This window comes from Candidatus Villigracilis proximus (assembly GCF_016717045.1).
Lineage (GTDB): Bacteria > Chloroflexota > Anaerolineae > Anaerolineales > Villigracilaceae > Villigracilis > Villigracilis proximus.
This window is the reverse complement of sequence record NZ_JADJUO010000023.1, coordinates 1-56,801: the sequence shown is the minus strand read 5'-3', so window position 1 is coordinate 56,801 and position 56,801 is coordinate 1. Positions and strand designations below refer to the sequence as shown.

45 protein-coding genes, 4 pseudogenes and 1 riboswitch are annotated in these 56,801 nt (G+C 49.6%); of the genes and pseudogenes, 43 read left to right on the top strand and 6 right to left on the bottom strand.

Annotation, left to right across the window (positions count from 1 at the left end):
* The 3 genes from IPL71_RS21045 to IPL71_RS21035 form a co-directional block, all read right to left on the bottom strand.
* Nucleotides 1-402, bottom strand: a 402-nt coding sequence (locus IPL71_RS21045; RefSeq protein WP_345325043.1) for a hypothetical protein, incomplete at its 3' end; no start/stop codon positions are given.
* A 20-nt stretch (nt 403-422) separates the two neighbouring features.
* Entirely contained in the window at nt 423-3,767 is a 3,345-nt protein-coding gene (gene dnaE / locus IPL71_RS21040; protein ID WP_345325041.1) for a DNA polymerase III subunit alpha, read from the bottom strand.
* Complete coding sequence (locus tag IPL71_RS21035) at nt 3,694-3,972, bottom strand: PHP domain-containing protein (protein ID WP_345325039.1); 279 nt, start codon at nt 3,970-3,972, stop codon at nt 3,694-3,696. The genes dnaE and IPL71_RS21035 overlap by 74 nt, the downstream gene beginning before the upstream one ends.
* A gap of 153 nt (nt 3,973-4,125) precedes the next feature.
* Here IPL71_RS21035 and IPL71_RS21030 point away from each other — a divergent pair.
* The 6 genes and pseudogenes from IPL71_RS21030 to IPL71_RS21005 all read left to right on the top strand — a co-directional run.
* Nucleotides 4,126-4,986, top strand: a pseudogene (locus tag IPL71_RS21030) (winged helix-turn-helix domain-containing protein); the annotation flags it as partial.
* Between the two features lie 140 nt (nt 4,987-5,126).
* The gene (locus tag IPL71_RS21025) at nt 5,127-7,319 is read left to right on the top strand and encodes a tetratricopeptide repeat protein (protein ID WP_514130833.1); all 2,193 of its coding nucleotides are present in this window, start codon (nt 5,127-5,129) and stop codon (nt 7,317-7,319) included.
* Nucleotides 7,320-7,506: 187 nt separating this feature from the next.
* On the top strand, nt 7,507-7,656 hold the full coding sequence (locus tag IPL71_RS21020; RefSeq protein WP_345325035.1) for a hypothetical protein: 150 nt from the start codon (nt 7,507-7,509) through the stop codon (nt 7,654-7,656).
* Nucleotides 7,653-8,258, top strand: coding sequence for a DUF5317 domain-containing protein (locus IPL71_RS21015; protein ID WP_345325033.1), 606 nt, complete (start codon nt 7,653-7,655; stop codon nt 8,256-8,258). Before IPL71_RS21020 ends, IPL71_RS21015 begins: the two co-directional genes overlap by 4 nt.
* Nucleotides 8,255-8,536, top strand: coding sequence for a hypothetical protein (locus IPL71_RS21010; RefSeq protein WP_345325031.1), 282 nt, complete (start codon nt 8,255-8,257; stop codon nt 8,534-8,536). The genes IPL71_RS21015 and IPL71_RS21010 overlap by 4 nt, the downstream gene beginning before the upstream one ends.
* Nucleotides 8,537-8,603: 67 nt before the next feature.
* Nucleotides 8,604-10,079, top strand: coding sequence for an HD domain-containing phosphohydrolase (locus tag IPL71_RS21005; protein WP_345325029.1), 1,476 nt, complete (start codon nt 8,604-8,606; stop codon nt 10,077-10,079).
* Nucleotides 10,080-10,194: 115 nt separating this feature from the next.
* Here IPL71_RS21005 and recQ read toward each other — a convergent pair whose 3' ends face one another.
* Nucleotides 10,195-12,378, bottom strand: coding sequence for a DNA helicase RecQ (gene recQ / locus IPL71_RS21000; protein ID WP_345325027.1), 2,184 nt, complete (start codon nt 12,376-12,378; stop codon nt 10,195-10,197).
* Between the two features lie 231 nt (nt 12,379-12,609).
* Between recQ and IPL71_RS20995 the strand changes: the two genes are divergently transcribed.
* From IPL71_RS20995 to acnA, 20 genes and pseudogenes are all read left to right on the top strand, one after another.
* On the top strand, nt 12,610-13,419 hold the full coding sequence (locus IPL71_RS20995; RefSeq protein ID WP_345325025.1) for a hypothetical protein: 810 nt from the start codon (nt 12,610-12,612) through the stop codon (nt 13,417-13,419).
* Nucleotides 13,420-13,435: 16 nt separating this feature from the next.
* Nucleotides 13,436-14,956: pseudogene (locus IPL71_RS20990) on the top strand (class I SAM-dependent DNA methyltransferase).
* Between the two features lie 409 nt (nt 14,957-15,365).
* Nucleotides 15,366-15,782 (top strand): restriction endonuclease subunit S, encoded by a 417-nt coding sequence (locus IPL71_RS20985; protein WP_345325023.1) that lies wholly within the window; start codon nt 15,366-15,368, stop codon nt 15,780-15,782.
* Complete coding sequence (locus tag IPL71_RS20980; RefSeq protein WP_345325021.1) at nt 15,775-16,068, top strand: restriction endonuclease subunit S; 294 nt, start codon at nt 15,775-15,777, stop codon at nt 16,066-16,068. Before IPL71_RS20985 ends, IPL71_RS20980 begins: the two co-directional genes overlap by 8 nt.
* A gap of 69 nt (nt 16,069-16,137) precedes the next feature.
* On the top strand, nt 16,138-16,668 hold the full coding sequence (locus tag IPL71_RS20975) for a Fic family protein (protein WP_345325019.1): 531 nt from the start codon (nt 16,138-16,140) through the stop codon (nt 16,666-16,668).
* Nucleotides 16,559-17,200, top strand: a complete 642-nt coding sequence (locus tag IPL71_RS20970; protein WP_345325017.1) for a Fic family protein — start codon at nt 16,559-16,561, stop codon at nt 17,198-17,200. Before IPL71_RS20975 ends, IPL71_RS20970 begins: the two co-directional genes overlap by 110 nt.
* Nucleotides 17,201-17,300: 100 nt before the next feature.
* Nucleotides 17,301-18,107 (top strand): annotated as a pseudogene (locus IPL71_RS20965) (DEAD/DEAH box helicase family protein); the annotation flags it as partial.
* Nucleotides 18,108-18,234: 127 nt separating this feature from the next.
* Nucleotides 18,235-18,348 (top strand): GIY-YIG nuclease family protein, encoded by a 114-nt coding sequence (locus tag IPL71_RS20960; RefSeq protein ID WP_345325045.1) that lies wholly within the window; start codon nt 18,235-18,237, stop codon nt 18,346-18,348.
* 192 nt (nt 18,349-18,540) lie between these two features.
* Nucleotides 18,541-20,021 (top strand): annotated as a pseudogene (locus tag IPL71_RS20955) (type I restriction-modification enzyme R subunit C-terminal domain-containing protein); the annotation flags it as partial.
* Between the two features lie 93 nt (nt 20,022-20,114).
* Entirely contained in the window at nt 20,115-20,483 is a 369-nt protein-coding gene (locus IPL71_RS20950) for a hypothetical protein (RefSeq protein WP_345325015.1), read from the top strand.
* A gap of 166 nt (nt 20,484-20,649) precedes the next feature.
* The gene (locus IPL71_RS20945) at nt 20,650-21,597 is read left to right on the top strand and encodes an NAD-dependent epimerase/dehydratase family protein (protein ID WP_345325014.1); all 948 of its coding nucleotides are present in this window, start codon (nt 20,650-20,652) and stop codon (nt 21,595-21,597) included.
* A 172-nt stretch (nt 21,598-21,769) separates the two neighbouring features.
* A riboswitch (cyclic di-AMP (ydaO/yuaA leader) is annotated at nt 21,770-21,897 on the top strand.
* A gap of 102 nt (nt 21,898-21,999) precedes the next feature.
* Complete coding sequence (locus IPL71_RS20940) at nt 22,000-22,215, top strand: hypothetical protein (RefSeq protein WP_345325012.1); 216 nt, start codon at nt 22,000-22,002, stop codon at nt 22,213-22,215.
* A gap of 460 nt (nt 22,216-22,675) precedes the next feature.
* On the top strand, nt 22,676-22,891 hold the full coding sequence (locus IPL71_RS20935) for a hypothetical protein (protein WP_345325010.1): 216 nt from the start codon (nt 22,676-22,678) through the stop codon (nt 22,889-22,891).
* A gap of 11 nt (nt 22,892-22,902) precedes the next feature.
* Entirely contained in the window at nt 22,903-23,151 is a 249-nt protein-coding gene (locus IPL71_RS20930; protein ID WP_345325008.1) for a hypothetical protein, read from the top strand.
* Nucleotides 23,152-23,276: 125 nt separating this feature from the next.
* Nucleotides 23,277-23,561 (top strand): hypothetical protein, encoded by a 285-nt coding sequence (locus IPL71_RS20925; protein WP_345325006.1) that lies wholly within the window; start codon nt 23,277-23,279, stop codon nt 23,559-23,561.
* Between the two features lie 353 nt (nt 23,562-23,914).
* On the top strand, nt 23,915-25,789 hold the full coding sequence (locus tag IPL71_RS20920; RefSeq protein ID WP_345325004.1) for a preprotein translocase subunit SecA: 1,875 nt from the start codon (nt 23,915-23,917) through the stop codon (nt 25,787-25,789).
* Complete coding sequence (locus IPL71_RS20915; RefSeq protein WP_345325002.1) at nt 25,786-26,832, top strand: preprotein translocase subunit SecA; 1,047 nt, start codon at nt 25,786-25,788, stop codon at nt 26,830-26,832. Before IPL71_RS20920 ends, IPL71_RS20915 begins: the two co-directional genes overlap by 4 nt.
* 4 nt (nt 26,833-26,836) lie before the next feature.
* Nucleotides 26,837-27,964 carry a hypothetical protein gene (locus IPL71_RS20910; protein ID WP_345325000.1) on the top strand — a complete coding sequence of 376 codons (1,128 nt, stop codon included), beginning with the start codon at nt 26,837-26,839 and terminating at the stop codon, nt 27,962-27,964.
* A gap of 174 nt (nt 27,965-28,138) precedes the next feature.
* The gene (gene add / locus IPL71_RS20905; protein ID WP_345324998.1) at nt 28,139-29,098 is read left to right on the top strand and encodes an adenosine deaminase; all 960 of its coding nucleotides are present in this window, start codon (nt 28,139-28,141) and stop codon (nt 29,096-29,098) included.
* 263 nt (nt 29,099-29,361) lie between these two features.
* Nucleotides 29,362-32,058 carry an aconitate hydratase AcnA gene (acnA, locus tag IPL71_RS20900; RefSeq protein ID WP_345324996.1) on the top strand — a complete coding sequence of 899 codons (2,697 nt, stop codon included), beginning with the start codon at nt 29,362-29,364 and terminating at the stop codon, nt 32,056-32,058.
* 39 nt (nt 32,059-32,097) lie between these two features.
* Here the strand turns inward: acnA and IPL71_RS20895 are convergent, their stop codons facing one another.
* Nucleotides 32,098-32,799 (bottom strand): hypothetical protein, encoded by a 702-nt coding sequence (locus IPL71_RS20895; RefSeq protein WP_345324994.1) that lies wholly within the window; start codon nt 32,797-32,799, stop codon nt 32,098-32,100.
* A 105-nt stretch (nt 32,800-32,904) separates the two neighbouring features.
* Complete coding sequence (locus tag IPL71_RS20890; RefSeq protein ID WP_345324992.1) at nt 32,905-34,872, bottom strand: SPFH domain-containing protein; 1,968 nt, start codon at nt 34,870-34,872, stop codon at nt 32,905-32,907.
* Nucleotides 34,873-35,132: 260 nt separating this feature from the next.
* Here IPL71_RS20890 and IPL71_RS20885 point away from each other — a divergent pair, with 260 nt between their 5' ends.
* From IPL71_RS20885 to cmk, 17 genes are all read left to right on the top strand, one after another.
* Nucleotides 35,133-36,701 carry a toll/interleukin-1 receptor domain-containing protein gene (locus IPL71_RS20885; RefSeq protein ID WP_345324990.1) on the top strand — a complete coding sequence of 523 codons (1,569 nt, stop codon included), beginning with the start codon at nt 35,133-35,135 and terminating at the stop codon, nt 36,699-36,701.
* A gap of 155 nt (nt 36,702-36,856) precedes the next feature.
* On the top strand, nt 36,857-38,656 hold the full coding sequence (gene lepA / locus IPL71_RS20880; RefSeq protein WP_345324988.1) for a translation elongation factor 4: 1,800 nt from the start codon (nt 36,857-36,859) through the stop codon (nt 38,654-38,656).
* Nucleotides 38,657-38,777: 121 nt separating this feature from the next.
* Nucleotides 38,778-39,791, top strand: coding sequence for a lysylphosphatidylglycerol synthase transmembrane domain-containing protein (locus IPL71_RS20875; RefSeq protein WP_345324986.1), 1,014 nt, complete (start codon nt 38,778-38,780; stop codon nt 39,789-39,791).
* Nucleotides 39,792-39,793: 2 nt separating this feature from the next.
* A complete protein-coding gene (locus tag IPL71_RS20870) occupies nt 39,794-40,819 on the top strand; it encodes a GDP-mannose 4,6-dehydratase (RefSeq protein WP_345324984.1) in 1,026 nt (341 codons plus the stop codon).
* A gap of 91 nt (nt 40,820-40,910) precedes the next feature.
* Nucleotides 40,911-41,378: a mechanosensitive ion channel family protein gene (locus IPL71_RS20865; protein ID WP_345324982.1), complete on the top strand. Its 468-nt coding sequence runs from the start codon at nt 40,911-40,913 to the stop codon at nt 41,376-41,378.
* A complete protein-coding gene (locus IPL71_RS20860) occupies nt 41,347-41,724 on the top strand; it encodes a mechanosensitive ion channel family protein (RefSeq protein WP_345324981.1) in 378 nt (125 codons plus the stop codon). Before IPL71_RS20865 ends, IPL71_RS20860 begins: the two co-directional genes overlap by 32 nt.
* Before the next feature lie 57 nt (nt 41,725-41,781).
* Complete coding sequence (locus tag IPL71_RS20855; RefSeq protein ID WP_345324979.1) at nt 41,782-42,939, top strand: glycosyltransferase family 4 protein; 1,158 nt, start codon at nt 41,782-41,784, stop codon at nt 42,937-42,939.
* Complete coding sequence (locus IPL71_RS20850; protein WP_345324977.1) at nt 42,936-43,730, top strand: class I SAM-dependent methyltransferase; 795 nt, start codon at nt 42,936-42,938, stop codon at nt 43,728-43,730. The genes IPL71_RS20855 and IPL71_RS20850 overlap by 4 nt, the downstream gene beginning before the upstream one ends.
* Nucleotides 43,731-43,763: 33 nt before the next feature.
* A complete protein-coding gene (locus tag IPL71_RS20845) occupies nt 43,764-45,926 on the top strand; it encodes a glycosyltransferase family 39 protein (RefSeq protein ID WP_345324975.1) in 2,163 nt (720 codons plus the stop codon).
* Between the two features lie 42 nt (nt 45,927-45,968).
* Nucleotides 45,969-46,841 (top strand): glycosyltransferase family 39 protein, encoded by an 873-nt coding sequence (locus tag IPL71_RS20840; RefSeq protein WP_345324973.1) that lies wholly within the window; start codon nt 45,969-45,971, stop codon nt 46,839-46,841.
* Nucleotides 46,727-50,908, top strand: coding sequence for a DUF2298 domain-containing protein (locus tag IPL71_RS20835; RefSeq protein ID WP_345324972.1), 4,182 nt, complete (start codon nt 46,727-46,729; stop codon nt 50,906-50,908). The genes IPL71_RS20840 and IPL71_RS20835 overlap by 115 nt, the downstream gene beginning before the upstream one ends.
* The gene (locus IPL71_RS20830; RefSeq protein WP_345324970.1) at nt 50,905-51,258 is read left to right on the top strand and encodes a DUF952 domain-containing protein; all 354 of its coding nucleotides are present in this window, start codon (nt 50,905-50,907) and stop codon (nt 51,256-51,258) included. The genes IPL71_RS20835 and IPL71_RS20830 overlap by 4 nt, the downstream gene beginning before the upstream one ends.
* Entirely contained in the window at nt 51,255-51,695 is a 441-nt protein-coding gene (locus IPL71_RS20825; protein WP_345324968.1) for a GNAT family N-acetyltransferase, read from the top strand. Before IPL71_RS20830 ends, IPL71_RS20825 begins: the two co-directional genes overlap by 4 nt.
* Nucleotides 51,696-51,917: 222 nt before the next feature.
* Nucleotides 51,918-54,455: a DUF2298 domain-containing protein gene (locus tag IPL71_RS20820; RefSeq protein ID WP_345324966.1), complete on the top strand. Its 2,538-nt coding sequence runs from the start codon at nt 51,918-51,920 to the stop codon at nt 54,453-54,455.
* A 34-nt stretch (nt 54,456-54,489) separates the two neighbouring features.
* Nucleotides 54,490-55,161 carry a hypothetical protein gene (locus tag IPL71_RS20815; protein ID WP_345324964.1) on the top strand — a complete coding sequence of 224 codons (672 nt, stop codon included), beginning with the start codon at nt 54,490-54,492 and terminating at the stop codon, nt 55,159-55,161.
* Complete coding sequence (locus tag IPL71_RS20810) at nt 55,094-56,032, top strand: hypothetical protein (RefSeq protein ID WP_345324962.1); 939 nt, start codon at nt 55,094-55,096, stop codon at nt 56,030-56,032. The genes IPL71_RS20815 and IPL71_RS20810 overlap by 68 nt, the downstream gene beginning before the upstream one ends.
* Nucleotides 56,033-56,061: 29 nt before the next feature.
* Nucleotides 56,062-56,745, top strand: coding sequence for a (d)CMP kinase (gene cmk, locus IPL71_RS20805; RefSeq protein ID WP_345324960.1), 684 nt, complete (start codon nt 56,062-56,064; stop codon nt 56,743-56,745).
* Nucleotides 56,746-56,801: the final 56 nt, after the last annotated feature.

The window sequence follows — 56,801 nt, the reverse complement described above, 5'->3', positions numbered from 1 at the left end:
AAAAGAGACAGCCGCATCTAATTGTGACTGTCTCTTCGTTATTACTGAACGCGATCTCTTCCACACGCCTAGCTTTCTTCGCAGATCAATTTTTTTGAGCTGCGCCAAAAGTTCGGGGTGGATGCGCGTGGTGTCGTTGGGGAAGTCGATCAGGTAGCCTTTGTTATTTTCAAAAATATGAAAGCTAAATTTATCACGCCCGTGATTTGAGGTGAGAATGCCGTGCAGGGTCTTGATGCGGCGTTTGTCGCGTTCGTGGTCGCCGGTGGAGCGCAGGGTAATGGTCAACTGTTTGGGCGGATGATCCTTGTCTTTGTTCTCTTTCACCAACGGCACATACATGGATTGAATAACCGCTTCGCGCCGGTCTTCAAGTTGATTCGGCTCTTCAATATTTGCCAACGCTGCCACAGCGCGCGTGATCAACGGCGGTGTGATCGGTTCGTCTTTTTTGAACTTTGGCGCAGGCTTGGCAGCGATTGCGGCGTCGTCAAAAGATGGCTGCCATTCATTGTCCCAGTTATCGGGGAAGTTATCAGGCGGAGGCGGCATCCCGTCGAAGTCGGTGTCTGCGGCGTAGACAGGCTCGGGTTCGAAATCTGCGGCTTGTTGACTGATCCACTTGCGGCGGGTTTGTAGGTGGAGTCTGCTTGGGTTGCTGAGTCGCTTTTGGGCAGGAGCAGACGTCGATTTGTAATGAAGCGGGGTGGCTGGCGGGGGGGTGTGTTATCAGCGATGACTTCATCCGCTGCGGCAGTGGTCACTGAAATTTCCGTCTTAATTTCATCCACCAGAATCTTGGCTGGCGGATTGGCGTTATCCACTTTGCCTTCGACGATGATGATCTGACCGACCATCATTTTGTCCATGAACTTGGTCCAGGTCTTGGGGAACATGACGAGTTCGATGGTGCCTTGAATATCTTCGATGGTGACGAAGCCCATGGCTTTGCCGGTCTTGGTGGTGTACGGGCGGACAACAGTGATCAGCCCGGCCACGCGGACTTTTTCTTCGTGCATGGCTTCGGAAAGCTGACCCGAGAAATAGCTGACGATCTGCGCGAGGATGGCTTGATATTCGTTGAGCGGATGATCGGTGATGTAGAGGCCGACGAGTTCGCGCTCCCAATTGAGCATTTCGCGTTTGTCCACGTTCTTGACTTCGGGTAAATGGATTTCTTCGATGATGCCGGTTGATGCGCCGAAGAGACTCATTTGCCCGGCGTCAGCGGCGCGGAAGTGATTGCTGCTGATGGCGACGATGCGGTCAAGCGAGGCGAGCATGGATGCGCGATTGCCGAATTGATCGAGCGCGCCAACTTTGATGAGACATTCAAGCGAGCGTTTGCCAACAGCGCGCAAGTCGGCGCGGCGGGCGAAATCGTTAAGGTCGGTGAACTGACCTTCGGCGCGCGCTTCCATAATGGTTTCCACCGCGCCCTGACTGACGTTTTTGATCGCGCCCAATCCAAAGCGGATGGATGGTTTAGCCTGCCCTGAGCCTGTCGAAGGGACTACATCTTCAATGCTGAAATCCCAGGTGGATGCGTTGACATCCGGTGGGAGAACGGGCACGTCCATGTTGCGTGAATCCGCGACATAGAAGGCGATCTTTTCAGTGATGCCCGCATTCGCAGAAAGCAGCGCCGCCATATACTCAGCGGGATAAGTTGATTTTAGATATGCAGTTTGTACGGCGATGACACCATAATCTGCGGCGTGAGACTTATTAAATCCATACCTCGCGAACTCTTCCCAATCCATGTAGATCGCGTCGGCGGTGGATTGCTCCATGCCTTTTTCAACGGCACCTTTGACGAACTTGGCGCGGTGTTTATCGATGTCTTCTTTTTTCTTTTTGGAGATCGCCTTGCGCAATTCATCTGACTCGGAAGGTGTGTAGCCTGCGAGTTCCACGGCGGCGCGCATGAGTTGTTCCTGATAGACAGGAATGCCGAAGGTGTCCTTGAAGATCGGTTCCATCGCGGGGTGACGATATTCCACTTCTGATTCGCCGTGCATACGCGAGATGTAATCAGGGATAAAGGCCATCGGTCCCGGGCGATACAGCGCGACCATCGCGATGATGTTGTCGAGATTCTTGGGCTTCATCTGCACGAGCCAGCGCGTCATTCCGCCGCCTTCCACCTGGAAGACGCCAGCCGTGTTTCCATCGCCCATTAACTTAAATGACTTGGGATCATCAATGGGAATATTATTCAGGTCAAATTTAATGCCGTGACGTTTGAAGATCATGTCACAGGCGCGGGCCATGACGGTTAATGTGATCAGCCCGAGGAAGTCCACTTTTAACATGCCGAGCGAATCGAGAATACCCATTTCAAACTGGGTCACTGATTTGATCGGCGTTTCTTCTGAGTTGGATGTGGGACGATGCAGCGGCAGATAATCCATGATCGGTTTATCTGAGATGACCACGCCCGCTGCGTGTGTGCCTGCGTTGCGGACTGTGCCTTCCATGCGCGCGGCGATATCGATCACTTCACGCAAGTGCGGCTGGGTATCGTAGATCTTTTTGAAATCCACAATTTCCATTGCGTCTTTCATGGTGGTTGCGCGGCCTGAAACGAAAGGTACAAGTTTCGCGACCTTATCAATTTCGGGCAATGGAATTTCCATCACACGCGCCACATCACGCAGGGCGGCTTTCGATCCCATCGTGCCGAAGGTGATGATCTGCGCTACTTTGTCATCGCCGTATTTACGCGCCGTGTATTCCAGCATTTCAGAGCGGCGGTCATCGCGGAAATCGAGATCAATATCGGGCATGGAAACGCGGCCCGGATTTAGGAAGCGTTCAAAGATCAGGTCATGCGCCAGCGGATCAACCCGCGTAATATCGAGTGTGTAAGCGATGATTGAACCTGCCGCCGAGCCGCGCGCGTTGTACCAGATCTCATGCTCACGGGCGAAGGTACACAAATCCCACACGATCAGGAAGTAGGCATCGAATCCCATGGTGTGGACGACGCTCAATTCGTAATCGAGTCTTTCCTGGACCTTTTGGCTGGTCGCATCTTCCTTGAATTTTATCTTTGCCCCGGCCTGACACAGCGCACGCAGATAAGTCTCTGGTGTGTATCCTTCAGGGACTGTGAACTCAGGCAGGTGATAGCCTTTGAATCCGAGGTCCACGTTGCAGCGTTCGGCGATCAACAGGGTATTGCTTAATGCATCGGGAACTTCCGAGAAGAGTTTATTCATCTCCAAAGGCGAGCGCAGATAATACGAGTCATCGCTCATCTTCATGCGGTCGGGATCATTAAGCTGTGAGTTGGTCTGGATCGCGAGCAGAATATCCTGCAAACGCGCATCCGCTTGATTTACATAATGCACATCGTTGGTGGCGATAAATCTTGCGTCATAGCGCGCACCCAAACTGAGCAGTTGTTTATTTAGATCGGTGATCTCTTTAATATTGTGCTGTTGTAATTCCACAAAGAAATTATCACGGCCAAAGACTTCGGAATACCAGTCCCATTTTTTGACGGCTTCTTCGGGTTTTTCATTTAACAGCGAGCGCGGAATCTCCGCCGACATACAGCCCGAGGTGGCAATTAATCCTTCGGCGTGGGCGGCGAGGAATTCATGGTCAATGCGCGGATAATAATAGAAGCCTTCCATTTGCGCAGCGGAGGCGATCTTCAGCAGATTCTTATAGCCAGTTTCATTCTCAGCAAGTAGGAGCAGGTGCGAGGACGAGCGATCGAGTTTTGAATCCTTGTCCTTCATGGTGCGCGCGGCCATAGTAGGCTTCGAGTCCAATGATCGGCTTGACCCCTTCCGCTTTGGCGGCTTTGTAAAAATCGATCACCCCGAACATCGTGCCGTGGTCGGTGATGGCCACGTGTTCCATGTTCAGCTCTTTAACGCGTTTGATCAACTTCTTGATGTTCGAGAAGCCGTCGAGTAAAGAGTATTCAGTGTGGACGTGTAAGTGGGCGAATGACATGGGTTGGTTGGAGAACGTGAAAACGTCTGAATGCGATTATAGCACGCATGTTCGTGGATGAAGTTAATGGGATGCTTAAAATTTGTTTAACCGGATAAAATAAAAATGTAACTCCCTTTGAATTTTTTTTATTAATTAAGATAAGATAATTTTATGTCATTCATTCCCATTAGCAAAACCAAGATCATTCCTCCACGCCGCCGGGCGGAAGTGCTCACGCGCAAGCGGCTGCTGGATGTTCTTTATGAGTCGCTTGATAAAAAGTTGACTCTGGTTTCTGCGCCTGCCGGATATGGAAAGACATCCCTCCTGATCGATTTTGTAACTCAAAGTGAACTGCCCTGCTGCTGGCTGGCTCTTGATGAATTGGATCGTGAGCCGCAGCGCTTTATCGCATATTTGATCGCGGCTCTGGCAGAACGTTTTCCTGAATTCGGCGGACAGTCCATTTCGATGCTTGGCAGTTTGACCTCGCTTGGGCAGGATGATATGGAGCGAATGCTGGTCACGCTGGTTAATGAAATATACGAACAGGTTCATGAACATTTTTTTCTGGTGCTGGATGACTTTCATCTCGTGGATGATGTTCTGTCGATTCAAACCTTCCTGAATCGATTTGTTCAACTTGTGGATGTGAACTGTCATGTGATCATCTCTTCGCGCATTCTCACGAGTCTCTCAGACCTGCCATTAATGGTGGCGCGTGAACAGGTCAGCGGATTGAGTTTTTCAGACCTCGCTTTTCATGTGGATGAGATACAAGCCTTGCTCGCGCAGAATAACAATGTGCGTATTTCGCATGATGAAGCGCAAAAAATGCTTGAAAAGACCGAGGGCTGGATCACCGGTTTGCAGTTCTCCACCATTGGTGGAAATCTGATGAAATCTGCGGCGACGACCGGCGTTGGTTTGTTCGAATTTCTAGGTCAGCAGGTGCTTGATCGTCAGCCTCCTGCCATTCAGGATTTTCTTTTGCGCACTTCCATTCTGGAAGAGTTTGATGCATCTCTTTGTCAGGCTGTTCTTGCTCCTTTATACCCAGAGCCGCAGAATTGGCAAAATTGGATCAGTGTGGTTGTGCAGGGCAATCTTTTGTCCTGCCGGTCGGCGTGGATGGAAGGTGGCTGCGTTATCATCATCTCTTTCGTGATTTTTTGCGGACGCGTTTTGAGCAGTTGCATCCTGAAGAAGTTCAACTCATTTTCTCCCGTTTGGGACATGCCTACGAAGACCTTGGCGAATGGGAAAAAGCGCATCATGTTTATAAAAAGCTAAATGATAACGAGGTCATCGCGCAGATGATCGAACGGGCTTCCACCTCCATGCTGCAAGGCGCGCTTCTTACTGTTGAATCCTGGTTAAATGCCCTGCCTCCCTCACTGTTGAGAAATCGCCCCGGCTTGCTTTCGATCCGCGGTGTGATCGCCTATATGAAAGGCAATTTGCGCGAGGGATTAAATCTACTCACCCAGGCTGAACAATCCTTTCGGCAGATCAATGAGCAGACCGGCCTGATCTTAACGTTGTTGCGGCGCGCAACTGCGCATCGTTTTTTAGGGGACTATGATGCGTCACTTCGTGATGCAGATGAAGTGATCCAATTGGTTGAAGCGGATGATGACCATCAACTATATTATGCCGAGGCGCTGCGGGTTAAAGGTCTCGCTTTATATCGTCTGGGGCAGGCGCGTCAGTCGCTTAATTTTTTTGAATCCTCTTTAAATCTTTATGTCCGCTTGAATAGGACGGCCAATATACCGGTTCTATTAATGGAGACCGGCATGGTCTATCAGGCAATTGGCAGTTACGCAGAGTCGGGGGCTGCCAATGAAAAGGCGCTTCAAATTTGGCGGAAGGAAGGGAATCTTTCCTGGCAGGCCAATTTGTTAAATAATTTGGGGGTTTTGCGCCACATTCAAGGAGAATATGAGAAAGCCGCGCTGGCTTTTGAAGAAGGGCTGGTCTGCGCCCGGCGCAGTGGATATGCCCGCATGGAAGCGTTGATCGCGATTGGGCTGGGAGACTTATCCACTGAGCTGGAGGATTTTAACGTTGCTCAACTTAACTATCGTCACGCTGAAGAGATCGTACGCGAGATGGGTGATCGTTTCCTCCTTTTTTATCTGGCGATGGCACAGTCTGTTTTGATGCTGCTGCAAAAAAGAATCACAGAAGCCCGTGAGTTGATCGCGCAGGTTCGATCAGGCGATTCGTTATATGAGAAGGGATTATTAAACTTTGTTCTCGGGCGCCTGTCACTGGCAGATGGAGATGCATCTCAGTCGATCCATGAATTGGAAGAAGCCGAACGTTGTTTCCTGGAAGATGGACGCAGAATGGAATGTGATTCCAGCCGTATCTGGTTAATGGCTGCCCGCCATCAAACAAAGGATGACATGGCAGTTAGAAAGATCATGGCTAATGTTTTTGGCGGCCGGGGACAAATTGCACACGGTATTCTGGTGACAGCGCATCAAGCACGCTCCTGGCTGAACGGCCTGCAAAAAGATGCCGAAGCCGGACGCATGGCAGGTGACCTGCTGATGCGTGCCAGCCGCGTAGCTGCAAAAATGCCGGCCATCAGACGGAATTTGCATCGCATGTCGCATGTTGTTCAAATCCCCAATCCCCATTTGATCATCCGCGCTTTTGGAAAATCATCCATCAGCGTTGGCGGAAAGTTGTTGACTCTGAAGGATTGGCAAACCCAATCAGTCCGCGACCTGTTTTTTTATTTCCTGACCAGTCAAAAACCGCTGACCCGGGAACAGGTTGGGGATACCCTCTGGCCTGAAATTGATGACCCTCAAAAGATAAAATTGAGATTTAAGAACGATATCTATCGTTTGCGGCGGGCAGTGGGGCAGGAGGTTGTTACCTATGAAGATGTTTTCTATGGTTTTAATCGCGCCCTGGATTTTGAATATGATGTGGAAGCCTTTGAATCATTTCTGGCGCGCGCTAAATTAACCAATGAGATTGAAGAGCAGATCGCGCTTTACAAACAGGCCGTTGCCCTTGTCATCGGCCCATTTTTAGACGACATCTATGCCGGTTGGGCCATGCTTGAACGTGACCGGTTAAGTCAGGTCTATCTGACTGCGCTTCTGACTCTTTCGGAATTATTATTAAAACAAGCTCAGCCCGAAGAGGCGCTTGCCGCCTGTCAGCGCGCGCTGGAGTATGACATTGCATTTGAAGCGGCGTATGCCCTATCCATGCTGATCTATGATCGTATGGGAGACCGTGCGTCCATCATCCGCACCTACCAGGCTTGCGTAGACGCCCTTAACCGTCAGCTGGGATTTCCCCCTCGAATGACACCCAACAGCTATACCGTCGCTTGATCGCGTAAAGTTAAAGGAAAAGCGGGGAAATCCGCCTTTTTCCAGTTTTGAGTCCACCAAAATCCAAATTGCCCAAAAATCAGCCCTCAAAAGGCTGATTTTTGCAATGTTTGAAGCCTGTTTTGAAGCCTGGCCAATCGTATCCTCTTGACAATAAATGATCTCAACTCAAAAAAGGATGCCTGCCATGAAAAACAAACTCAACCTTCTCGCTGTTTCCGCTCAGAAAATCGACCGTCAGCATGTGCAATTGGTTCTTGTGATCGTCTCTCTGGCGATGCTTGTGCTCGGTATTGGCGCTCCGGCTGATGGTGGCGGCGTTGGTTTGGGTAGGTGATTTTATTACTGGCGATCGCCGCCGGTTTATTGGCGGGCGTAGGCTGGGCGCATTGGCACAAACAACCCTATCAGGCGCCTGATCTCCACCACCTTTGGCTGGTTTCTGCTGCCTTCCTGCCGCAGTTCGTGGTGATCTATCTGCCGATCGCCCGCAAGCTTTTCCCCGATTGGCTGGCCGCCGGCTTTCTGCTCGCCTCGCACATCATGCTGCTGGTATTTGTCTGGCTAAACCGGCACAGGTTGGGCATGTCTATTCTGCTTTGCGGCCTTGCGCTTAATCTGACAGTGATGACAGTCAATAACGGTTTCATGCCGATCAGCCCGCAGACTGCGAGCCGGCTGGTTTCAGAAGATATTTTGCGGGATGTCTCAACTGGAAGCCGCTTCGGTGTAAAAGACATTCTCCTTCACCCGCAAGATACCCGCTTCGAGTGGCTCGCGGATCGTTTCCTCCCCCCGGCCGGGTTCCCGTATCAAGTGGCCTTTAGTTTGGGTGACGTTTTTATCGCTCTCGGTGTATTTTGGCTGCTTGCCAGACCGGCACCATCTGCGCAAATTACAAAGCGATTGGCAAATATAAATAGAGGTGTTTCTGTATGATTGCCCCATTAACAAACTATCAAAATTCATTATCGGCAAAATTTACTTCAAAGCCAAAAGTTTCCTCTGGATTAAGCCAGGTTTTTGCAGCCGCGATTGTCAACCAGCAATTTTGTGCCATGCTGCTGCAAGACCCGTCCACTGCCCTGCAAAAAGGTTATATGGGACAAACCTTCGCGCTCAGCAAAAACGAACAGGATCTGATCATCACCATTCGCGCCAAGTCTCTTTCTGATCTGGCGAAACAGATCAACCGTTCGCTGTTGATCACGTATTAGGATATTAAAAATTGAGAAGAGAATGAATATTTCCATTCACCACCGGGAATATTCCAGTTGATGTGTAATGATCACCGAGTTGCCTTTGCAAAACCTGCCCAATGCCAACCAGGGACTGGAAGCCGTATTCCAGGCTTATGGTGATTTCATGTTCGTAGTTGATGAAGAGGGAACCATCCTTGAACAGAAATCGGGTGATGTGCTGCAATTGAATATCTCTGCACAAAAAAATATACATCGAAAAATTCAAGATCTGCTTCCGTTTGAAGCGGGCCGCCAGATCGTTGACGGACTGAGCGATCTTCGCGCAAAAAAAATAGCGGCTCAAGTGGAGTTCTCCGTTTCCAACATCAGCGGAAAAAGCTGGTACGAATCCCGCCTGATTCCAAGCGTAAACCGGCAGGTGATCGTTTTCATACGGGATATTACAAAATATAAACAGTCTGAAGAAAAAATAAAAATTCAGCTCGATCAAATGGCCGCCCTGCGCTCAATTGACCTTGCCATCACCTCAGGCATAGACCTAACGCAGACTTTATCCATGATCCTGGATTACACCCGAAACCATTTGGCCGTTGACGCGGCATCGGTGCTTCTGCTCAATCTGCAGAATCAACGCCTTGAGTTTGCCGCAGGCGCCGGGTTTTGGACGGCGGCTTTGCAACATACCCAGCTACAGATCGGCGAAGGGCTTGCCGGACAGGCTGTGCAAAAACGCAGAGTTGTTCATGTTCCCAACTTGAAGACCCGCAAGACAGATCTGCTGCGTTCGCCATTCTTTGGCAGGGAAAATTTTATGGAATATTACGCCATTCCCCTGATCGCGAAGGGAGAGGTATTAGGCGTACTCGAAATATTTCACCGCTCCACCCTCTCTGCCGATCAGCATTGGACGAATTTTCTTCATACGCTGGCGGGGCAGGCTGCCATCGCCATAGACAGCGCCATGATGTTTAAGAATTTGCAGTACACCAATGACGAGTTGACTCTGGCTTACGACAAAACCATTGAAGGCTGGTCGCGCGCGCTTGATCTGCGCGACAAGGAAACAGAACATCACACCCGGCGTGTCACCGATCTAACCCTGCGCCTGGCACAGCGCATGAATATCCCGGATTCAGAATTGACTCACATCCGGCGCGGAGCCATTTTGCACGACATTGGTAAGGTCGCCATGCCCGATGGAATTTTATTCAAACCCGGTCCGTTGACTGATGAAGAATGGGTGATTATGCGGCGTCATCCCCTGATCGCGGTTGAGATCTTAAAACCGATTTCCTATCTTATCCCCGCTTTGCCGATTCCCCGCTCGCATCACGAAAAATGGGACGGCAGTGGGTATCCCAATGGGTTGGCCGGTGAGGATATTCCGCTTGCCGCGCGTCTCTTCGCCTTCGCCGATGTCTACGACGCGCTGACTTCTGATCGTCCATATCGCCGCGCCTGGTCGCAGGCTGCCGCGCTTGAGTACATCCGCGAAAATTCAGGGACACATCTTGACCCGAATATTGTTTCCTTGTTTATTCGTATGATGACTGAATAATTTATTTTTCTAATTCGCCGTGTCGGTGGTTCTGAGGGGAATACTGATACAGAAGGGGTTACGGGTACACGTCAGATGATTCTGGCGTGTACTTATTTTAAATCCAATTTTCAGGTTATCTTTCCTCGCATAAATAACACAGGCGCAAAATTCTCAATTCATCATAACTGATCGTGTTGTTGAATTTTTCGTAAACGGGTTTCAACGCATCCGAGCCCATCGTATCGAAGGCTTTGAAGACCGCCATTTGTTGATCGGGTGAAAGATTCGAAAGCGCGATCAGATCTTCAGCCGAGCGCAGCGGATTCCCCGCCAGAATAAAACGCGCCAGATGATTTAGGATCGTATCAGCGGTCACCGCGTAACGCTTCATTAAACTCTGAATGCTCTCGCCCGCGTTGTAGGCTTCGCCCACAGTGATGTAGCGCCGCCCTGCATCCTTATCCGCTTCGCGCGCGGGCGCTTTATATTTTTCATCGATCTTGTTTGAGCGGCAATATTCCTTGATGATCGCCAGAAAGGCCGCGCCGTATCTTTCAAATTTCACCTTGCCCACGCCGCTGATATTTAATAAACTTTCCTGCGACTGCGGAAAATATCCCGCCATCTCGACCAGTGTTTTATCAGAGAAGATCACATACGGCGGCAGGCCGGCTTCGTCTGCCAATTCTTTTCTTTTATTTCGAAGCTGACTGAACAGCGACCGGTCATATTCAAATTCGGATGATTTGACTCGCGCTCCACGTTCCTTCTTCTGCGCTTCATTAATTTGATCCTTCGACCCGCTCAGGACGACGCCTTTGACCTGCTCCCGTGATTTGAGCATTTCCAGCCCTTTGGCAGTGACCGACAAAACGCGATAGGCAGGTTCCTGTTCCAATAATCCGCGCTCCACGAGTTGACGTGAAATATGCATCCATTGTGATTTGGTTAATTCCTTGCCGATGCCATAAGTGGATAATTCGTGATGATTATATTTCTCGATCTTCTCATTCTTTGAGCCCAATAAAATATCAACCACGTGCGCCGCGCCGAATCTTTCTCCGCTGCGTTTGACGCATGATAAAAATTTCTGGGCAGGAATGGTGATGTCTACTTGCGCGGTTTGTTCGGTTCCGCAGTTGTCACAAGCGCCGCAATTCTCGTTGACAAAGGTCTCGCCGAAATATGCCAGCAGTGGTTTGCGCCGACAGATGCTGCCTTCGGCGTAGCGAGTCATCGCATCCAAATGCTGCATGGACGTGCTGCGTTCGGGGTCATCTTTTTGATCGATAAAATATCTGATCTTATTAACATCGGCATAGGTATACAACAACAGACAATGCGAAGGCAGACCGTCACGCCCGGCTCGTCCGATCTCCTGATAATAACTTTCGATATTCTTCGGCAGATCAAAGTGGATCACGAAGCGCACGTTCGGTTTGTTGATGCCCATGCCAAAGGCGATCGTCGCGACGATGATTTGCACATCGTCGCGGATGAAGGCTTCCTGATTCCTTCTGCGTTCTGAATCTTCCAGCCCCGCATGATACGGGCGGACAGAGAATCCATGGCGGGCGATGGCATCGGAAAGTTCGTCCACCTGACGGCGTGAGAAACAGTAGATGATGCCCGATTGGTCTTTGAAATTTTCGAGGAAGCGCAGAGTTTGCGCCACGCCTTCACGCTTGGGCCTGACTTCAATAAAGAGGTTCTCTCTATTAAAAGAAGATTGAAACTCGTTGGCCTGCGAAAACCCGAGCGTGGACATAATATCCGCGCGGACTCTTGGGGTGGCGGTAGCTGTCAATGCCATGCAAACGGCGGAGGGGAATTTCTTGCGCACTTCGGCCAGCTGACGATACTCGGGGCGGAAGTCGTGGCCCCACTCTGAGATGCAGTGGGCTTCGTCGATCGCAAGCAGATCCAGTTTCAGGGAGGAAAGAAGCGAAAAAATCCTGGGAGTCAGTAATGTCTCAGGCGCCACATACAGCAGCTTGATCTCGCCGCGTCTGACAGCGTCCATATTCCCCTGATATTCTTCGGGTGAAAGCGAACTGTTAATGAAGAGGGCCGGCACGCCCAATGCGCGGAGCTGCTCGACCTGATCTTTCATGAGCGCGATTAAAGGCGAGACGACGACGGTTAATCCGCTGAACATGAGGGCGGGCACCTGATAGGTGAGTGACTTGCTACCGCCGGTGGCCATGATGACCAGCGTATCGCGCCGCGCCTGCACATTCGTGATGATCTCGCGCTGCAACGGCTTGAAGGTGTCGTATCCAAATGTGGATTTGAGGATGGTTTCAGGGGTGGGCATGATGTGATGATTATACTTTGTGCGTTTTGGTGGGGATGTTTTTTAACCACGAAGTACACCAAGGTACACGAATGAAGTAAACGGGCTGTCTTTGGGGTGGATTGTTTGTCTTATATAAAAATGCGTCGGGTATACTTGGGGAAAATATTAAGAATCGTACAATACGAAGGTGAGGTTATATGCCGGCAATCAATTTGAATCTTACAACTCCACTTGGCTTTTTGGGGGACATTGGGTATTCTGGCGGGATTTTTTCTTGTTCTGACAGGCTTTGATGTTCTAAAAATTGACAAGGTTACCGTTACGCCCGGTACAAAGACCTGGATGACAGGACTTATTCTCGGTGTCATTGGTTTCTTCTTCCTCACTTTTGATAGCGGCGTTTTTTCGGGAGGGAACCCTTCAACGCAGTCTGCCATCCCAACGACCGGGCCGCTGGCGATTTATGATGACTTTGAAAATTTATCTTATGAAGGTGTGATCAATACCGATAAGTGGTTTTCAAAATTCTCTTCAACCTGCATTGTGGCTCAAAGGAGCGGGGGACTTTTTATTAGTAACAAGGAAGACTCGCAGGGGGCGGATTGTATCGCCGTGGTAAATCAGCCGAGACTCGTTTCGTTCGATCAAATTGGAGTGATGCAAGCGGATATCCAATTTAAAAAGGGAGTTCAGAACGGCGCAGTTAACCAGGGGTTGACCATCTTAAAATCCAGCAATCCAAATTTTTATGCATATTGCGGGTTAGGCGCTGCTCCTGATTCAATCAGCCTGGAATTTGTCGGTGACTACAACCGGCAAAACTTGTTCTCACAAGGTATTCCAGCGGAATTTGACCGCACCTACACATTGCGTCTGGCATTTGATCCAAAAACCTCAACCTTTACTTGTACGGCAAATGGGCAGTTACTCGGTTCATTTTCCGTTGCAGATATCGATGAATTAAAATCTGCAACATATGAACGACAATTAAGCGGATGGCGTTCAGAGAATTCATTTGCCGAGGCTGTGATCGATAACTTTAGTTTTGGCACGCCTTAGTGTAGAGGAAATTATTTTGTTCGAGCAAACCTTCAAAAAACATCGACGACAAATTATGGAAAGACGCGGGTTGTTCCAGTGAGTTGGATTATGTGGAGCAGACTTCGTGGATTCTGTTCTTAAAGTATTTGGATGATTTGGAAAAGGATAAGCAGGATGCTGCCGAGTTGGCGGGCAAGACGTACACGCCGATCATTGATAAGAAGTTTAAGTGGGATGTGTGGGCTGCGCCGAAGGTAAGTAATGGAGACCCTTCGACTGCGGCTGATGCTGGCGCTCAGTCTCCGCTCAGGGCGAAGCTCGATCATCACAAGGCGATGACGGGGGATGATTTGATCGATTTTGTGAATGTGAAGTTGTTTCCGTATCTCAAGAAGTTCAAGACGGATGCTGAACATGCGGATACGATCGAGTACAAGATCGGGGAGATCTTTTCGGAGTTGAAGAACCGCATTCAGAGCGGATACAACCTGCGCTAGGTGATCAATCTCGTGGATGAACTGCGCTTCCGATCGTCGAAAGAAAAGCATGAGATGAGCGCGTTGTATGAGGATAAGATCAAGAACATGGGCAACGCGGGTAGAAATGGCGGGGAGTATTACACGCCGCGTCCGCTGATCAAGACGATCGTGAAGGTGGTGAGCCCGAAGATCGGGGAGACGATCTACGATGGGGCGGTTGGTTCGGCGGGATTCCTCGTCGAGGCGTTTGAGTTTCTTCGGGCAGGATCAGGTATCGGCACGAAAGAGGCGAAGCTGCTTCAGGAGAAAACGTTCTACGGCAAGGAAAAGAAGTCGCTGGCGTATATCATCGGGATTATGAATATGATCCTGCATGGCATTGAAGCGCCGAACATTTTGCATACCAACACGCTGGCGGAGAATCTTTCTGATATTCAGGAGAGGGATCGTTACAACGTGGTGCTGGCGAACCCGCCTTTCGGCGGCAAGGAACGCGCCGAGGTGCAGCAGAACTTCCCGATCAAAACGGGCGAGACGGCGTTTTTGTTTTTACAGCACTTCATCAAGATCTTGAAGGCGGGCGGACGCGCGGGTGTGGTGATCAAGAATACCTTCCTTTCGAATACCGATAACGCGTCGGTGAGTTTGCGCAAGCAGCTGCTCGAAACCTGCAACCTGCACACGGTGCTGGATTTGCCTGGCGGGACGTTCACGGGCGCGGGCGTGAAGACGGTGGTGCTGTTCTTTGAAAAAGGGCCTTCCGACAAGCTCAGGATACGGGACAAAAATCTGGTTCTATCAATTGAATTTGGAGCGCAATCTCGGCAAGACCAATCCGTTGAATGAAAATGATCTGGCGGATTTTGTGAAACTGCAAAAAGTCGAAAGCGGATTCGGGGAATTCGTGGACGGTGAATATGGCGGATGTAGACCCCGCCTCCTTCGACCTTTCGGTTAAGAATCCACACAAGCAAGCGGACTCTGCGCTGAGAGATCCGCTAACTATTCTCGACGAGATGAAGTCGCTGGACGAGGAGAGCGCGGAGATTTTGAAGGCGATCAAGGGGATGTTATGAGGAAGGGTGGGGAAATAAAAAAGATAGGTGATGTGTGCGGATTGATATTGGCGGTACTCCAAGCAGAAGCAAGTCGGAGTATTTTTAAATAAAAGTTAGATGGCTTGTTTCTGGTGATATTCATAAAAAATGTTGATTGTGAAGGACGAATCACCGAAGCGGGAATGCAAAGTTCAAGCGCAAAATACCTGCCCGTCAATTCTGTTTTGATGGCATTGAATGGTCAAGGAAAGACGCGCGGCACGGTGGCTTTATTGAGAACAAAAGCTACTTGCAATCAGTCTTTGGTTAGTATTTATCCAAATACGATCGAATTGATCTTTAGAATTTCTTAATCATTTTTGAATGGTAGATATGAAGAGATAAGAAAATCACAGGCGATGATAACAAAGACAGACGGGGATTGAATATGCCTTTGATAAGAAATATTGAAATCCCTATTCCACCCCTCCCCGAACAACAGCGGATTGTGTCTGTGCTGGACGAAGCCTTTGCGTCCATTGCACAAGCCAAGTCCAACGCCGAGCAGAATCTGGTCAATGCGCGGGAGTTGTTTGATTCAGTATTGCAAAGCATAAAAGCAGAAAAAGAACCTTTGGGGAATTTGGTCGAAATTAAAACAGGAAGGTTGAATGCAAATGCCGCTGTAGAAGATGGCGAGTATCCATTTTTTACTTGTTCAAGAGAAGTGTACGCAATAGATAAATACGCTTTCGATTGTGAAGCAATCTTGTTAGCAGGAAATAACGCTTCCGGTGATTTCAATGAAGCACTACAAAGGGAAATTCAATGCTTACCAGAGAACTTATGTAATCACTGTGAATGAGAAAAATCAGGTGCTTTACAATTGGCTTTACTACCAACTATTGAACAGTCTGAAAGAATTCAAAAAGCAATCGGTTGGCGCAAATACAAAATTCTTAAAATTGGGCATGATACAAAATATGCAAATTCATCTTCCGCCACTCGCCGAACAACGCGCCATCGTCGGGCGGCTGGAGGCGCTGTCCGCTGAAACGGGGAGGTTGGAGGAGATTTATCAGCAGAAGGTGGAGTCGCTGGAGGAGTTGAAGAAGTCCGTGCTGGGGAAGGCGTTTGGCGGAAGTTTGTGAACATCTATTGACCAGATGTATACAAACTTGTATACTTTGTGAACATCTGGTCCTCAAATGGATACAAATATGAAACCCATTGAACTCGGCGTATTACGAAAGCAAGCTGGCGGTTACTCCGCCTTTATCCCAAACCCATTCCCGCCGCAGGATGGCTTTGAATTTTCACCTGCCCTGCTCAAAAAAAGTACTGAAGCATCCTATCTGTTGGGAAAGCTGGACGGCATCACCAAATTCCTGCCCGATTCCAATTTCTTTTTGCTCATGTACCTGCGGAAAGATGCCGCATCCTCCAGCCAGATCGAAGGCACAAAAGCCACAATGGTGGACGCCATCGAAGCCGAAGTCAAAACCAATGCCAACATCCCTGCCGATGTCGATGACATCCTGCACTATATCCACGCCTTGAACTATGGCATGAAAAGAGTCAAGGAAGAAAATTTCCCTGTATCCATTCGTTTATTGCGGGAACTGCACAAAGAGTTAATGCATGAAGCGCGGGGAACCCAGTTTTCAGACCCTGGAGAATTCAGAAAAACTCAAAACTGGATCGGCGGCACACGCCCCGACAACGCATCCTTCGTCCTCGCCGCCCGCTGATGCAATCCTGCCTGCCCTCTCTGATATCGCGAAATTCATCCATACCGATGACACGATTCCTCCCGCTATTAAAGCAGGGCTTGTCCACGCGAAATTTGAGACCATCCATCTCTTCCTCGATGGCAATGGAAGAACGGGCAGAATGTTGATCATGTTCTGTCTGTGGAAAAGTGGCACACTGGAAAACCCTGTGCTATTCCTTTCCTCCTACTTCAAAAAATATCAGACCGTTTACTATCAACGTCTCGAAAAATATCATCAGGGACAGATCTATCCCTGGCCTGATTTTTTCTGGATGGCGTGGTCGAAACCGCCAATGAAGCAATCAGCATGGTGGATAGGATCACATCACTGCGTGAAAGAAACCTTGGAAACCATATGCACTTTGGGCAAGCGCGCATTCGAGAGCGCATCGCAGGTTTTATCCATGCTGTACAGTCAGCCCGTGGTGAATGTCGCCCTCGTCCAAAATGGACAGGCTTCAATACCCGTGCTGGTGCACAAATGGTCATTGATCGCCTTATCGCGCTAAAGATCCTTGAGCCTAAAGATAAAGATAAAAAATATGGTCAATCGTATGTGTACAGAGAATATCTGAACATTTTCACTGATAACGCCTGAGGGAAGTAGTCATGAACGAAGCTGAGACCAGAGCCGAACTGATCGACCCCAAACTGCGCGAAGCAGGCTGGGGTGTTTTGGATGGCGCGCGAATCCTGCGCGAACGTCACATCACAGACGGCAAAATCCAGGCGGGCGGCGGGCGCAGCAAACCGCTCATCACCGATTACATTCTGGTCTATAAAAATCGTCAACTCGCCGTCATCGAAGCCAAAAGCAACGAACGTCCAGTCGGCGAAGGCGTGGGGCAAGCCAAGAACTACGCTCAAAAACTCAGCCTCAACTTCGCCTATGCCGCCAACGGCAAAGAGATCTACGAGATCAACATGGCGGGCGGCGAAGGCACCATCGCCAAATTCCCCACACCCGAAGAACTCTGGAACAGAACATTCGCTGTCACCCCGCGGGACAACTGGAACAACTCCTTCGACCTCGTCCCCTATGAAGATGTAGGCGGCACCAAGTCCGCGCGCTATTATCAAGAGATCGCCGTCAACAGCGTCATGGAAGCCATCGCCGAAAAAAAGCAACGCATCCTTTTGACTCTCGCCACGGGCACTGGCAAAACCTTCATCGCCTTTCAGATCGCCTGGAAGTTATTCCACAGCCGCTGGAATTTAATGCGCGACGCTTCGCGACGGCCCCGAATCCTGTTTCTGGCCGACCGAAATATTCTCGCCGACCAGGCATTTAACGCCTTCAACGCCTTTCCCGAAGATGCCCTTGTCCGCATCAAACCAAACGACATCCGCAAGCGCGGCGGCGTCCCAACCAATGGCAGCATCTTCTTCACCATCTTTCAGACCTTCAGGAGCGGGTTCTGACAGGCTCACCCACCGCTCATGAAGCACCTACTGCTCATGAATTCCCCACCGCTCTTTCGGTAAGTGAGCCTGTCGAACTTGCCGAACTTAATATGATTCAGTGAAACGCGCTTATGGATATATGTATATTTTGGAGTGCGTCGACGGAAGTTTTTATACGGGAAGTACAAAAGATTTACGCTTGCGAATGGAGCAACATAAAAATGGCGAAGGTGCAGAATATACAAAAAAATAATCTGCCGATCAAGCTGGTTTATTATGAGACTTTTGACAGAATAGATTCGGTTAATAGAGAGAAGCAGATTCAAAATGGAGCAGAGCCAAGAAATTGGCATTAATTAAAGGCGACATGGAACTGCTCAAGGAATTATCGAAAAACAAACAGGCTGTCGCTGAATCGCCAAAGGTTCCTGAGCCTGTCGAAGGGTACTTTGGCGAATATCCTAAAGATTATTTCGACTTCATCGTCATCGACGAATGTCACCGCGGCGGCGCCAACGACGAAGGCAACTGGCGCGATATCATGGAATATTTCTCGCCCGCTGTGCAGCTTGGTCTCACCGCCACGCCCAAACGCAAAGACAATGTTGACACCTACAAATATTTTGGCGAACCCGTTTACGTCTACTCTCTGAAGGAAGGCATCAACGACGGATTCCTGACTCCTTCAAAGTCCGCAATATCAAAACTACCCTCGATGAATACATCTACACCTCGGATGACACAATCATCGAAGGTGAAATTGAAACAGGCAAAGTTTACAAGGAAGCTGATTTCAACCGCATCATCGAGATCAAAGCCCGTGAAGCCAAGCGCGTCCAGCTCTTCATGGACGAGATCAACCAGAATGAGAAAGCCCTGGTCTTCTGCGCCACCCAGGATCACGCCGCAGCAGTCCGCGATCTGATCAACCAGTACAAGAAAAGCACTGACCCAATGTACTGCGTCCGCGTCACTGCCAACGATGGCGAACTCGGCGAGCAATATCTGCGCGAGTTTCAAGATAACGAAAAGACCATTCCCACCATTTTGACCACCTCGCAAAAACTGTCCACGGGCGTGGATGCGCGCAACATCCGCAGCATTATCCTCATGCGTCCGATCAGAACGATCATCGAATTCAAGCAAATTATTGGCCGTGGCACACGTCTCTTTGATGGGAAGGAATATTTCACCATCTACGACTTTGTCGATGCTCATAATCACTTTGCCGACCCCGAATGGGATGGAGAACCAGAAGAACCAGTGGAACCAAAAAAGACTGGTGAACCGCCACGTCCACCATATGAGGGACCCAACGAGCCGCCTGAACCCAAAGTAAAAGTCAAAATCAAACTGCGCGACGGCAAAGAGCGCGAAATTCAGCACATGGCAAATACCCTGTTCTACGATGCAGATGGAAGACCGCTCACTGCCGAACAATTCATGGAAAAACTCTTCGGCAAACTGCCCGACTTCTTCAAGAATGAAGAACAATTGCGCGCGATCTGGTCCAAGCCCGACACACGCAAAGCCCTGCTCGAACAACTGGCAGAAGCGGGCTTTGGCAAGGAGCAACTACAGATCATGCAGTCCCTCATCAACGCCGAAAAGAGTGACCTCTTCGACGTGCTGGAATACGTCTCATACGCGGTGCAGCCGATCACAAGGGAAGTCCGCGTTGCCAAAGCGCAATCGGATATCTTCTCCGCGCTGAGCAACGAACAAAAACAATTTGTTGAATTTGTTTTATCCAAATACATCGAAACCGGCGTCGAAGAACTCGATCAGGAAAAACTTCCCGACCTGCTCAAACTCAAATACCATGCTCTGGATGATGCCCAACAAATATTGGGCAATATTCAGAGCATTCGAAATGTATTTATTGAATTTCAGAAATTTCTGTACACACAACAAGCAGCGGCATAAAAGATATGAGGGGAACGATAGATATTGTATAAGCCAATAACTCCGATCAAACATCTTAATTTACAAGTATTTATACAAAAGGAGATCTAAAACATGGATACGCCCGTACCCTCCATGCAAGATTGGCAATCAATAGACTCGCTTGATGCGCTGATCGCTGCGCCAAACCATCATAAACTATTGTTCGAAAATGAACGAGTGCGGGTGCTTTATACATCCATCCCTGCAGGCGATAAAGTTCCTGTTCACACACATCGCTGGCCAAGCGTTTTATATGTTAAGAGCTGGGGTGAGTTTGTCCGCTGTGACGAAAATGGAAAAGTTTTACTAGACTCCAGAACGGTTGAAGCATTCAAAACCCCTTCCGAAGTTTTATGGTCTCAGCCTCTTCCGCCGCATACGCTCGAGAACGTCGGCAGCACTAGTATCGATATCATCGCGGTTGAGTTGAAGGATAATTAACGGTAGACGATGGACGATAGAAACATGGTCAACGGTCTATCGTCCACGGTCCGCTTTACCATCGTTGGTTGATCTTGATGGCACTCTTTTCATTTCGTTATACAATCCGGGAATGGAAATGAAAAAATATACTTGTCATTGGCGGTAGTGGATTTTTAGAGCGGCGTTGATCAGCGGACTGAAAAAGTCCGGTTTTGATCAGGTGCGGTGCTTTGACCTGAACCCATGTCCCGATTCGGACGTTGAATCGATCATTGGCGACCTTTGCAACCCGGAACAAGTTTTGCAGGCTTGTGCCGGAGTCGATACAGTGTTTCAGACCGCCGCCTTGGTGGATTGGGGATCACGCAGTCGTGAACGTCTGATGGCGGTCAATGTGCGGGGCAATCGTAATGTCATTGAAGCCTGTCATAAACAGGGTGTGACACGTTTGATCTACACCAGCTCCGTTGATGTGGTGTTCGATGGCTCTCCCATTAGCAACGGTGATGAACAGCAGCCTTATCCCAAACAACATTTGGATGATTACAGTCACACGAAAGCTCTGGCTGAGCAGGATATCTTGCACGCCAATCAACCCCGGGGATTGCAGACCTGCGCCCTGCGTGCCGCCGGCATCTATGGCCCCGGAGATCGACATCGCTTCCCTCCCATCCTCAAAGCTGCCCGGCAGGGAAAAATGATTTATCTAGGCGATGGCAGTGCTCGATTCAATCACATCTACATCACTAATTTGGTGGAAGCACACATACGGGCTGCGCTCGCGTTACAACAGGATTCAGTGGTCAGCGGACAGGCGTACTTCATCACCGATCATGAACCGGGTAATTTCTATGATTTCGTTACCCCTTACCTGACCGCTCTTGGATACCCGGTTCCCGGCAAACGCATCCCGGATGCGTTTGCCTATGGATTGGCGCTTATGTTTGAAACCCTGGCGCGCTTCGGGGTGGGTCCCCAGCCGCCGCTGTTAACGCGCTATGTTATGTTATCAACCTGCCGGGATTTTTATTTTAAAGGAATCAAAGCCCGGAACGATTTTGGTTATCGACCTACTGTTTCACCCGAGCAAGCGTTTGATGAAACACTGGCCTGGCTGAAAGAACAGACATAATATTTTAAATCATGTGACAGGTTCAACCGGGATGATATGGACGATGGAAAAACACGGTCAACGATCTATCGTCCATGGTCTGCTGATAATAGGTAATACCCCTAATCTGCATGTTTACCCAAAAGGGTACTTCTTGTATGAAATTTGTTATGTTATAGTGAATGAGTAACTTGATTGTTGTACGCCGAATCTTTTTGATCGGGGAACCCACTTCCGGGGCGAAATGACGCGTATGCGTTGTAGAGCAAGTCTTCTGCTCCAGCCCGACAGCTAACCTCGTAGGCGTCGAAGGTCACACAGGAAATACCATTCTCCATGAGTATTTCAGGTCGTGAGCTTCGCGTACTGCGAAGGGAATTGTCGGATGGCAAAAGACTTGTTTTTTTATTTCAGGAGAACACAATGCATAACTTCTACAACCACACACCGGAAAAACGCGCTTCCTGGAGAAACGCCTATGAGATCAAAGCGGCGGCTCTTGATCACGAAAAGCGGCGCTTCCAGATGATGCACGAACACACTTTGTTGGCAAAGCCGCAGGTAACCGGAAGACAGAAATCAGATTGGGCTGCTGTTTTCAAAGCACCCTTGCGTCTGCTGGCGATCTTGATCGGGTAAACGAAATATGAGCATCACAAAAAAGGAGCGGACCGTTCACGGATCCGCTCCTTTTTGATTCGCCAATCTTAAATAAAAAAATCCGCACAAAAGCAATTGTTGTGTTCAGAGACATATACAGGAACTTCCCGGAGAACTATAATTATTGTTCTCTGGGAAGTTTTCACTATTTAAAAATTACCCATCCCATACTGGATAAAGAAACATCTTATGCCCGCAAAAATTCGTAACTACCTGATTGCTATTGTTGTTGTATTTTTAACAGTCCTTTTCAGCAGTCATTTTCTGGCGGACCTTACCTGGGGTGAGGCTGCACTGTTCTCGCTTTTCTAACAGTCATTGGCGTTGGCAGTTATTGGTGGAGAGAGGAAGGTCTCGGTTAGCTTGTAAATGCTCTATGGTGGATTCTTTTCCCGTATCGTAGTGTGAAAACTTTTTGAGTTTTGCGGAGGGCAAAATTATGTCTCATGAAGTGAAGCAGGAAGAAGACGGTCTTGAGGGGATATTGGTTAGTCTATTAGGCATAATCATTGTTCTGGGCGGGACAGCGTTAATTTATATGTGGGTCTCAAGTTCCATCCCTGATAATGATATTACTCCTATGAATTGGAGAAAGACCCGCTTAGCAAGTGGATATGGGTTGCTTTTGGGGGTCTATTCTTTATCTATGGCCTGATGGGGACTTTCATGGAAAGGATCGAAGTTGGGTGGCGCGGACGATCCTACATGGTCACTACGATCCTCGAAGGGACAAGCGCCCTCGTCGCCGGGGTCGGTACAACGATTGGCGGGCTGCTGTTGCTGATTACGGCCGCGGTCTACTTTTATCCGTCGCTGGTTTTTATCTTTCATCCATTCGCAACCTTGATCTGTGGTTTCGCATCCGTGATCATTGGCTGGGTCTGTGGTCCCATCATACGGGCGTTGGGATATTGAGATTTTTTAATGGGAAGAATGGGTTTTGACCTTTTGCTCAATATAACTTCGACCTTTAGTAAAATTATGGATAAAGTTGGTTACAGCAGTTTTATCCATACATGGCCCAAAGGAGATTTTTTAAAATGGCAAAGATCAACATCATTCAAAAGGGACCTTCCGGCACTGTGCAATATATCGAAGGCTGGTTGAAGAAGAATACCTGCGATTTTTATTTTGAATTTGGCGGAGGCGATACTGTCGCCATTGTGACGATCCCTGCCGAAGACAAATGGGATGCGGCATTTCCCTGGGCGGCAGGTCGCCGCAAGGAGATCCTCACCTTTGTTGCCAATGAAGTACGGCGAACACAAGCGAAATCGTCCACGATCGTCTGGGAAGAGAAGTCTTTCCGTCTTGTGAATAAATAAAATATAAAAGACCTGACAGGTTTCCTGTGAGATTCCTGCGTTCAGTATGTCACGGTAAAACCTGTCAGGTCTGCTCTGGTAAATGGTAAACAATCGTCCACCGTCCACCCCATGGCTTTTCCAAGGTCGCTTGACGAGTCTTAATTTCTGCGGCGTGCTTGGAACGCGAATTTCTCGAATGAACGAATTTTGCGAATTTAAAAAGGTTTTTCGTGTAATTCGCCTTTTCGCGTAATTCGCGTTCAGGTTTTCTGACCTTGGAATAGCCCTACCGTCCGATCCCCCCAAACATTAATAAAATTCAAATTCTCCCCACAACCTCCCATGCTATAATCCCCCTTGAAAGGGCTTATATGCTTAAAAACTTCGTACAACTATTCAGTGGCAACCCCACAAAAAAGACAGTCGATCAATTTAAAGATCTCGTGATCCAGGTCAATGCGCTTGAAGCGGAATATTCCGCCTTAAGTGATGAAGCCTTGCGAGCCAAGACCGGTGAATTCAAAGCGCGTATTGCGCAAGCCTTGGTTGGCTTAAATCCCCCGCCCATCAGCGGACAGGAACGCGATGAAGAGCGCAATAAGTTTGAACAGGATGCACTGGATGAGATCATGCCTGAGGCGTTTGCCGCAGTGCGTGAAGCATCCAAACGCACCATTGGTCTGCGTCATTATGATGTGCAGATCATCGGCGGCGGCGCCCTGCATCACAGCCAGATCGCAGAAATGCGCACCGGCGAAGGCAAGACCCTTGTTTCAACTTTGCCTGTTTACCTCAATGCATTAACCGGCCGTGGCGTGCATCTCATCACGGTCAATGATTATCTGGCGCGGCGTGATGCGCGTTGGATGGCTCCCATTTTTGACGCGCTCGGCGTCTCGGTTGGTGTCTTGCAAATGGCCGCCGCCACTGAAAACGGCAAGAAAGCCTTCATGGTTGATTTCGAAAAAGAATCCCCGCATGAAGATCAACACAACCTGCGTCTCGTAGACCGCGTCGAAGCTTACAGCGCCGATGTCACCTATGGCACCAACTCAGAATTCGGTTTCGATTATCTGCGCGATAATATGGCCATGCGTTTGGAAAATCGCGTACAGCGCGGCCACTACTTCGCCATCGTCGATGAAGTCGATAACGTCCTGATCGACGAAGCCCGCACCCCGCTCATTATTTCAGGCCCCGCTTCCGGCGATCTGGAATGGTACGGCAAGATGGCTCAGGTCGTCAAACAACTTCGCGCCGAAGATTATGAATTGGATGAAAAGAATCGCAACGTTACTTTAACGGAAGTTGGATTCAGTCACGTTGAGTCGATCCTCGGCCTGATATTGCTCGATCCCGACCGCCCCGAAGATCTTACGCCCGAGCAGGCACGTCTCACCGGTTACCTCGAACAGGCGTTGCGCGCGCAGTTCCTCTTTATCCGCAACAAGGAATATCTGGTACAGGGCGGCAAAGTCGTCATCGTGGACGAATTCACCGGCCGTCAAATGCCGGGCCGCCGCTGGAGCGATGGCCTGCATCAAGCGGTCGAAGCCAAGGAAGGTGTTAAGGTGGAGCCGAGTTCGGTCACCTACGCCACCATCACCCTGCAAAATTATTTCCGCATGTATCAAAAACTTGCGGGCATGACCGGTACCGCATTAACCGAAGCCGAAGAATTCAACAAGATCTATAAACTCGAAGTGGCTCCCGTCCCGCCAAATCTTGAGTATCAATCCTTCGGTAAGGGTGCTCCGTTGACCGAGATCAAATCCAAGGATGAGGAAGGCTACACCTATTCATACTTTGCGCGCTCGGGTGATACATCCCCGTTGTTCTATCGCAGAAAAGATTATCCCGATGTGATCTATCGCACCGTCGAAGCAAAGTTACGCGCCATCGTGATGGAAGTTATCCGCTATCACGCGCTGGGCAGACCGATGCTCGTGGGTACCACTTCCGTTGAATCATCCGACAGACTCTCGGGTCGACTCAAGGCCGAACCTGTTCGCCGTTTACTGCAAGTGACTCTTGTGCGACGGGCATACATGAAAGCCAAAGACCTCGAAGAAGATGGCCGTCTGATCGCCGAACTCGCGCCTTTTAACGAACCGATCGAAAAGATCACGCCTGACGCATTGCGTAATTTCATCAAACCGCACGGCGTCACCAGTATTAATCCTGAAGAAGCAGCCAACTTAAAAATATTACTCGATGCGCTTGCCTTGCCCGGAAGAGTCTGGTGACCGCTTTAAAGGCCATCATTCAGGGCGGCGTTCCGCATCTTGTTTTGAATGCCCGCAAACACACCGGAGAATCGCAGATCATCGCCGGTGCAGGTGCCTTCGGTGCCGTGACCATCGCCACCAACATGGCCGGCCGTGGTGTGGATATTAAACTCGGCGGCGAAGTAGCGGAAGAAGTGATCGCGGCCGCCAATCGTGTCCTGCGTAAAGTGGGCCATGCCGATCCATTTGACATGACTCTCGAAGAACGCCGTCAGGTTTTGCTTAAGGCGGACCCTGCTCAATTTGGCATTTACGAAGCCGAAGTAAAACTCTTCCTGCAATATTTCGATGATATGGAACGCGTTAAGGAACTTGGCGGTTTGCATGTCATCGGTTCCGAGCGTCATGAAGCACGCCGTATCGATAATCAGTTACGCGGACGTGCTGCCCGTCAGGGTGACCCCGGTTCATCCCGCTTTTACCTTTCATTGCAGGATGATCTGATGCGCATGTTCGGCGGCGACCAGGTCGGTGGGCTGATGGAACGCCTTAAGGTGGATGATTCACTTCCGCTGGAAGTGCGTCTTGTGAGTAACATCATTGAAGGTTCACAGACCCGCGTCGAAGGTGCGAACTTTGATGTGCGCAAGCATTTGCTTGAATATGACGATGTGCTCAATAAACAGCGCTCGCAGATCTACAATCAACGCGACCGTATTTTCGTTAAGGAAGACCTGAGCGAAGATGTGGCCGACATGCTTCAAAGTGAAGTGGAAAAGCGCGTGGATATGGGCCTTGCTGATGAAGAAGGCCCGTGGAAATTGCTGGCGTGGCTCGAACAGGTTCAGCCTCCCTTTGAGTCTGTAGATGGCGTTTATCCGTCCTATGGCTATAAACTGATTTTGAAAGAATTGCAGGGTGATGCCGACAGCCTGAAACGTTTAACATTAAATGTCGTTTCCCGTGCCATTGATACGGAAGGCGAACATAATTTGCGCGCGATCGAATCTCTGGTTAAGAAAACACGCGAGTCTTTCGGAAACACAGACGAACGAGCGTGACGATTTGATCGATGCCTATTTTGAAGGCCTGCGCGGCATGGAGGAAACACCCCGTCCGCAAAAGATCGTGGAAGAGCTTGCCGCGCTTGTCCGCTTGCCGCTGAAACTTAATAATGAAATGATGCGCGCTTTGGGCGATGACCCTGAAAGCGTGAAGGAAGACATCCAGGATCTGGTCTCGCAGCAGTTGACCGAATTGAATGCCAAACGGCTGATCGGTGCGATCCAAAACCGGGTTGGCGAACAATTAAGCTGGGCGACACCTTTGCCCGCCGATTGGGATGAGCTTGATGAGGTGATTCTGAATACGGCGCGTGAAGGACTGGCGCATAAACGTGAACGCTTGAATGCGCAGGTCGAACGGGATCTTGACGCTTTTCTCCAGCGTGAGTCTGTGGAAAGTGATGCAGCCAAATTGCGTTTACTTTTGACTCTTTCGCAAGGCGTGCGTGCCGCGTTTGATCAGAAGACTCACAAACAGGTCAAACAGGGGTACACCCGTTTCGCCTATATTTTCCTGGCCGCTCAGTTGATGGATAACCGTGAAGCGCAGGATGTGGTGGAAGATGTAATGGCGCATCTTGAAGCTGCTGAAAATGTTTTGCGCACCACCTGGGGTCAGAGTGAGTTTGCGCGGCTGAGTCAGAATGCAACCCGGCTGGCGGATTTTGGTCCTGCCGCGCGTATCCTGAGCCGTGTTGAAGGATTCGGGGAGAATCGGCTCAACGAGACGATATCAACTCTCAGTGAGTCAGACCGCGCGCTGTTGGTCGAGTCGATCGGGAAATATGTCCTCAATGATGTCCATCGTCAATTGTTATTGAGCGCGTTCAGCGAGTTGTGGGTGGAATATCTCACAAAAGTTGAAGCCTTGCGCGTGTCGATCGGGCTTGAGGCTTACGCCCAACGTGACCCACTGGTACAATATAAAGGTCGCGCATCGGAAATGTTCCAGCAATTGCTCGAAGATGTGCGTGGATTGGTAATCGGGCGCGCTTTTGCGGCGAGACCGCGGCGCGTGGAGATTACGCTGGTCGATAATTCTGAAAGTGAAGCGCCTGCGCCGGTCGTTGAACAGACACAGCAGGTTCAGGTTGGCGGTATAAACAAGAAGAAAAGAAAGCGTCACTAAATTTTACTGACCGCTGCATAAAGGCCACGAAATTTTTTACTCGTGATTTTTAATCCCTTTGGTAATTTATGCGGCAAGTGACAGAGGCAGATTGGCACGCGACGAAACTGCTCCGTTCAATAAATTTTTTTCCCTTCCCAAGGTGGAGTTACACCGCCATCTTGAAGGTTCTTTTTGCGTTTGACAACCATGCTGGATATTGCACGTCAGCATGGGGTGACGGTTCCGGTTAGTATGTTTAATCTCAGCGGGCTGGTGCAGGTGCAGGACCAGGACCCGATGACCTTTAGTAATTTCCTCGATAAATTTAAAACACTCAGACTTTTTTATAGATCACCTGATGTCATAGATCGTGTTACGCGCGAGGCGGTTGAAGATGCGGCGTTTGATAATATCCGTTATCTGGAACTGCGTTTTACACCCGTTGCGCTCAGCCGCGCAGAAGGATTCCCTTTGCACGATGTGATGGATTGGGTCATCACCAGTGCGCAGAATGCGGCGAAGAAATATAGGATGAAGGTCGGGTTGATCGCTTCGGTCAACCGGCATGAAAGCCCCGAACTGGCTGAGCAGGTGGCCTGGCTCGCTGCTGAACATATTAAAGATGGACTGGTTGGGCTTGATCTTGCAGGCAATGAAGCAGAATTTAAATCCGATGCGTTTCATGGGATTTTTAAAGAAGCAAGACAATCAGGGCTGCATGTGACCATTCACGCGGGTGAATGGGGCGGCGCGGGAAATGTGCGCGATGCGCTTGAGAATTTAAATGCCGAGCGGATCGGTCACGGGGTGCGCGTGCTGGAAGATGAATATGTCACTGCCCTGGCGCGTGAGCGCGGCACGGTCTTTGAAGTTTGTGTAACCAGTAATTATCAATCGGGTGTGGTGAAGTCTCTGCCGGAACATCCACTGCCGCGTATGATGGCGGCGGGGTTGAATGTGACTGTCAACACCGATGATCCGAGTGTTTCACGCATTACACTGACCCATGAGTATCAGCATACCTGCGAAGAATTAAAAGTGCCGCTTGAGAAATTGAAGCAAAGCATTTTGCTCGCGGCACAGACTTCATTTCTAAATGAAATTGAAAAGGTAACGCTCGTTGAGTCGATCACGCAGGAATTGAAGTTGTAGTTTTTTGCGTGTGAATCAAGTTTGAAGAATGCTCTTCGAGAAAGATGGTCGAAGGGCTTTATGATAAGTATGTTAAATGTTTGGATTTTCTCTTGAGCCTGTCATTGGGCTGCGCTCAAGATACAGCGATCATGTAAACCCCACCACATTCCAGGCAAGGATATCAAAGGCGCTCCTTTGGGTTCTTCGTAGTTGTGGTGTGAGTAGGGACAGGCCTTGCGCCTGTCCTTTATCGAAACCCTCATCACCAAAGGAGTAGTACCATGCAAGACCTATTTAAGTCCCGTGATGTATTGACCGTGGGAAAAAAGCAATACATCATTTTTCGTCTCGATGCGTTGGAAAAGGCCGGCCTCGTTAATTTAAGTAAACTGCCTTTCTCGATCCGTATCGTGCTTGAAGCCGCTCTTCGTCAATGCAATGATAATGAGATTACGCAGAACGATGTGAAGAACATCGCCGCGTGGACTCCCAAAGGCGCACGCCCCGGTATTCCGTTTTTGCCCGGCCGCGTGGTCATGCAGGATTTCACAGGCGTGCCCGCAGTCGTTGATCTGGCCGCCATGCGTTCGGCAGTTGCCCGTCTCGGCGGCGACCCGAAGAAAATTAATCCATTGGTGCCGGTGGATCTGGTCATCGATCACTCGGTGCAGGTTGATTTCTTCGCCACAACCGATGCGCTTAATCGCAACACCGAAATGGAATTTCTGCGCAATCGCGAACGTTATGAATTTCTCAAATGGGGACAAAAAGCCTTTAGTAATTTCCGCGTTGTGCCGCCAATGACCGGCATTGTGCATCAGGTCAATCTTGAAAATCTCGCCGAAGTCGTTATGACCAAAATTGACGGCGACGATGTGCTTGCCTTCCCTGATACGGTTGTCGGCACAGACTCACACACCACCATGATCAACGGCCTCGGCGTCGTCGGCTGGGGCGTGGGTGGCATCGAAGCCGAAGCCGTTATGCTCGGCCAGCCGATGGACATGCTGCTGCCCGATGTGATCGGTTTCAAACTGTATGGCAAACTCAGCGAAGGCGTCACCGCCACCGACCTCGTGTTGACCGTCACACAAATGCTGCGCAAAAAAGGTGTGGTCGATAAATTTGTTGAGTTCTATGGCGAAGGTCTCAGTCACATGTCGTTGACGGATCGCGCCACGATTGCGAACATGGCTCCTGAATATGGCGCCACAATGGGCTACTTCCCTGTGGATGAAGAGACGCTGCGCTACATGCGTCTAACGGGTCGGCCAGACGAAGTAGTGGATCGCACCGAAGCCTACATGCGCGCCCAGGGACTTTTCCACGAAGCCGGTATGCCTGAGCCTGAATATACAGACATGCTCGAACTCGACCTTGCTTCTGTTGTCCCGTCTTTGGCAGGTCCCAAGCGACCGCAAGACCGCGTCGCCCTGACCGATATGCAGGATACATTTCGAAAGGCATTAATCGCCCCGGTTAAAGATCGTGGTTATGAACTTTCTGAAGAAGCCTTGACTCGCGAAGCTGTTTTTGGCACGAATGGCGGCGCACAGGTTATGAAGCATGGCGCAATTGTGATCGCCGCGATTACCTCCTGCACGAATACATCCAACCCGTCTGTCATGATCGCCGCGGGATTGGTCGCAAAGAAGGCCGTTGAAAAAGGCTTGAATGTGAAGCCGTATGTCAAGACTTCTCTCGCGCCCGGTTCATTGGTTGTGACTGAGTATCTCCAAAACGCCGGGCTGATCGAACCGCTTTCCAAACTTGGATTCAATGTCATCGCTTATGGCTGCACAACTTGTATCGGTAACTCAGGCCCGTTGCCGGGTGAAGTTGCCAAAGCCGTTACCGGCAGTGATCTTGTTGCGGCTGCGGTGATTTCCGGCAATCGTAACTTTGAAGGACGTGTGCATCCGTTGGTGAAAGCCAATTATCTTGCATCTCCTCCATTGGTGGTTGCGTACGCGCTCGCCGGCACCGTGGATATTGACTTGAATAATGATGCGCTTGGCACAGACAAAAACAATCAGCCTGTATATCTCAAAGATTTATGGCCCAGCCAACAGGAAATCAGCGAAGCGATTGAGTCCAATGTCAAAGCTGAAATGTTCAAAGCCAAATATGCTGATGTATTTGCCGGTTCAGATATGTGGAAAGAGGTCAAGGTTGTGGAAGGTGACTTGTATGCGTGGGATGAAAACTCAACTTACATCCATCATCCTCCGTATTTCCAAAGCATCACAATGGAAGTGGGCGCTGTAAAGGGAATTCAATCAGCCCGCGTATTGGGCATGTTCGGCGACTCGATCACCACCGATCACATTTCACCCGCTGGTAACATCGCCACAGACAGTCCGGCTGGGAAGTTTTTGCAGGAACATGATGTGGCGCCCACATACTTCAACTCGTATGGCGCGCGCCGTGGGAATGATCAGGTGATGGCACGCGGCACGTTCGCGAATATCCGCTTGAAGAATCAACTGGTCGCTCCCAAAGAAGGCAACTGGACCAAGCACCACACTTCCGGTGAGGTGATGTCCATTTTTGATGCGGCCATGAAATATCAAAGTGAAGGCGTGCCAAGCATTATTCTGGCAGGCAAGGAATATGGCACCGGCTCCAGCCGTGACTGGGCCGCGAAGGGACCGATGCTGCAGGGCGTGAAGGCCGTCATTGCTGAATCGTTTGAACGCATTCACCGCTCGAATTTGGTTGGTATGGGTGTGCTTCCGCTGAGATTCACTCAGGGACAAAATGCCGAGTCCCTCGGTCTGGACGGCAGCGAAGTGTTTACCATTGAAGGCGTCAATGACCAGATCAAGCCGCAAAGCGAGATCACAGTCAAGGCGAAGAAATCTGACGGGAAAGTTATTGAGTTTAAAGTGACCGTGTTGCTGAATACCGATGTGGAAGTAAATTACTACCGCAACGGCGGTATCCTGCATACGGTTTTGAGAAATTTGGTGAAGTAAAAAAATAAGCCGCCATCTTTTTGATGGCGGCTTATTTTTTTAAGTGTTTTGCCTGAGACGTAAACTGAGTATGATGAAGATCATCAGGGTGGTGATGGCAAGTAGGACAATTGCTTGAATCCATAGTCCCATAAAACTGATTGCCATTGTTAATAAGATCAGGGCTGCAAGAAATAGCACTGGACGCTTCGTTTTTTCAGACAGGTCACTTTTGTGTAACAGGTATGCTCCGCTGATTAGGCTTAGAATGCTGATGATGGATGTGATGACCAATATCCATGTGCCATTGCCGCGCACGGGCAGTACAAATACGCCGCAGGTATTTTCCTGGTCTGGCATTGGGTAGGCGGAGTAGACCAAAACTTTGGCGAAGATGAATTGTCCCAGATCAAGATTATCAGGGCCGATATTCCATGTGAATGTATGAGCTTCACCTGCTGCCAGGTCTATGAATTCAAGAGAGGTAGCTGGTGCAAGGGATGTGCTGATTTCCGTCCTGACCGATGGTGAGATCACCTGGCCTGTTGGGTTGGTGACCTTGATCGAGATGGTCTGACTTTCATTGCTGCCCATCAAAATGGGACAACTTAATCCTGAAAGCGGATTCTTGGCCTGCTTTGTAAATCCATAGAACGCGGCCTCAAAGTCTGCCCAGGTGGACATCACGGATAGTGTGATGCTGACTAACATGCCAATTAGTAAAAGGCTTAATGCGGAGATGGGGTGGGATAATGTTTTCATAAGATTGGTTTAATACTTTTATTGTAGCATTTTAAAGAGGTTTGTATATTTCCATGCAACAAAAAATGGACTAGCCGCTACCGGCCAGTCCATTTTTTGTTATGGTTACTTCTTCTTTTCCATATCCTTGCGGATCTGCTCACGCAGGGCATCCGCTTCAGGCGAACGCTGGGCTTTCGTGGATTCTTCCGCCATGGCGCTGAAACGGTCTGACAATAGCATGGTCAGCAGGCCTTCCATCACATTGCTGTTGCCGGAGGTTCCGCCTTCGGCATTGTTGCCGCCAACAACCACACGCGGTACAACGTCCACGCCGGAGGATTGAATGGCTTCTGAGAAGCGGTTGAGTACCTGCTGCGTCACCTGGAATTGAGGGCCGCCATACGCACGGACCTGTTCTTCGGTGGCAAGCGCCTGCGCGATACCGATGCGGGCGATCTTTTCAGCTTCCGCTTCAGCCAGCGCGCGGATCTGCTGCGCCTGTTGCAGGGAGCGTTGATACTCAGCCTTACCCTGATCGGTCTGGATGTTAATGTTCAACTCGGCTTCGGTCAATCTCGTTTGCATTTGCGCGCGTGATTGAGCCTCTTTCAACTCGCGTTCCTTGATGGACGCTTTTTCCTGCTGGGCGTAGGTTTCGACCTGTTCGGTAGCCACCTGACGTGAACGCAATTGGTTAAGAATGGTCTCAATCTGAGTGTCACCTTCGGGTGAGGAAGGTGTGCCAATCAGCACTTCTTCCAACTCAAGGTTGTAATGCTCAAACTTTTCCTTCATCTCAAGGCTGGATTGCTGTTGAATGGTACTGCGTTCCTGCAAGAGTTGAATCAATGTGCGTGTCTGACCGACGTTCTTGAAGTAGGCCGAAACCATCGGGTCGAGAGTTTGTTCCACCAGTTTTTTGATATCACCAAAGCGTTGAATAACGAGCGGGGCCTTTTGATAATCAATATGGACAACCACCGAAAGCGGCAGGGACGGCTCGAACGCATCCTTTGTGATGAGCGAGACTTCGGTTAGATTCTCATCGAACTTGTGTGCACCGACATCCGCGCGGATCCACTTTAAGATAAAGTTGGTCGTCGGAACCGAAATGATCTTACCCGCATACGTGTTAAAGGCATACTTGCCGGGCAGGAGCGGTTCGCTCCAAATACCACGGTTGCCTTTGGAAGCCAATTCGCCGTGACGATAGTCCTTGCCTGAAAGGTCTGCGCCCATGGCGCCGGTGTACGAGACGACCACACCCACATTACCAACTTCGATGACCGTCTTGGGGATCATTTCAATGGTGCCGAACAAACGGTTGACGTAATAGGTGCCTTCCACCAATACCTGTAATTGACGTCCGCGTAGGCCGCCGGCGCGCAGGAAGTTATCGGCATCCTGGAATTTGTTGTGATAGGTATCGGCTTGTGCAGGTTCATCACCGACCACCGGTGCAATGATCTCGCCCTGTCCGAGGGACGGGCCGTCATGAATGGTGACAACACCAATGGTATCGTCAGTATCCTTAATAACCACGGGACGGAAGCCGCCGCGCTCCGCGATCACTTGTGCCATGCCGCGGATCGTATCGCCTTCTTCCTTGCTTAATGCCAGTGTGTAAATGCGCTCCTCGGTGATGACAATGAACTGCACCAGGTTGAACGCATAGGTACCTTCACGCAAAATCCGGCGCTGCGGACCACGCTGTCCGCCATTCTTTAGAAAGCCTTCCACATCCTGAAAATCAGTAACCGCCGCATTGGATGCCAGCACCTGTGCCGGGTCTAATTGTTTGCCGTCACGCGCGAAGACATAGCCGACCTTACCCTGGGAGATGGTCACCAACGGCATCATATGCACAACATACTGAACCGGCATCAAGTAGTGTAGACCACCGCGCAAAATACGTGGCTGATAACCAGCTTCGCCGTTCATCGCGATAAAACCAGATTTGACAGAGCCTTTACCGCTGAATCGTTTCTCGATCACGCCGATTCGGTTGTTGGGAATGAATCGAATCCCTGATAGCATGATGAGAAATAGAATTCCAAACACTACATAACCCACAAAAACCAGTACAGTCATTTTTTCTCCTTGTACGCCAAATTGCGCACAACATTAATTACGGATTATCTCAAATGAGGTTGCTATATTTTACTCATTTCCAATCGAAAGCGACATCCACCCTTTTGTGCTATTTAACCCAACCTGCCATCTTGAAAAAGGCTTTTGCCGTTTCGGGCAGACCCGGCTTAACCGCTGGTGATTTTTTTGTGATTGCCATAAACGAAACGAAGCCAATAGCAGTGTGTTGAGTCTAATATTACGGTTAAGAGGAGAAATTTATGACTTCAAAGATTTTTATGAGCTATTCACGCCGCGAACTTGGGTTTGTTGACGATCTGGTCAGTAAACTCGAAGGTGAGAATTACGATGTTTGGCTGGATTACCGCGCCTTGATCCCGGGTAGTCCATGGAATGTGCAGATCGATAAAGGTCTGACTGAAGCGGATACCGTTCTGCTTGTGGTATCCAAGGCTGCAATCGCTTCTGAATATGTGGCGCTGGAATGGCGTCATTTTTTGGAAACAAAGAAGCGAGTCATTCTTTTGATCTTTGAAGCGGTGGATTTACCCAAGGAACTGGAACAATACGAATGGGTGGATTTTCGCGGCAGTTATAAAGCAGGGCTGGCAGAATTATTTTCCCAATTGAAGCAGCCGATTCAGGAAGAACACCCTGTCCCTGAAACAGGCTTCAAGGCGCCGTGGATCGTATGGGTTGCCATCCTGGTGAGCGCACTGGTGTCTTTGTTATCGCTTTCTGAATACTGGACTTTGTTCATCCCATGGATCTTGTTCCCTCTTCCCTACAAGATATACAAACGAAATTTCGATTTTACACATGTGCAAACCGCTTTGCTGGCATTACCGGTTGCATCCGTGCTTTCTTTAGTGGTATACGAAGACCCGGCATTGGATATTGTTGTGTGGTCGGGCATCATGTATGGGCTGATCCTGCTGTTCATCCTGCGCTCTCCTGCCATGCAGCGTTGGGGAAAGCCGGAAGCCATCATCCCGAAATATATCAATCCGCACGACCCGAAGATTTCAAACCCCACCCCGATTCCCTTTTATGTGGACTATGCGGTTCAAGACCGCGTGATCGCTGAGGATCTGATCGCGACCTTGAAGAAATACGGACACCCACAGGTGAATACGATTCAGGAAGCGAAGGCGGTCTTTGCGCTGATCTCCCGCTTCAAATCGGACACGGAAGCTGATTCGGAAAAACAAATGCTTTTTCCCATTCTGATTCAGACGAACAACGACATTTCGAAGGCATTATCCCGCATCCAGTGGATCGATTTCCGTCCCGGCGTGCGCGGGTTGGATGTGATCGCCCAGTTGCTGCCCAACCCGAAGGAACTGCTTAAAGCGTTGGGTATGAGGCCGGTTAGTTCTCAAACAGTATATTCGCCATTGATCACTGCAATTTACTACTTTATCCTTTTCCTGACCGTGGTTAATATCGGTTCTTCAATAAGCTATTTACTGACTCCACCGATCGACCTGATTCCTTCCGACTATGTTGAACTTGGGGCGAATATGCTTTTGTTCGGCGGGCTTGCCTACTTAATGGTGAGTGGATTAACCAGCCGAAAAGGTCTATTCTCCAGTTTGTGGCAGATCCTTTTGGGTGTTGTTGTCATGTGGGGCCTGACATATTGGCAGAAAGTCCTGGATGGCAGGATTGTCAGTGAGATCGTTGATGCAGGCATTGACATAAACACCATTCCCTACAACTTTGTCAATATTGCAGAATATATTTATTTGATCGGGATAGCCGTGACGGGGTTTATGTTTTTCAGGAACATGCGCGACGCAAAACGCTGGTTCCCCGCGAAGAAGTAGGAATAAACGAGAGACAACCGCCGCCTGATGATAAAGGCGGCGGTCACTTTAATCGGGTATACTTTGCCCCGCAACCATGGCAATTCAATAAATTTCATTAAGAACCTGTCATGTTTGCATTCGAGTTTTTAAAAGAGAGAATACCCAAAAGTAATATGACTGACCATATCCGTAACTTCTGTATCATCGCCCATGTTGATCATGGCAAATCCACGCTTGCAGACCGCCTGCTTCAATTAACAGGCGCGATCTCTGACCGCGACATGACCGAACAGGCGCTCGACAGCATGGACCTCGAACGCGAAAAAGGCGTCACGATCAAGTCTTCGGCTGTCCGCATGTTTTACACATCAAAAGCCAATCAACGCTATGAGATGAACCTGATCGACACGCCCGGGCATGTCGACTTCGGCTACGAAGTCAGCCGCGCGCTCAAAGCCTGCGAAGGCGCGATCTTGGTGGTGGATGCGACTCAAGGGATCGAAGCCCAGACTCTTGCGAATCTTTATCAGGCGCTCGATGCCGACCTGACAATTGTTCCTGTTATCAATAAAATTGATCTCCCCTCAGCCCGTCCCGACGAAGTTGCCGAAGATGTAGGCAGCCTGCTTGGGGTCGATCCTGAATCGGTGCTTTGCGTCTCCGCCAAGGAAGGCATCAACATTGATCAAATCCTCGAAGCGATTGTTGAACGTGTGCCGCCTCCGCAGGATGTGGATAACAAACCCGTCCGCGCGCTGATCTTTGATGCGCATTATGATTCATATAAAGGCGTGATCGCGTATGTGCGTATCATGGAAGGCAAAATCAAATCGACTGATGTGCTGCGTATGTTGGCGACCAAACTTGATTTACGCCCGGTTGAGATCGGTATCTTTGTGCCGAAGATGCAGCCTGTGGAAATGCTCGGCTCCGGTGAAGTTGGTTACATCGCCACCGGATTCAAGACCGTGCATGAGTGCCGCGTGGGCGATACGATCACACTCGCATCCGCGCCGGCTGAAGAACCTTTGCCGGGTTATCACATTCCCAAGCCAATGGTCTTTGCCGGTATCTACCCCGTTGAAGCGGATGATTACACCACCCTGCGCGAGTCGCTTGATAAACTACAACTCAACGATGCTTCATTAACCTTCCAGCCTGAAACCTCGCAAGCGCTGGGATTTGGTTTCCGCGCGGGTTTCCTTGGCTTGTTCCACATGGAAATTATTCAGGAACGCATCGAACGCGAATATGATCTGGATGTACTTTTCACCGCCCCATCGGTGGAATACGAAGTGTTGATGATCAATGACGAAGTCATTACCATTGACTCGCCCGCTGAATTGCCCGACCCGAGCAAGATCGTCGAAGTGCGTGAGCCGTGGATGAATATTGAGATCATCACGCCTACTGATTATTACGGTCCGATCATGGAATTGGTCACCAAGCGCCGTGGTATTTTCAAGAAACAGGAATATCCAGCGCCGCATCGTGTGCAGCTTGATTTTGAGATCCCGCTCTCTGAGATCATTGTTGATTTCTTTGATTCGTTGAAATCACGCACCAAAGGCTACGCTTCGCTTGATTATCAGTTCCTTGAATATCGCGTCGATAAATTACAGAAATTGGAGATCCTCGTCAATGGTGATCCTCTCGATGCGCTCGCAGCAATTGTCCACGAGAAGGATGCGTTCCATAAGGGGCAGCGTCTCATCACCAAACTCAAGGATCTGATTCCGCGCCAGTTGTTTGATGTCGCCATTCAAGCCGCATCCGGCGGACGCATCATCTCGCGCGCGAATGTCAAAGCCACGCGCAAGGATGTGCTCGCGAAATGTTACGGCGGTGATATTTCACGTAAGAAGAAATTGCTTGAAAAACAGAAAAAAGGCAAGAAGCGTTTGAAGATGGTCGGTAATGTGGAAATCCCACAGGATGCATTCATGGCCGTTTTGAAATTGGATGACGATTAATACGTTGGGGCGACCCTTGTGGTCGCCCTTTTTGTATATAACGCAAATTTAAAATTATGGTGTAATTGTAGGGGCGGTTGCTGCTCAGCTCCGCCCCTACAATTATTTTCTGGTGAAAAATATGAAAGATATAAAACGTTTGATCCCCGGCGCTTTGGTCAGCATTGCCTTGATCGCGGCGATTCTGTATTTTGTCGATTTCCAAACCATGTGGAGCGCGATCCAGAATGCCAATTATCGCATTTTATCAGGCTCGATCATCCTCTCATTTCTGTGGATGTTCGTGCGTGCAAAGGTCTGGCAGACTTTGCTGCGCGACAAACCAAAATATGTGGATGTACTCTTCGCAGCTAGTGAGGGATATTTACTTAACACGTTTCTGCCGTTCCGCCTTGGCGAAGTAGGGCGTGCCTTTCTTCTCAGCCGCAAATCGGGGATGACCTTTAGCGAGATATTGCCCACCATTATCATTGAACGAGTCGTTGACCTGGCCTTCGCTGCCGCGTTTCTTCTGGCGGCTCTGCCCTATGTTGCAGATTCGCAGGACTCCGAACGGATCGGTTACATCGTGGGCGGTGTGGTCATTTTGGGACTCGTGATGATGTATGTGTTGGCTCGCAATAATAAATGGGCTTTGGATACTTTTCATAAACTAAGTGTGCGCTGGCCTTTTCTTCAAAAATTTGGCGGGAGTTTCCTCGAGTCGTTTTTTGAAGGTCTGGGCGTGCTGACGGACGGCTGGCTCTTCATCCGCTTTTTATTGTGGATGAGCTTCAACTGGTTTATTGCGCTCGTTGCTTATTATTTGATTACGCTGGCGTTCTTCCCGCAGGCGCAGCCTGAGTGGACTTTGTTCATTTTGAGCGCGGCTGCTTTAGGCGGAGCCATCCCTGCCTTGCCGGGCGGCGTTGGGACTTTTGAAGGCGCGGTCAGTGCGGCCTTGTTCGTGTTTACAAAGGATCAGTCTACGTCACTGGCGGTGGCATTGACTGCCCGTTTATATAATTATCTAAACAGCGGTGTGCTTGGTACCATTGGCCTAATGCGCGAAGGGCAGACCCTTTCAGGCGTCTATCAGCAACTTATGAATATGAGAAACAAACAAAATGCAGCAAATCCTGACGAGGTAAATTAATCATGACCAAAAACTATCTTGTGACCGGCGGCGCGGGTTTTATCGGTTCGAACTATGTTCATCGTTTGTTGAAGCGCGGTGAGAAGGTTACCATCTATGATAATTTTGCACGGGCAGGTGCGCCGCGTAATCTTGAATGGTTGAAGCAGGAATTTGGGGAGAGTGCCTTCGAGGTAATTGTTGGGGACGTGCGCGATGCCGATAGGATCGCTGAATCAGCCAAACGGTCCGATGTGATCGTGCATTTGGCGGGACAGGTTGCGGTGACCACGTCGGTTATTAATCCGCGTGATGATTTTGAGTGCAATGCATTGGGTACATTTAATGTGCTTGAGGCGGCGCGGCTTTCGGGAAGAAATCCAATCTTTGTTTATGCCTCCACCAATAAGGTGTATGGCGGCATGGAAGATGTTGAGTTGTTTGAAGAAGCCACGCGCTGGCGTTACAAGGATCTGGTGAATGGCTGTCCCGAATCACAGCCTTTGGATTTTCACTCGCCGTATGGATGCTCGAAGGGCACCGGCGATCAATATGTGCGTGATTATGCGCGCATGTATGATCTGCCCACGGTGGTGATGCGCCAGAGCTGTATTTATGGTCCGCGCCAATTTGGTATTGAAGATCAGGGCTGGGTGGCGTGGTTTATCATCGCCGCTGAGATGCGACGCAACATTACCATTTATGGTGACGGTAAACAGGTGCGTGATATTTTATATGTGGATGATCTGTTGAATGCCTATGATCTCGCAATTGAAAAGATAAATATCTCTGCCGGGCAGGTTTATAACCTCGGCGGCGGACCTGAAAATGTGATGTCGATCTGGTCTGAGTTTGGGCCGAAGCTTGAGAAATTAATTGGCGATACGATCGAAGTGGCGCGCGGTGACTGGCGCCCCGGTGACCAGCGTGTATTTTATGCCGATATCAGCAAGGCAGAAAAAGAATTGGGCTGGGCGCCAAAGGTCAATGTGGAAGCAGGCGTTCAAAAATTACATACATGGGTGATGGAAAATAAAAACTTGTTTTAGGGAAAATCCGGGGCGAGAGCCTCGGATTTTTATTTTTGGCCGCGCGGGTATAATCTGCCTGCTTTTATTTTATCTTTCGGAGTAAATCCTTATGCAGCAATATCTTTTTACTCTTGTAGAGCGGGCGGTTCTGGCTCTTCCAAATATTATTACGGCTTTGGCGATCTTTGTCCTTAGCTTGTATTTTGCGCGGGTATTAAGCAATGTGTTGAAGAGAGTTCTGGTCAAGGGCAAGACTGTCTCCGGTGTGACCGATCTTCTGTCTGACATTTTACGCTGGACGATCATTATTTTTGGTGTGATCACGGCCTTGCAAAGATTCTTCAATGTGACCGCCTTTATCACGGGGTTGGGGATCATCGGTTTTACGGTTGGCTTTGCGCTGCAAAATGTGATGCAGAATTTCGTCTCGGGCATTATTCTGTTGATGCAGCAGCCGTTCAAAGTTGGCGATGAGATCAATGTTTTGAATTTCGATGGCGTGGTCTTGAAGATCGACCTGCGGACAACCGAGATGCGAACCCTCGATGGACGCATTGCAATTCTGCCCAATGCCTGATGTGCTTTCGCATGTCATTATCAATTACACCCGTTCCAATCGCCGCCGTGTGGAACTTCCGCTCGTGGTAGCGTATGGGACCAGCCCTGAGCAGGTGCGTGCTGTTTTGCAATCGGTGATGAAAGATGTGCCCGGGTATGTGATCACGCCCGCGCCGGAGATCAACTTTACCAATTTCGGAAATTCATCCATCGAGTTGACAGCCTCCTTCTGGGTCAATACTTCTGTGATCAAGGTGGAATTCGCCAAGGATGCCGCGCTGGTCAAAGTGAAGGAAGCCTTTGAAAGTCAGAACATCAAAGTTCCGCTTCCATCTCAGATGTTTTATTTCAAGGCTGAAAAGTAATATACGGGTTTTGCAACTCATGCGCCCCTTTCTTATCCATTATAATCCTCTGGCTCTATGAAAATACTCACCGTTCTTACCTACTACCGTCCGCACACCAGCGGACTCACCATTTACGCAGAGCGCCTTGCGCGTGCCTTCGTCCAACGCGGCCATCAAGTGACCGTGATGACCACCCAATACGACCCGTCTCTTCCGCGCGAAGAAATGATGGATGGCGTAAAAGTCATTCGTGTGCCGGTTGCGGCGCGAGTCAGCAAGGGCGTGCTTGCCCCAACTTTTGGATTTGTCGCCACCAAATTGGTCGCGCAGCATGATGTGGTGCAGTTGCATCTTCCGCAATTTGATGCGCCCGGCGTTGCATTTCGTGCGCGCTTATTCGGCAAACCGGTTGTGCTCACCTATCACTGCGATCTGTTTCTGACTCGCACCTGGTTTAATCGTCTCGTCAATTTTGTGGTGGATTTTCAAAACAACATGGCCGGACGTCTTGCCAATCACATCGTGACCTATACACAAGACTACGCTGATAATTCTCCCTACCTCTCACGCTACGCATCAAAACTGACCCCGATCCTGCCTCCCGTCGAATTGCCTGTTCCTACGCCTTTGGCTGTTTCCGCTTTCGCTGACGCACATCGCACAAAAGAACGCAGACCCGTGATCGGCATGGCCGCCCGTCTCGCCGCCGAAAAAGGCGTGGAAGTTTTACTCGATGCGCTGCCTATCATTTTAAAGAAATATCCCAACGCGCAAGTCTTATTCGCGGGCACATATCAAAACGTGATGGGTGAGCAGGCCTATTCAGACCGGCTTATGCCGCGCATCCGCGAGTTTGAGGTGCAGGGACATTGGACCTTCCTCGGCAATCTTGATCCCATTCAAATGGCGGCCTTCTATCCCAACCTCGATGTGTTAACAGTCCCTTCACTGAATTCCACCGAAGCCTTTGGCCTCGTGCAGATCGAAGCCATGCTGAACGGTGTGCCCAGTGTTCCGTCTGCATTGCCGGGAGTGCGCAGACCTGTCCAGATGCATGGCATGGGACGAGTCTCTAAAATCGGAGATTCTGCTTCTTTGGCAGAATCAATTTTGAGCGTATTGGATGAAGCGGATCAACATCGCGGTGATATTGATGCGATCAAAAAATCCTACGATCCTGATTCTGTTGCGCAGGAATACGAAAAACTATTTCAAAGGTTAATGAAACGATGAGTGATCGTAAAAATAAAGATTTTCTTTTTCTCCATCTCAGCGGACTTCCCTACTTCCGCGCTTTTTTGCGCGCCGTGGAAAGTGCCTATTATCAGGATATTGACCTGCCTTCCCCAACTTTAGACGTAGGCTGCGGTGACGGAAATTTTGCAGCATTAACTTTCGACCATAATATTGATGTGGGACTTGATCCCTGGCACGGACCGATCCACGAAGCCAAGCCTTACGAAAAATATAACGTACTGGTCGAAGCGGATGGCGGTACGATGCCATTTTCAGATGGATACTTTTCATCCGCGTTTTCCAACTCGGTGCTGGAGCATATTCCGCATTTGGATCAGGTGGTGAAGGAAACCGGTCGTGTTTTAAAGTCCGGTGCACCTTTTGTATTTTGTGTGCCGAACCATAATTTTTTACCTACTCTTTCCGTCAGCAACGCGTTCGATGCGGTCGGTCTGCGCTCCTTGGGGAATTTGTACCGCGCATTTTTTAACAAAATTTCACGCCATCATCATTGTGATGATCCTGCGGTCTGGCAGGCGCGGCTTGAAGCCAATGGATTTACGCTCGTGCGCTGGTGGCATTATTTTTCGCCTCAGGCTTTGCGCGTGTTAGAATGGGGCCATTATTTTGGCCTGCCGAGTTTGATCGTACATTCCATTTTTAAACGCTGGATCCTATCCCCCACCCGCTGGAATTTATATTTTACCGAGCGTTTCCTGCGCAAATTCGTGGAGAATCCCGAGCACCCGCAGGGCGCTTATACATTTTATGTGGCCCGCAAGAACTAGCGGTATTCGGGAAATTTATTAATTACTCACCCCATGATCAACAACTCACAAATCCCTCCCCTTGAAGATCCAACCCAGGAAGCTCAGGAACCCACCGTCCTTGACTTGTATAAATCAGTCACAAAGGATTGGGGTTCCTTCTTTAATTTCATCCGCTCGTTGTGGGATGCGCGCCGCCGTGAAGAACTTGACCGCGCTTTGGTCAATGAAGTGGCGCAGCACTATGTGTCAGAACCAATGCCGGAACAGCCTGTGCGCGTTTCTTATTTTCCGTGGCGTTCCCTGCTGGCGTTTTTTCTGGCGCTCGGCGCACAATCTTTATTGGAGCCGCAGAATCGTCAGACAAATATTGCTGTTGTTTTATACGTCCTCGCGGCAGGGGGTTGCATCTGGGCCTATTTCAAAAATGAATGGCATCTGCCTGCCCTGCCTGTGACCTGGCAAACATCCGATGATCTGAGCACACGCACGATCCCGTTTTTACTGTCCATTGTTTTGGCGTTGACAGCCTTCTGGTTTTTTGGCGGCGGCGTATTTACCCTCGTCAATGTTTTGCTGTGGCTGCTTGCGATCGGTTTTCTATTTTGGGGCTTATGGGTCAAACGTCCAAAAATCGAACAGGAAAATAATCCTGAAACACGCACAAAAAAGATGTTATGGAGCGCGCTTGTTCTCAGTGTATTTGCCGTCACGATTTTCTTTCGCCTGTACCAGATCGACTCTGTCCCAGCTGAACCGTTCAGCGATCATGCCGAAAAAATACTGGATGTCTATGACATCTCGCAGGGTGAATATAAAATTTTCTTCCCGCGCAATACCGGCCGTGAAGCTTTTCAAATGTACTGGACGCTGCTTGTCGCCAATGTTTTCGGCACTGGGCTTTCCTTTCTGAGCCTCAAGCTTGGCACGGCGCTGCTGGGTGTTTTGACAATTCCGTATGTGTATCTATTGGGGAAGGAATATGGCGGTTCGCGCGTGGGGCTGTTTGCGCTTGCTCTTTTTGGAATTGCCTACTGGCCGAATGTGATCTCCCGCATCGGACTTCGCTTCCCTTTATATCCGCTCTTCACTGCACCCACGCTCTTTTACTTAATCCGCGGCCTGCGTACTCGAAACCGGAACGATTTCCTGCTCTCGGGCCTTTTTCTGGGACTTGGTTTGCATGGGTATAGTCCATTTCGTATGGTTCCCATTCTGGTGGTGGCAGCCTTTATTATTTATGTGATTCATGTCCGCTCAAAAGAGAATCGTCAACAGGCGTTGTTGTGGCTGGTGATTCTTGCGGTCACTTCGCTTTTTGTTTTCCTTCCTCTATTGCGTTATTTGCTGGCGAACCCGGATATCTTTGGGTATCGCGCCATGACCCGCCTCACATCTGCTGAGGCGGCGCTGCCCGGCCCGGCGTGGGAGATATTTCTTTCAAACTTAATGAACGGTTTGTTGATGTTCAATTGGGACAACGGAAGTATCTGGGTGCATTCCGTGCCAATGCGTCCGGCTTTGGATGTGGTGGCGGGTGCGCTGTTTGTGATCGGTGTCCTTTTATTAATTATGCGTTATATCCGTCAGCTTGATTGGCGCGATCTGTTTTTGCTGATTTCCATTCCTGTGCTGTTGATGCCGTCTGTTCTTTCGCTGGCTTTTCCGGCAGAAAACCCTTCTTTGAATCGTACAGGCGGGGCGGCGGTGGCGGTATTCATTGTCAGTGCGCTGGCTCTCGACGGGTTTGTATCAAGCCTGAGCGGGGTGCGAAGCGGGAGGCGGGCCTTCGTCGCTTATGGGGTGACAGCGCTTTTATTCGCCGCATCCGCTTTTCAAAATTATGATCTTGTCTTCAATAAATTTAATGAAAACTTTAAGGGCGGCGCGTGGAATACTTCTGAGATGGGTAGGTTGATCAGTGAGTTTCGTGATAAAAACGGTCAGACCGATTCAGTGTGGATCGTACCTTTCCCGTATTGGGTGGATACGCGTTTGCCGGGTGTTTGGGCGGGGGTTCCGAATCGTGATTTTGCGCTCTGGCCTGAAAATTTTGCTGAGACACTCAATGTGCCCGGGCCAAAACTGATCATGTATCGAGTGGACGATCTGGAAACTGAGAATGCTCTTAAAGTTCTCTACCCGAATGGCGTATTCTCCCGCTATACTTCCAGTTATCCTGATAAGGATTTTATGGTGTTGAGGATCGAGCAGTAATTTGTCCACGTGGTTTTGTGGCGAAGCGGCTAAAAAATAAATATGAATAATTTTAAAAACGAAAAATACGCATGGTTGTATGATCTGCTTTTTATTCTTGTCCTGCTAATGGCGGGATATTTGCGTTTTGGTGGTGTGGGGTGGGGCGAAGGATATCACCAACATCCAGATGAATTGTTTCTCAGTGGTGTGCTTGGAAGTTTGCGGGCGCAGACTTGTGAGACTCCGTTGACGCCTGTGGATGCCTGTCCTGAGGATCAAAAACGCTGGATGGGTATCGGTGAATATTTTGACACGGATAATTCCACGCTGAATCCATACAATAGCGGATACTCGTTCTTTGTGTATGGGACGTTTCCGCTGACGATCACGCGTTTTATCGCAGAAGCTTTTGGCGCGGATGATCTTGAAACGTTGAAATTTCTGTCACGTGAGATGTCTGCGCTGGCTGACCTGTTTACGATATTTATTTTATATTTAATGGTTTCCGGTTTGTATGGGCGGCGCATCGGTTTGTTCGCGGCGGCTTTTTCCTCGCTGGCTGTGATGCAAATTCAACAGTCTCATTTTTTCACCACAGATCTGTTTACAAATATGTTCATGTTCCTCGCGTTGGGGATCGTCATGCTGATCGTGGAGTATAGGGAGAAATCCGGCGAGCGGGATGCGGTGGAATATAAGCCTGAAGTGGAGGAAGAGGAAAGCGAAGGGTTAATGCTTGTGAAGCATATTGCTTCAGAGACACACGTTCGCTGCCGGAATTCCAGTCAACGCGCACAAGTTCCTATGGGTTGGGAATTTTGCTTCATCCGCTTTTTCTGCTCAGTATCGGGTTTGGGCTGGCGCTTGGCATGGCGATGGCTTCCAAGATCAACGCGGCAGCGCTGGCGCTTATGCTGCCGTGCGCTTTTTTGATCCGATATTTCTTTGTCAAAAAAGATGCAAGCAATGAGGCGTTAAAATTAATTCTCATTTGTTTGGTGGCGGGCGGCATCGCAACGATCATTTCCTTCCGTATTTTTCAGCCGTACGCATTCAACGGACTGGGACTGAATCCGCAGTGGGTTGCGAATATTGCCGAGCAGCGCGCACAGGCTGCCGGCTCTGACCTGCCCTGGAATTTGCAGTGGGCACGCCGTTCTCATTTGTATTCGTTTCAAAACCTGACCGTTTGGGGGCTTGGGCTTCCTCTTGGCATTCTCGCCTGGGCGGGATTTTTGCTCATGGGCTGGCGGATTCTTAAAGGGGAGTACAAACATTTATTGTTATGGGGCTGGACGGCATTTTATTTTGGCTGGCAGTCCATGGAATTTAATCCGACCATGCGTTATCAACTGCCGGTCTATCCGCTGTTGTGTATGATGGCGGCCTGGTTTATTTTTGAACTTCCTAAATTAAACAATCCGAAAAATCGGGTTAATTTATACGGCATACTTGCCGCCACACTCGGCGTGGTTGTGTTGATCTCAACCACGATTTGGGCTTTTGCGTTTCAAAGTATTTATTTGCGCGATGAACCGCGCATTGCCGCCTCACGCTGGCTTTTCCAAAATGCTCCAGGCCCGGTCAATATTGAAATTGAGACCGCAGACCGTGGTGTGTATAACCAGCCTTTGCCGATCCCGAGTGACATGGTGATTCAGCGCGAAGTGGTGTTTTCGACCACCTTCGTTCCCCGTTACGATGGACAGGTTTCTGAGATCGTTTTCGGCCACGCGCTGGATTTTGATGTACCCCCCTCAACTATTGTGTTGACTCTGTCTGCTTCATCCGCGCCGGATGAAGTTCTGGCGCGTGCTTCACAGTCGGTGGATTTGGATAACAAAAAAGATTTGCGCGGGCCTTCCGTTACTTTTTCTTTGGATAACAAAGTTACGCTTGTAAAAGACCAGCCTTATCTTTTGAAGATCGAGACTTTGGGAAGCGGACTCGTGATCAGCGGTTCTGCCCTTGCCAATGAGACAGACTACGACTGGGGACTGCCTTTCCGTATTGACGGGTATGATGCGTTTGGCGGTATCTATCGCGGCGATCTGAATTTACAAGTCTATTGGGATGACAATGCTGACAAACTAAATCGTTATGTGCAGACCCTTTCTCAATCTGACTACATCATCATCCCGACCAATCATCAGTACGCGCAGATCACACGCATACCGGAACGCTATCCGCTGACCACTTTGTATTATCGTGAACTGTTGGGGTGCCCAGTGGGTGCGGATATTATCAAATGCTACAATGCCGCGCAGCCCGGACAATATAAGGGCAGCCTGGGTTTTGAATTGGTGGAAGTGTTTGAGACCTATCCCACATTTGGTCCGCTGGTGATCAATGATGGGACCGCGGAGGAAGCGTTTACTTTTTACGATCATCCCAAGGTTTTTATCTTCAAAAAATCTGACGATTTTGATGCGGCGAAAGTGCAGTCTGTGCTTGGCGCAGTTGATTTATCCAAAGTGGTTCGGCTTACGCCAGATCAGGCTAGCGATTACAAGAATTTGATGCTGCCGGATACGCGTCTTAAGCAACAGCGCGCGGGCGGCACATGGTCTGAGTTATTTAATTATGATTGGATTCAGAATCAATATCCATTTGTGGGGGTGTTGATCTGGTATTTGTTCATCTTTGTTCTGGGGCTCTTTGCCTATCCGATTGCCCGGCTGGCTTTACCGGGGATTCGTCAGTATGCGTATCCGCTTGGACGGATTGTAGGTTTGGTTTTGCTGGCCTGGCTGGCGTGGATGGGCGGCTCGGTTGGTATACCGTTTACGCGAGTCTCCATCAGTGTGGCGTTTGTCATTGTCGCTGCGGCAGGCATCGGGTTATGGTTGATGCGCAAAGAGCAGTTCAAAGCGGATTGGGATTCCAATCGCAGATTCTTTGTGATGGTGGAAATCCTCTTTCTTGTCTTCTTCCTGATCGATCTTTTGATCCGGCTCGGCAACTCGGATATGTGGCATCCGTCGAAGGGCGGCGAGCGGCCAATGGACTTTTCGTATTTCAATGCAGTGTTGAAGAGTACGAGCTTTCCGCCTTATGATCCGTGGTACGCGGGCGGCTATATTAATTATTACTATTATGGTTTTGTGCTGGTCGGCACGCCGGTTAAATTGTTGGGCGTTGTGCCTTCGATCGCTTATAACTTTATTCTGCCAACCTGGTTCGCGTTGATCGCCATTGGCGCGTTTACGATCGGTTGGAATTTAATGGAAAAAGACAGGGATGAAAATTCATCTCTGGTCTCCGGCCTCGCGGCTTCTGTGATGACGATTTTGCTTGGAAATCTTGGCACGCTCAAATTGATCTTCCTTGGGTTTCAACGAATCGCCGCGCCGCAAGGCAATGTGCCGGTGGATGCAACTTTCGTGGAGAAATGGATTCTGGCCGTGAAGGGATTGGCGCTGGCTTTCGCGGGCGCGGGGCTGCCGATCGGGCGCGGTGACTGGTATTGGAATCCCAGCCGTGTGATTCCTGCGCCGAATGATGTGGAGCCGATCACGGAATTTCCGCTCTTTACGTTTCTATTCAGTGACATGCACGCGCACATGATCGTCATGCCGTTGACTCTGTTTGTCATCGCGTGGTCGGTTTCATTTATTAAATCACGCGCGCAGATGACGCGTGCCGAGTGGGTCGCCGCTTTTGGAATTGGCGCGTTGGTCATTGGCGCGTTACGCCCCACCAATACCTGGGATTTATATACTTTCTTTCCGCTGGCGGCGCTGGCTGTGATTTACACACTCTATCGCAATTTTGAATGGAAAGGTCGTTTCAATTTGCCCGATGGGCTGGGGCGTGCAATGGTTGCCTTGGCTGCGGTTGGTTTATTGTATGTGCTTGGTTCTTTACTGTATTCGCCTTTTACCTATTGGTACAGTTTGGGCTATGGCGCAGTAGACCCGTGGAAGGGTTCGCATACACCGATCTCATCCTATCTTACGCAATGGGGCTTGTTCCTCTTTATCATTACGGCCTGGTTCGCATGGGAAACCCGCGAGTGGATGGCATCCACGCCTGTTTCAAACTTAAAGAAACTACGCGCCTACGCCCTGTTGATCGAGATCGGATTGGCTGTTTTCATTGCCCTGCTTTTATTCATGGCCGTGGAAAGCGTGCGCATTGGCTGGCTGGCGATTCCGCTTGCCGCCTGGGCTGCGATCTTAATTCTGCGCCCCGATATGCCGGATGTGAAGCGCGGTGTTTTGTTAATGATCGGCACAGCGCTTGCCCTAACCATTGCAGTTGAAGTGGTGGTACTGGTCGGTGACATTGGCCGCATGAACACGGTTTTCAAATTGTACTTACAAGCCTGGATGCTGCTTGCCATCAGCGCCGCCGCCGCCTTTGGCTGGCTGTTGAACGAATTTCCGTTTTGGAATTTGCGCTGGCGTACGATCTATCAAACCGGGTTATACGCGTTACTGACAGGCGCATTTTTATTTACCATTACCGCTACAACCGATAAGATCAGCGACCGCTTAAATTCAGAAGTGCCGCACACATTGGACGGCATGACCTTTATGAAATATTCCCAGCACTGGGATGGTCAACCGATGGAACTGAGCGAAGACTACAACGCCATCCGCTGGCTTCAGGACAATGTAAAAGGCTCTCCTGTTATTGTGGAAGCCAACTGTTCAGAATATCGTTGGTGTACACGCATCACCATCTACACCGGTTTGCCGGGCGTGGTCGGCTGGAACTGGCATCAACGTCAGCAGCGCGGATTTGCATCCACAGATGTGCAGCAGCGGGTGGATGAGATCGGCATGTTCTACAACACACTTGATCTTGAATCTGCGCGCGCTTTTCTGAAAAAATATCAGGTTCAATATATTGTTGTAGGTCAGCTTGAAAAAAATATCTATCCGTCACTTGATCCTGCTTTAAATAATTTTGCCAAGTTTGAGTTATATGACGGCAAATACTGGAAGACGGTCTATCACGATCAGAATACAACCATCTACGAGGTCTTGCCATGATCCTGCACATTACATCAAAGAGCGAATGGGCCGCAGCGCAAACACGCGGTGAGTACAGCGCGCCGAGTTTGCAAACCGAAGGCTTTATTCATTGTTCCACTGAAGATCAGGTTCTGCATGTGGCGAATGCTTTTTATGCCGGGCGCACTGACCTCGTGTTATTGAAACTCGACGAAGCACAACTCAAGCCCGAGCTTAAGTGGGAACCGCCTGCTGGACTTCCCGCCCCGGGCATTTCTGAATCCGATTCATTTCCGCACATCTTTGGCCCCATCAACTTAACCGCAGTCGCATCTGTGCTTAACTTTCCGCCTGATCCTGATGGCAACTGGCATTCTCTCCCTTTATGATTTCTCCCGTCTCATCTGAGATATTGATCCGCCCCGCCCGGCCGGAAGACGCAGCCTTCGTCGCGGACATGTTTTATCTCTCCATGGGAAAACTGGCAGACTATCTTTTTGAGAATGCAAAACAACCGGCACATACGCTTATAAAAAAACTGGTCACTTGCAATGCCGGCCGATTTGGTTTTGAAATTACCTTTATTGCCGAAGCAGATGGCGAACCGTTGGGTGCATTGGTTGTTTGTGAAGGCGCAAAACTTGATTCGCTCAATCTGGCTGTGGTTCCAAATATTTTTTCGGTTATGGGATTGGTCCCCGCCTTGCGTTTTCTTTGGCGCGGATACGCTCTCCCCGGCGGACGGGAAGCTGAAAAAGATGAATATTACATCAGCAATCTTGGTGTCTCTGCCGCATCACAAGGGCGCGGCATTGGCTCACATTGATGACATTTGCCGAAGAGAGAGCACAGTCTGTATCTCTGAAAAAATGCGCCTTGGTGGTTGGGCTTTATAATAAAAACGGATTGCGCTTATATCAACGCCTCGGATATCAGATTGTTGAAACAATTTCACACCCAAATGAATATCTTGGGTATCACCGTATGGTTAAACAACTATCTTAACTTGCAGCTTGTCCACTGATAACTGATAACTGGATATCCCCCAATGACCGCATTCATCACCTGGTACTTCATCATCACTTTGCTCGGCTGGTTAACCTTTCCGCTGATGCACACTTTATTTCCCGCGCTTGCTGATAGAGGGTACACCCTCGCGCGCACTGCGGGACTATTGATCTGGGGCTATGTCTTCTGGCTCTTCGCTTCACTCGGCATCGCACAAAATGACATGGGCGGAATCCTGCTGGCGCTCGCTGTTCTGGTTGGGATAAGTATTTTTTCGATCATAAATCGAAGATCAGAAGTTGTAAATTTTCTCAGATCGAATCTTCCCCTCATTCTTACCACTGAAATTTTATTTTTTATTGCCTTCGCCTTCCTCGCCTTTGTCCGTTCTGCCAACCCAGAGTTGACCAGCACCGAGAAGCCGATGGAATTGGCGTTCATCAACGGCATTTTGCGCTCGCCCACATTTCCACCTCAAGACCCGTGGCTTTCAGGCTATGGCATTTCTTATTATTACTTTGGCTACGTGATGACCGCCATGCTTGCGCGGTTATCCGGCATCGTCGGCAGCATGGCTCATAACCTGATGACCGCGCTCATCTTTGCCCTTGGTGCCCTTGGCGCTTATGGAATTGTCTACAACCTGCTTTCAACAACAGACCACGGACGACAAACCACAGACCGTGATGAAAGATCTGATGGCGAAGAATCTCCCACTGTCCACCGTCCACTGTCCACTGCTTATGCTCTCCTCGCTCCGCTCTTCCTGCTGCTCGTCGCCAATTTTGAAGCGTTGCTTGAAGTCCTGCATCGCCGCGGATTATTCTGGGTAAAAAATTCAATCACCGGTGAATACACCAGTGTCTTCTGGAAATGGCTGGACATGAAAGAACTGTCCTTTGCTCCGCTCGAACCCTTCCAGTGGGAACCTGACCGTTATCTCTGGTGGTGGCGCGCTTCACGTGTTGTACAAGATTACGACATGCTTGGCAATCATCGTGAAGCGATCGATGAATTCCCCTTCTTCTCCTTCCTGCTCGGTGACTTGCATCCGCATGTGCTTGCCATCCCGTTTAGTTTGCTGGCGATTGCCGTCGCGTTGAATCTGTTCCTTGGCGGTTTTCGCGGCACGATCAGAATCTTTGGCGCGCGTTTGCATATCAGCTACGCAGGCTTTCTATTCTCCGCCCTCGTCATCGGCGGACTGGCCTTCCTCAACACCTGGGATATTCTCGTCGGCGCCACATTAATTATCCTGGCCTATGTCTTCGCCCGCGCACGTGAAGACGGCTGGCGTTGGGATCGCCTTGAAGATCTGTTTCTGCTTAGCCTGCCGCTCGGCATTCTTTCCGTTATTTTATATTTTCCGTTTTATCTTGGCTTTTCATCACAAGCCGGCGGAATTCTGCCAAACGTCATGAATCCCACCCGCGGCGCTCATCTCTGGGTTATGTGGGGCACGTTATTAATTCCCATCTTTGCCTATCTTATTTACTCTGGCGTTAACTTTGGAGCGCAGGAGTCTGAAGTGCAGGAGCTTGCTCCTGCATCTAAACGAAAACCCAACTGGAAACTCGGCATCTCCCTCGGCCTCGGCTTTGCCCTCCTGCTCTGGATTCTCTCCTGGGCCATCGGCTGGGTCGGCTCTCTTATCGAAAAAGATTTTGTATTTATGTTCCTTTCTTCGCAAGGCATGTCCGCCAGTCAATTTTTCAATGCCACCACCCTGCGCAGATTAACCTACATCGGCAGTCTCATCACCCTGCTTGCAATTTTAATTCCATCGCTCGCCTATTTGTTTGCAGATAATCACAAATTGCAAATTGAAAATCCTCAAGTCGTCAATCGTCAATCATCAATCGTCAATCAATTCACCCTGCTCCTTCTCACGCTCGGCACCATCCTTGTCCTTGTTCCTGATTTTGTTTATCTGCGTGACCAGTTTGGATATCGTATCAATACCATCTTTAAATTTTATTATCAGGCATGGATGTTATGGAGTCTTGTCGCCGCATTTGCAACCGCATATTTATTTCAAAACTTACGGGGATTAAAGGATATTCTTTTCCGTATATTGATCGGTCTGGTAATTTTTGCAGGCTTGCTGTACCCGGCATTTGGCTTGCTTAACAAGACAAATGATTTCAAACCAACCTATGGTTTCACACTTGATGACTTTGACCGCATCCGCCGTGAGAACCCCGATGAAGCCGCCGCCATCGATTTTTTGCGTACCGTGCCGGATGGAGTCATCGCCGAAGCTGTTGGAGATGGCTATAGTGGTTATGCCCGCATTTCCGCACATACGGGTCTGCAAACGGTCATCGGCTGGCCTGGTCATGAAGCGCAGTGGCGCGGAACTTACGAGCCGCAAGGCTCCCGCCGTGATGACATGACCACGCTCTACACCACTGCCCGTTGGGAAGAAGCACAGGCTATTATTGATCGCTACGATATTCGTTATATATATATCGGCACTCTGGAATATATATCCATGCCGGTCAACCAGGAAAAATTTCAACTTCACCTTAAGCCCATCTTTCAACAAGGCGGCGTGGTGATTTACGAAGTACCATAACCCCACTCAATTTAAACCGATTACAATTGCCCCCATGACTTACCGACATTTCAAACACGAAGGCTGGCTGTATGCCTTGGCATTTTTTACTGCTGTCGCCCTGCGCTTCATCCAGCTTGGTGCCATGCCCCTCACCGACGTGGAAGCCGCGCCCGCCTTGCAAGCCCTGCACATCGCACAAGGCCTCAAGCCCGCGCTCAGTCCGCACCCTTTTTATATTCTCTTCACTTCGATCTTCTTCTTCCTCTACGGCGGCGGGACTGATTTCCTCGCCCGACTCATCCCTGCCTTAATCGGAAGTTTACTCGTCTTCGCTCCCCTGCTCTTTACTGAACGCTTCGCCGCCTTCGCCCTCCTCAGCGGACCTTCCATCTGGCTTGGCCTTCTTGGTATCGCCATCACCTGGGCCATCCTGCAAGGCATAAATTCTTTGCGAAGTGCAGAGCCATCAGCCGCTACTCCTTCATCTTTCATCCTTCACCCTTCATCCTTCATCCCTTTCGTTTTTTCCTTCATCGTCGCCGGTACGCTCTTCTTTATCGTTCCGAATGGTATCAGTGCAGCACTTGCATCCATCCCTGCATTTTTTGTTGGTTGGGTATCCGCTTCTGATGTCAGCTGCCAGATTGGCTTTTTCATTGGCTGTCTATCAACCGCTTGGCGTGATCCTCGCTTTTATCACCATGTTTCGCGGCTGGCGGAATAATAGTCCGCGCATCATTTCATTAAGTGTCTGGTTTTTGGTGGCGTTGCTGCTTGTGGTCTTTATTCCCTCCCGTCAAATCGGTGACCTCGTCTGGGCGCTGATTCCGCTCTGGGCAATGGCTTCACTTGAACTCGTCCGCAATGTGGATATCTTCCCTGAAGAACGCAATGAAGTACTGGGCGTGATTTTCCTCACCACCTTCCTCTGGGCTTTTACATGGCTTGATCTCTCAGGCCTGGTCTGGACTCCCGCCGGCACTTCACAATATTCACTGCGCTTCTGGCTCTTGATCGGAGTCATATTTTTGTTCGTTCTCAGTCTTTTGTTGGTTGCTGCAGGCTGGTCTATTCGTGTTGCGCATATTGGCGGCGTATTAGGCTTGACGATTGTTCTTGGATTGTTTGGCCTTGGCGGCACGCTTGGATCTGCAGGTTTCCGCGGATTAGCGAACCCCGAGCTATGGTGGTCACAGCCTGTCCCTCTGCAAGCGGATTTATTACAAGCCACTGTGCGTGATATATCCGAGTGGGGCGTGGGAGATGACTTCTCCGCTCCTGTGGTCATCGTTGGGCTTGATTCGCCTGCACTGGAATGGACGCTGCGTCAGCATCAGGTAACAGTAGTGGAAGCCCTGGATATTTCCAGTTCACCTGATTTCGTCATCACTCCGTTTGAGAATGATCCTGTTTTAGTCGCCGCCTATCGTGGGCAGGATTTTTCATGGCGTCAGACTCCTTCAGGGGATGTAACGCTGCCGGGAGATTGGATGCGTTGGGTGACTTTGCGTGAAATGCCGCAATCTGGCGAAACCATTATTCTTTGGGCGCGTGATGACCTTTTCATCGATGTCCCATCTCAACCCCATCCCTAGCCACTTTAATTTAAAGAGACAAAAACTTTATGACAAAAAACTTCCCCCCATTGATCATTGCTCTCGACGGCCCTGCCGCATCGGGCAAATCCACACTTGGACGCAGTCTGGCTGATGCACTCGGATATTTATTCTTCGACACAGGTGTAATGTATCGCGCCATTACCTGGATCGCGCTTCAGCATGATATGGATCTGCGTGATGAAATGGTCATTACCGGGCTTGCTCAAAACGCGCAAATTGACATCCGTCCTCCGTCAAAAGATGATGGCCGTGCTTGTGATGTGGTCATCGGTGATAAGGATGTCACCTGGGATATGCGTGATGGTTCGGTGGATGCGAATGTCTCGATTATTTCAGCCTATGCGGGTGTGCGTACGGCTTTGTCTGAGCAGCAACGTCGTATTGGGCTGCGTGGTAAAGTGGTCATGGTCGGCCGTGATATTGGTACGGTTGTATTACCTGAAGCAGACTTAAAAATTTATCTGGATGCCAGTGCAGAAGAACGCGCCAGACGCCGTTACCACGAGATCATTGCCCGTGGCGATCAAGCGGACTACGATGAGATTCTTAAAAAAGTGATTGAGCGCGACCATATTGACTCAACACGCGCCGTGGCTCCATTGCGCGCGGCTGACGACGCGCTCGTCATCGATTCAGACAAGATCAGTGCAGAGCAGGTTCTTACGCAAGTCATTGCCTTGTGTAAATAATTTAAGACATACTCAAATCAAAACGCAGACGAAAGTCTGCGTTTTGATAAATAGTA

Coding starts and splice junctions, on each gene's coding strand:
- IPL71_RS20825 (WP_345324968.1), top strand. CDS start 51,255: ATGATTTCTCCCGTCTCATCTGAGATATTGATCCGCCCCGCCCGGCCG.
- IPL71_RS20930 (WP_345325008.1), top strand. CDS start 22,903: ATGGAAAGGATCGAAGTTGGGTGGCGCGGACGATCCTACATGGTCACT.
- IPL71_RS20875 (WP_345324986.1), top strand. CDS start 38,778: ATGAAAGATATAAAACGTTTGATCCCCGGCGCTTTGGTCAGCATTGCC.
- IPL71_RS20920 (WP_345325004.1), top strand. CDS start 23,915: ATGCTTAAAAACTTCGTACAACTATTCAGTGGCAACCCCACAAAAAAG.
- IPL71_RS20815 (WP_345324964.1), top strand. CDS start 54,490: ATGACTTACCGACATTTCAAACACGAAGGCTGGCTGTATGCCTTGGCA.
- IPL71_RS20865 (WP_345324982.1), top strand. CDS start 40,911: ATGCAGCAATATCTTTTTACTCTTGTAGAGCGGGCGGTTCTGGCTCTT.
- lepA (WP_345324988.1), top strand. CDS start 36,857: ATGACTGACCATATCCGTAACTTCTGTATCATCGCCCATGTTGATCAT.
- IPL71_RS20940 (WP_345325012.1), top strand. CDS start 22,000: ATGCATAACTTCTACAACCACACACCGGAAAAACGCGCTTCCTGGAGA.
- IPL71_RS20820 (WP_345324966.1), top strand. CDS start 51,918: ATGACCGCATTCATCACCTGGTACTTCATCATCACTTTGCTCGGCTGG.
- IPL71_RS20925 (WP_345325006.1), top strand. CDS start 23,277: ATGGCAAAGATCAACATCATTCAAAAGGGACCTTCCGGCACTGTGCAA.
- IPL71_RS20950 (WP_345325015.1), top strand. CDS start 20,115: ATGGATACGCCCGTACCCTCCATGCAAGATTGGCAATCAATAGACTCG.
- IPL71_RS20970 (WP_345325017.1), top strand. CDS start 16,559: ATGAAGCGCGGGGAACCCAGTTTTCAGACCCTGGAGAATTCAGAAAAA.
- recQ (WP_345325027.1), bottom strand. CDS start 12,378: ATGCCCACCCCTGAAACCATCCTCAAATCCACATTTGGATACGACACC.
- IPL71_RS20870 (WP_345324984.1), top strand. CDS start 39,794: ATGACCAAAAACTATCTTGTGACCGGCGGCGCGGGTTTTATCGGTTCG.
- IPL71_RS20840 (WP_345324973.1), top strand. CDS start 45,969: ATGAATAATTTTAAAAACGAAAAATACGCATGGTTGTATGATCTGCTT.
- acnA (WP_345324996.1), top strand. CDS start 29,362: ATGCAAGACCTATTTAAGTCCCGTGATGTATTGACCGTGGGAAAAAAG.
- IPL71_RS20960 (WP_345325045.1), top strand. CDS start 18,235: ATGTATATTTTGGAGTGCGTCGACGGAAGTTTTTATACGGGAAGTACA.
- IPL71_RS20935 (WP_345325010.1), top strand. CDS start 22,676: ATGTCTCATGAAGTGAAGCAGGAAGAAGACGGTCTTGAGGGGATATTG.
- IPL71_RS20855 (WP_345324979.1), top strand. CDS start 41,782: ATGAAAATACTCACCGTTCTTACCTACTACCGTCCGCACACCAGCGGA.
- IPL71_RS20975 (WP_345325019.1), top strand. CDS start 16,138: ATGAAACCCATTGAACTCGGCGTATTACGAAAGCAAGCTGGCGGTTAC.
- IPL71_RS20895 (WP_345324994.1), bottom strand. CDS start 32,799: ATGAAAACATTATCCCACCCCATCTCCGCATTAAGCCTTTTACTAATT.
- IPL71_RS20890 (WP_345324992.1), bottom strand. CDS start 34,872: ATGACTGTACTGGTTTTTGTGGGTTATGTAGTGTTTGGAATTCTATTT.
- IPL71_RS21035 (WP_345325039.1), bottom strand. CDS start 3,972: ATGTCATTCGCCCACTTACACGTCCACACTGAATACTCTTTACTCGAC.
- IPL71_RS21010 (WP_345325031.1), top strand. CDS start 8,255: ATGATTGCCCCATTAACAAACTATCAAAATTCATTATCGGCAAAATTT.
- IPL71_RS20860 (WP_345324981.1), top strand. CDS start 41,347: ATGGACGCATTGCAATTCTGCCCAATGCCTGATGTGCTTTCGCATGTC.
- IPL71_RS20885 (WP_345324990.1), top strand. CDS start 35,133: ATGACTTCAAAGATTTTTATGAGCTATTCACGCCGCGAACTTGGGTTT.
- IPL71_RS20845 (WP_345324975.1), top strand. CDS start 43,764: ATGATCAACAACTCACAAATCCCTCCCCTTGAAGATCCAACCCAGGAA.
- dnaE (WP_345325041.1), bottom strand. CDS start 3,767: ATGGCCGCGCGCACCATGAAGGACAAGGATTCAAAACTCGATCGCTCG.
- IPL71_RS20850 (WP_345324977.1), top strand. CDS start 42,936: ATGAGTGATCGTAAAAATAAAGATTTTCTTTTTCTCCATCTCAGCGGA.
- IPL71_RS20985 (WP_345325023.1), top strand. CDS start 15,366: ATGCCTTTGATAAGAAATATTGAAATCCCTATTCCACCCCTCCCCGAA.
- IPL71_RS20830 (WP_345324970.1), top strand. CDS start 50,905: ATGATCCTGCACATTACATCAAAGAGCGAATGGGCCGCAGCGCAAACA.
- cmk (WP_345324960.1), top strand. CDS start 56,062: ATGACAAAAAACTTCCCCCCATTGATCATTGCTCTCGACGGCCCTGCC.
- IPL71_RS21005 (WP_345325029.1), top strand. CDS start 8,604: ATGATCACCGAGTTGCCTTTGCAAAACCTGCCCAATGCCAACCAGGGA.
- IPL71_RS21020 (WP_345325035.1), top strand. CDS start 7,507: ATGAAAAACAAACTCAACCTTCTCGCTGTTTCCGCTCAGAAAATCGAC.